This is a genomic window from Flavimarina sp. Hel_I_48, assembly GCF_000733945.1.
GTDB lineage: Bacteria > Bacteroidota > Bacteroidia > Flavobacteriales > Flavobacteriaceae > Leeuwenhoekiella.
The window spans coordinates 1055001-1112671 of the sequence record NZ_JPOL01000002.1; the positions used below are offsets into that span (position 1 = coordinate 1055001).

General features: G+C 40.4%; 45 protein-coding genes, 2 tRNA genes and 2 rRNA genes (2 of these 49 cut by a window edge). 24 read left to right on the forward strand and 25 right to left on the reverse strand.

What is annotated here, in order from left to right; all coding sequences use genetic code 11:
- The 9 genes from P162_RS04780 to P162_RS04825 all read right to left on the reverse strand — a co-directional run.
- A 23S ribosomal RNA gene (locus tag P162_RS04780) occupies window positions 1-988 on the reverse strand (it extends 1840 nt beyond the left edge of the window).
- 265 nt (window positions 989-1253) lie between these two features.
- A tRNA-Ala gene (locus tag P162_RS04785) sits at window positions 1254-1327 on the reverse strand.
- Between the two features lie 143 nt (window positions 1328-1470).
- Window positions 1471-1544 (reverse strand) — tRNA-Ile (locus P162_RS04790).
- A gap of 154 nt (window positions 1545-1698) precedes the next feature.
- Window positions 1699-3224, reverse strand: a 16S ribosomal RNA gene (locus tag P162_RS04795).
- Together the 16S and 23S rRNA genes with 2 tRNA genes alongside form the textbook arrangement of a ribosomal RNA operon.
- An 813-nt stretch (window positions 3225-4037) precedes the next feature.
- Window positions 4038-5999, reverse strand: coding sequence for a putative porin (locus P162_RS04800; RefSeq protein ID WP_081868377.1), 1962 nt, complete (start codon window positions 5997-5999; stop codon window positions 4038-4040).
- Window positions 6000-6268: 269 nt separating this feature from the next.
- On the reverse strand, window positions 6269-7636 hold the full coding sequence (locus P162_RS04810) for a RagB/SusD family nutrient uptake outer membrane protein (protein WP_031426099.1): 1368 nt from the start codon (window positions 7634-7636) through the stop codon (window positions 6269-6271).
- A gap of 6 nt (window positions 7637-7642) precedes the next feature.
- A complete protein-coding gene (locus tag P162_RS04815) occupies window positions 7643-10705 on the reverse strand; it encodes a SusC/RagA family TonB-linked outer membrane protein (protein ID WP_031426100.1) in 3063 nt (1020 codons plus the stop codon).
- A 294-nt stretch (window positions 10706-10999) separates the two neighbouring features.
- Window positions 11000-12505: a RagB/SusD family nutrient uptake outer membrane protein gene (locus tag P162_RS04820; RefSeq protein ID WP_031426101.1), complete on the reverse strand. Its 1506-nt coding sequence runs from the start codon at window positions 12503-12505 to the stop codon at window positions 11000-11002.
- Between the two features lie 14 nt (window positions 12506-12519).
- Window positions 12520-15795 carry a SusC/RagA family TonB-linked outer membrane protein gene (locus P162_RS04825; protein ID WP_031426102.1) on the reverse strand — a complete coding sequence of 1092 codons (3276 nt, stop codon included), beginning with the start codon at window positions 15793-15795 and terminating at the stop codon, window positions 12520-12522.
- Between the two features lie 284 nt (window positions 15796-16079).
- On the opposite strand from P162_RS04825, the gene P162_RS04830 reads away from it, so the two are divergent.
- Complete coding sequence (locus tag P162_RS04830) at window positions 16080-16691, forward strand: ribonuclease HII (RefSeq protein ID WP_031426103.1); 612 nt, start codon at window positions 16080-16082, stop codon at window positions 16689-16691.
- 89 nt (window positions 16692-16780) lie between these two features.
- On the opposite strand, the gene P162_RS04835 is transcribed toward P162_RS04830, so the two are convergent.
- From P162_RS04835 to lipB, 3 genes are all read right to left on the reverse strand, one after another.
- Complete coding sequence (locus tag P162_RS04835) at window positions 16781-17602, reverse strand: ferritin-like domain-containing protein (RefSeq protein ID WP_031426104.1); 822 nt, start codon at window positions 17600-17602, stop codon at window positions 16781-16783.
- A gap of 37 nt (window positions 17603-17639) precedes the next feature.
- Window positions 17640-18353, reverse strand: a complete 714-nt coding sequence (locus tag P162_RS04840) for a ferritin-like domain-containing protein (protein WP_031426105.1) — start codon at window positions 18351-18353, stop codon at window positions 17640-17642.
- Window positions 18354-18847: 494 nt separating this feature from the next.
- On the reverse strand, window positions 18848-19558 hold the full coding sequence (gene lipB / locus P162_RS04845; protein ID WP_031426106.1) for a lipoyl(octanoyl) transferase LipB: 711 nt from the start codon (window positions 19556-19558) through the stop codon (window positions 18848-18850).
- Between the two features lie 181 nt (window positions 19559-19739).
- Here lipB and lysS point away from each other — a divergent pair, with 181 nt between their 5' ends.
- A complete protein-coding gene (gene lysS, locus P162_RS04850) occupies window positions 19740-21431 on the forward strand; it encodes a lysine--tRNA ligase (RefSeq protein ID WP_031426107.1) in 1692 nt (563 codons plus the stop codon).
- 124 nt (window positions 21432-21555) lie between these two features.
- On the opposite strand, the gene hemL is transcribed toward lysS, so the two are convergent.
- Genes hemL through P162_RS04870 form a run of 4 tightly spaced genes read right to left on the reverse strand, consistent with a single transcriptional unit; the run spans window position 21556 to window position 24929 of the window.
- Window positions 21556-22845, reverse strand: a complete 1290-nt coding sequence (gene hemL / locus P162_RS04855; protein ID WP_031426108.1) for a glutamate-1-semialdehyde 2,1-aminomutase — start codon at window positions 22843-22845, stop codon at window positions 21556-21558.
- A gap of 2 nt (window positions 22846-22847) precedes the next feature.
- Window positions 22848-23675 (reverse strand): glucosaminidase domain-containing protein, encoded by an 828-nt coding sequence (locus P162_RS04860; RefSeq protein ID WP_031426109.1) that lies wholly within the window; start codon window positions 23673-23675, stop codon window positions 22848-22850.
- Window positions 23665-24603, reverse strand: a complete 939-nt coding sequence (locus tag P162_RS04865; RefSeq protein WP_031426110.1) for a 1-aminocyclopropane-1-carboxylate deaminase/D-cysteine desulfhydrase — start codon at window positions 24601-24603, stop codon at window positions 23665-23667. The genes P162_RS04860 and P162_RS04865 overlap by 11 nt, the downstream gene beginning before the upstream one ends.
- Window positions 24600-24929, reverse strand: coding sequence for a hypothetical protein (locus P162_RS04870; protein WP_031426111.1), 330 nt, complete (start codon window positions 24927-24929; stop codon window positions 24600-24602). Before P162_RS04870 ends, P162_RS04865 begins: the two co-directional genes overlap by 4 nt.
- Window positions 24930-25177: 248 nt before the next feature.
- Here P162_RS04870 and P162_RS04875 point away from each other — a divergent pair, with 248 nt between their 5' ends.
- From P162_RS04875 to P162_RS04880, 3 genes are all read left to right on the forward strand, one after another.
- Complete coding sequence (locus tag P162_RS04875) at window positions 25178-28156, forward strand: tail fiber domain-containing protein (protein WP_081868378.1); 2979 nt, start codon at window positions 25178-25180, stop codon at window positions 28154-28156.
- Window positions 28157-28281: 125 nt separating this feature from the next.
- Complete coding sequence (locus P162_RS17665; RefSeq protein ID WP_164076212.1) at window positions 28282-28455, forward strand: DUF5522 domain-containing protein; 174 nt, start codon at window positions 28282-28284, stop codon at window positions 28453-28455.
- A gap of 106 nt (window positions 28456-28561) precedes the next feature.
- Window positions 28562-29116: a DUF4136 domain-containing protein gene (locus P162_RS04880; protein ID WP_031426116.1), complete on the forward strand. Its 555-nt coding sequence runs from the start codon at window positions 28562-28564 to the stop codon at window positions 29114-29116.
- A gap of 364 nt (window positions 29117-29480) precedes the next feature.
- On the opposite strand, the gene katG is transcribed toward P162_RS04880, so the two are convergent.
- Both katG and P162_RS04890 read right to left on the reverse strand, forming a co-directional pair.
- Complete coding sequence (gene katG, locus P162_RS04885) at window positions 29481-31724, reverse strand: catalase/peroxidase HPI (RefSeq protein ID WP_031426117.1); 2244 nt, start codon at window positions 31722-31724, stop codon at window positions 29481-29483.
- 157 nt (window positions 31725-31881) lie between these two features.
- Window positions 31882-32634: an enoyl-CoA hydratase/isomerase family protein gene (locus tag P162_RS04890; protein WP_031426118.1), complete on the reverse strand. Its 753-nt coding sequence runs from the start codon at window positions 32632-32634 to the stop codon at window positions 31882-31884.
- Between the two features lie 112 nt (window positions 32635-32746).
- Here P162_RS04890 and P162_RS04895 point away from each other — a divergent pair, with 112 nt between their 5' ends.
- On the forward strand, window positions 32747-34510 hold the full coding sequence (locus tag P162_RS04895) for an aromatic amino acid hydroxylase (RefSeq protein WP_031426119.1): 1764 nt from the start codon (window positions 32747-32749) through the stop codon (window positions 34508-34510).
- Window positions 34511-34634: 124 nt separating this feature from the next.
- On the opposite strand, the gene P162_RS04900 is transcribed toward P162_RS04895, so the two are convergent.
- The 5 genes from P162_RS04900 to P162_RS04920 form a co-directional block, all read right to left on the reverse strand.
- A complete protein-coding gene (locus tag P162_RS04900) occupies window positions 34635-35666 on the reverse strand; it encodes a lactonase family protein (RefSeq protein WP_206340676.1) in 1032 nt (343 codons plus the stop codon).
- A 174-nt stretch (window positions 35667-35840) separates the two neighbouring features.
- Window positions 35841-36461: a DUF4230 domain-containing protein gene (locus P162_RS04905; protein ID WP_031426122.1), complete on the reverse strand. Its 621-nt coding sequence runs from the start codon at window positions 36459-36461 to the stop codon at window positions 35841-35843.
- A 96-nt stretch (window positions 36462-36557) separates the two neighbouring features.
- Complete coding sequence (locus tag P162_RS04910) at window positions 36558-37460, reverse strand: GSCFA domain-containing protein (RefSeq protein WP_241077730.1); 903 nt, start codon at window positions 37458-37460, stop codon at window positions 36558-36560.
- Window positions 37461-37580: 120 nt separating this feature from the next.
- Window positions 37581-38258, reverse strand: coding sequence for a tRNA (5-methylaminomethyl-2-thiouridine)(34)-methyltransferase MnmD (gene mnmD, locus P162_RS04915; RefSeq protein WP_031426124.1), 678 nt, complete (start codon window positions 38256-38258; stop codon window positions 37581-37583).
- Entirely contained in the window at window positions 38255-38764 is a 510-nt protein-coding gene (locus tag P162_RS04920) for a DUF4920 domain-containing protein (protein ID WP_031426125.1), read from the reverse strand. Before P162_RS04920 ends, mnmD begins: the two co-directional genes overlap by 4 nt.
- Window positions 38765-38867: 103 nt before the next feature.
- Here P162_RS04920 and P162_RS04925 point away from each other — a divergent pair, with 103 nt between their 5' ends.
- The 5 genes from P162_RS04925 (at window position 38868) to P162_RS04945 (ending at window position 43322) form a co-directional block, all read left to right on the forward strand.
- A complete protein-coding gene (locus P162_RS04925; protein ID WP_031426126.1) occupies window positions 38868-39926 on the forward strand; it encodes a branched-chain amino acid aminotransferase in 1059 nt (352 codons plus the stop codon).
- Between the two features lie 299 nt (window positions 39927-40225).
- Window positions 40226-40414, forward strand: coding sequence for a hypothetical protein (locus P162_RS04930; protein ID WP_081868379.1), 189 nt, complete (start codon window positions 40226-40228; stop codon window positions 40412-40414).
- An 88-nt stretch (window positions 40415-40502) separates the two neighbouring features.
- Window positions 40503-41579: an SRPBCC family protein gene (locus P162_RS04935; RefSeq protein ID WP_031426127.1), complete on the forward strand. Its 1077-nt coding sequence runs from the start codon at window positions 40503-40505 to the stop codon at window positions 41577-41579.
- Window positions 41576-41947 (forward strand): fluoride efflux transporter CrcB, encoded by a 372-nt coding sequence (gene crcB, locus P162_RS04940; RefSeq protein WP_031426128.1) that lies wholly within the window; start codon window positions 41576-41578, stop codon window positions 41945-41947. Before P162_RS04935 ends, crcB begins: the two co-directional genes overlap by 4 nt.
- A gap of 154 nt (window positions 41948-42101) precedes the next feature.
- Entirely contained in the window at window positions 42102-43322 is a 1221-nt protein-coding gene (locus P162_RS04945; protein ID WP_031426129.1) for an MFS transporter, read from the forward strand.
- A gap of 84 nt (window positions 43323-43406) precedes the next feature.
- Here the strand turns inward: P162_RS04945 and P162_RS04950 are convergent, their stop codons facing one another.
- The gene (locus P162_RS04950; protein WP_031426130.1) at window positions 43407-44804 is read right to left on the reverse strand and encodes a hypothetical protein; all 1398 of its coding nucleotides are present in this window, start codon (window positions 44802-44804) and stop codon (window positions 43407-43409) included.
- Window positions 44805-45059: 255 nt separating this feature from the next.
- Between P162_RS04950 and lipA the strand changes: the two genes are divergently transcribed.
- The 3 genes from lipA to P162_RS04965 all read left to right on the forward strand — a co-directional run bounded on the left by lipA (window position 45060) and on the right by P162_RS04965 (window position 49336).
- Complete coding sequence (lipA, locus tag P162_RS04955) at window positions 45060-45932, forward strand: lipoyl synthase (protein ID WP_031426131.1); 873 nt, start codon at window positions 45060-45062, stop codon at window positions 45930-45932.
- A gap of 125 nt (window positions 45933-46057) precedes the next feature.
- Window positions 46058-47089 carry a type I glyceraldehyde-3-phosphate dehydrogenase gene (gene gap, locus P162_RS04960; RefSeq protein WP_031426132.1) on the forward strand — a complete coding sequence of 344 codons (1032 nt, stop codon included), beginning with the start codon at window positions 46058-46060 and terminating at the stop codon, window positions 47087-47089.
- Window positions 47090-47137: 48 nt separating this feature from the next.
- A complete protein-coding gene (locus P162_RS04965) occupies window positions 47138-49336 on the forward strand; it encodes a response regulator (RefSeq protein ID WP_031426133.1) in 2199 nt (732 codons plus the stop codon).
- A 5-nt stretch (window positions 49337-49341) separates the two neighbouring features.
- Here the strand turns inward: P162_RS04965 and lpxK are convergent, their stop codons facing one another.
- On the reverse strand, window positions 49342-50355 hold the full coding sequence (lpxK, locus tag P162_RS04970; RefSeq protein WP_031426135.1) for a tetraacyldisaccharide 4'-kinase: 1014 nt from the start codon (window positions 50353-50355) through the stop codon (window positions 49342-49344).
- 47 nt (window positions 50356-50402) lie between these two features.
- Here lpxK and P162_RS04975 point away from each other — a divergent pair, with 47 nt between their 5' ends.
- The 10 genes from P162_RS04975 to P162_RS05020 form a co-directional block, all read left to right on the forward strand.
- Window positions 50403-51497 (forward strand): Nif3-like dinuclear metal center hexameric protein, encoded by a 1095-nt coding sequence (locus tag P162_RS04975; protein WP_031426136.1) that lies wholly within the window; start codon window positions 50403-50405, stop codon window positions 51495-51497.
- A gap of 1 nt (window position 51498) precedes the next feature.
- A complete protein-coding gene (locus tag P162_RS04980) occupies window positions 51499-52281 on the forward strand; it encodes a zinc ribbon domain-containing protein (RefSeq protein ID WP_031426137.1) in 783 nt (260 codons plus the stop codon).
- A gap of 140 nt (window positions 52282-52421) precedes the next feature.
- Window positions 52422-53090 carry a peptide-methionine (S)-S-oxide reductase MsrA gene (msrA, locus tag P162_RS04985; protein ID WP_031426138.1) on the forward strand — a complete coding sequence of 223 codons (669 nt, stop codon included), beginning with the start codon at window positions 52422-52424 and terminating at the stop codon, window positions 53088-53090.
- On the forward strand, window positions 53090-53524 hold the full coding sequence (locus P162_RS04990; RefSeq protein WP_051907781.1) for a DUF4174 domain-containing protein: 435 nt from the start codon (window positions 53090-53092) through the stop codon (window positions 53522-53524). Before msrA ends, P162_RS04990 begins: the two co-directional genes overlap by 1 nt.
- Window positions 53525-53786: 262 nt before the next feature.
- Window positions 53787-54902, forward strand: coding sequence for an alkene reductase (locus tag P162_RS04995; RefSeq protein ID WP_031426140.1), 1116 nt, complete (start codon window positions 53787-53789; stop codon window positions 54900-54902).
- Between the two features lie 83 nt (window positions 54903-54985).
- Complete coding sequence (locus tag P162_RS05000) at window positions 54986-55228, forward strand: hypothetical protein (RefSeq protein ID WP_031426141.1); 243 nt, start codon at window positions 54986-54988, stop codon at window positions 55226-55228.
- Window positions 55229-55299: 71 nt separating this feature from the next.
- Complete coding sequence (locus tag P162_RS05005) at window positions 55300-55947, forward strand: flavin reductase family protein (protein ID WP_031426143.1); 648 nt, start codon at window positions 55300-55302, stop codon at window positions 55945-55947.
- On the forward strand, window positions 55937-56071 hold the full coding sequence (locus P162_RS05010; protein WP_081868380.1) for a DUF2256 domain-containing protein: 135 nt from the start codon (window positions 55937-55939) through the stop codon (window positions 56069-56071). The genes P162_RS05005 and P162_RS05010 overlap by 11 nt, the downstream gene beginning before the upstream one ends.
- Before the next feature lie 41 nt (window positions 56072-56112).
- Complete coding sequence (locus P162_RS05015; RefSeq protein WP_031426144.1) at window positions 56113-57414, forward strand: DASH family cryptochrome; 1302 nt, start codon at window positions 56113-56115, stop codon at window positions 57412-57414.
- A gap of 30 nt (window positions 57415-57444) precedes the next feature.
- Window positions 57445-57671: the start of a cryptochrome/photolyase family protein gene (locus P162_RS05020; RefSeq protein ID WP_031426145.1), read on the forward strand. Its footprint extends 1309 nt past the window's final position; only the first 227 of its 1536 coding nucleotides appear in the window; it begins with the start codon at window positions 57445-57447; the stop codon falls past the right edge of the window.

Consider the following 57671-nt stretch of genomic DNA (forward strand, 5'->3'; position numbering starts at 1 on the left):
CATGGACCTTAGCACCCATGCCCTCACTGCTGATCAACATTTTATAGCATTCGGAGTTTGTCAGGAATTGGTAGGCGGTGAAGCCCCCGCATCCAATCAGTAGCTCTACCTCTATAAAACTATAAATCAACGCTGCACCTAAATGCATTTCGGGGAGTACGAGCTATTTCCGAGTTTGATTGGCCTTTCACCCCTACCCTCAGGTCATCCCAAGACTTTTCAACGTCAACGGGTTCGGTCCTCCACTATGTGTTACCACAGCTTCAACCTGCCCAAGGGTAGATCACACGGTTTCGCGTCTACTCGACCCAACTCTGTCGCCCTGTTCAGACTCGCTTTCGCTACGGCTCCGGTCCTTAAGACCTTAACCTTGCTGGATCAAGTAACTCGTAGGCTCATTATGCAAAAGGCACGCCGTCACCATTATGGCTCCGACCGCTTGTAGGCGTATGGTTTCAGGGTCTATTTCACTCCCCTGTTCGGGTTCTTTTCACCTTTCCCTCACGGTACTGGTTCACTATCGGTCTCTCAGGAGTATTTAGCCTTAGCGGATGGTCCCGCTTGATTCATACAGGGTTTCTCGTGCCCCGCACTACTCAGGATACCACTATCGTTACATTCTTTGCCTGTACCGGGCTGTCACCGTCTATGGCACCGCTTTCCAACGGCTTCCAGTTCTGTCTGTATTGAATGTTGTGGTCCTACAACCCCGGACGGCCCGTGAGCCGCCCGGTTTGGGCTAGTCCGGTTTCGCTCGCCGCTACTACCGGAATCACTGTTGTTTTCTCTTCCTCCGGGTACTTAGATGTTTCAGTTCCCCGGGTTTGCCCCTTGCGGGTAACATACCTTCAGTATGCTGGGTTGCCCCATTCGGATATCTGCGGATCAACTTGTATGTGCCAATCCCCGCAGCTTTTCGCAGCTTATCACGTCCTTCATCGCCTCTGAGAGCCTAGGCATCCCCCATACGCCCTTGTTTAGCTTATTGTACTAATTGCTCTTTCAAGGGCACAGGTATTAACCTGGCCTTTTGTATTCGTATTCTAATGAGTTCTATCTATAATTTCAGCGGGCACCTCCCCATAACTAACATGGCAAGCCATGTCACGTAAGGTAAATGCCCACTTGCATTTGTTTCTCTCGTATTCTTAAATTATTTCCCAATATGTCAATGAACGTTTCCCCCTAGCCCCCGAAGGGGGATAAAGGATCCACCTGTTTTGTCCCTCCCCTTGGGGAGGTCAGGTGGGGAGTGGAGAATATCGGAGTCGAACCGATGACCTCCTGCGTGCAAGGCAGGCGCTCTAGCCAGCTGAGCTAATCCCCCATTATAATAGTAAATTGTCAACCAGTTATCAGTTAACAGTACTTATAACGGCTACCCAACCTCTAAAATTTCCTTCAGTATTTATATATGAACTTGTGTCTCGGTAAAATTACCCTCGACCTCCCGCACCCTAAGGCACAAAGTAGTCTCAGGCAGACTCGAACTGCCGACCTCTACATTATCAGTGTAGCGCTCTAACCAGCTGAGCTATGAGACTGTCCCATTAATCGGTGGAGTGGCCCCTTGAAAAGGGCCATCCTCCCGAATAATATCTTGAATTGACAACGGAAAAAAATCAGCGACCGTCTTGGCTATGGGAACAACAATACCCCTGCGCCGTGTCTTTCCCGCCAATGGCGGGGAAGCTCTAGAAAGGAGGTGTTCCAGCCGCACCTTCCGGTACGGCTACCTTGTTACGACTTAGCCCCAGTTACCGGTCTTACCCTAGGCCGCTCCTTGCGGTGACGGACTTCAGGTACCCCCAGCTTCCATGGCTTGACGGGCGGTGTGTACAAGGCCCGGGAACGTATTCACCGCATCATGGCTGATATGCGATTACTAGCGATTCCAGCTTCACGGGGTCGAGTTGCAGACCCCGATCCGAACTGTGATAGGGTTTATAGATTCGCTCCTTCTTGCGAAGTGGCTGCTCTCTGTCCCTACCATTGTAGCACGTGTGTGGCCCAGGACGTAAGGGCCGTGATGATTTGACGTCATCCCCACCTTCCTCACGGTTTGCACCGGCAGTCTGGCTAGAGTTCCCGACATTACTCGCTGGCAACTAACCACAGGGGTTGCGCTCGTTATAGGACTTAACCTGACACCTCACGGCACGAGCTGACGACAACCATGCAGCACCTTGCAATCTGTCCGAAGAAAAGGGTGTTTCCACCCCTGTCAGACTGCATTTAAGCCCTGGTAAGGTTCCTCGCGTATCATCGAATTAAACCACATGCTCCACCGCTTGTGCGGGCCCCCGTCAATTCCTTTGAGTTTCATTCTTGCGAACGTACTCCCCAGGTGGGTTACTTATCACTTTCGCTTGGCCACCCAGCCCTCAATCGGGCCGGACAGCTAGTAACCATCGTTTACGGCGTGGACTACCAGGGTATCTAATCCTGTTCGCTCCCCACGCTTTCGTCCCTCAGTGTCAATATATTGTTAGTAGCCTGCCTTCGCAATCGGTGTTCTATGTGATATCTATGCATTTCACCGCTACACCACATATTCCAGCTACTTCACAACAATTCAAGACCTTCAGTTTCAATGGCAGTTCTGCGGTTGAGCCGCAGAATTTCACCACTGACTTAAAGGTCCACCTACGGACCCTTTAAACCCAATGATTCCGGATAACGCTTGCACCCTCCGTATTACCGCGGCTGCTGGCACGGAGTTAGCCGGTGCTTATTCTTACGGTACCGTCATCGGACCACACGTGGTCCTTATTCTTCCCGTACAAAAGCAGTTTACAACCCGTAGGGCCGTCTTCCTGCACGCGGCATGGCTGGATCAGGCCTCCGCCCATTGTCCAATATTCCTCACTGCTGCCTCCCGTAGGAGTCTGGTCCGTGTCTCAGTACCAGTGTGGGGGATCTCCCTCTCAGGACCCCTACCCATCGATGCCTTGGTAAGCCGTTACCTTACCAACAAGCTAATGGGACGCATAGCCATCTTATAGCGATAAATCTTTAACCTCCTAGGCATGTGCCAGAAAGGTGCCATAGGGTATTAATCCAAGTTTCCCTGGGCTATCCCCTACTATAAGGTAGGTGCTATACGCGTTACTCACCCGTGCGCCACTCGTCAGCGGGAGCAAGCCCCCCTGTTACCGTCCGACTTGCATGTGTTAGGCCTGCCGCTAGCGTTCATCCTGAGCCAGGATCAAACTCTTCATCGTAGTGTCTTATATACTATCCACGATGCAGGGATTGTCGGTTCCCCATCGCCCAAGGGCGACGGTTTGCTCAAAAATGGTCGTTAATGTTTTTCCTAATTCGTTCCCCTCAATGAAGAGGTTCACGCGTTGTCAATTCAATATTTCAATGAACCGGGACCAATGAAGATCCCACTCTTGCCGCATGGAGGGCTTCGAGACCCTTTCCAAATTACCACCCTTTAAAGCGGTCATGCTTGTCTTTGTTGCCCTCACAGTGCGTGTGAAAGCGGCTGCAAATATACAACCTTTTTTATTTACAAACCAAATAAAATTTTAATTATTTTTTTTGGTTAAAAGTTGAAATTTCCTCTCTGAACTTACCCTGAATAACTTTCGTTATTTTGGGAGTGCAAATATACAAAACTTATTTATATCTGCAACAATTTATTTTCAAAAATTTTATTTCTTTTTTCAGTGAACATCCGACTCACATTTTGTTCGTGTTTCGGGACGGCAAATATACAACCTCTTTTCGTTTAGAAGCAAGCTTTACAACAGATAATTTCAAATAATTTATAAAACGTTAATCCCTAGTAAATTATATTTTACAAATCTTTCAGACAACTTAAAATAGTACTTTAAAAAGGTATTTTTGAGTTCAAAAGGCCTATTAAAAGGGTCTTTTTACCAATTTATATGTATAAGATCGTTGTATTACACTTCTCTATATAGCAAACTGGAACAGTTTAGTGCAAAACAAGACTGTCAAAAGATTTTAATACTTCACAGTATAAAGAAAATCAAACGTGGATAAGTCTAAATAAATATCTTTAATTATAAAAAGAAATTCCAAACCAAACCAAACCGTACTATAAAATCACGGTATGGATAGCCGGGTGCACTAAAGTAATCATTACCGGTAAAAGAAGAGTTTACATGTTCAGCAATAAAAAATACACGTGTTTGCTGAATTTTCATATTAAAGAAAATATCAATTAAAGGGAATGCACCAATATTTGTATCGTTCTGAACATAGAACTCTGCTAATACGGGATCATAAGCATTTATTGAATACGCACTAAAATATTTAAAATTTACACCTGTCTGAATAAATAGTGCTTTATCAAACCATTCATCTGTATAATACAATGTATTGCGGATCGTAAGTTCTGGCACATTCATATAATCGGCACCACTACTTACATTTTGATAAGCGACCGTATTATCAAGTGATAACTTACCGTAATTAAATTGCTTGTGTGCTTTTACCTTCCAATACGATACGCTTTCACCTGCCTGAAAAGAATTTACCAAAGTATCTGATGGATCAATAGCAAAGTAAGCATAGTTATCTATGGATGAAAAACTAGCTTCGAGATCCATCCACTTTTCAGATTTTATACCCACTTTCAGCGTATTTGTCTTTACATTACTATACTGAGGTTCATTAAACCAATTGTAATTGCTGTAACTACTTTGATACAGTAAGTGATTGAAATTAGCAGCCCTTGAGTTTGCAATGAGCTCCGCTTCAAATTTTGCCTTGTTTTTCCAATTATAAGATGTCTGGGCATGCAGGTTATACCCGTCAAAAGGACCACTAACGTTTATTTGTGCATCTGTTCTAAAATCAAAAGTTCCTATTTTTTTGTCATAATTGGCCCCAGCTGCGATTATATCTCCCGTAAGCCTATTCGGGATACGATCGCCAGTTTCTAATATAAGTACGGAATTGTAACCGTAATCATAATGGCTATGACTCAAACTGGCTCCAAGCTTACCTAAGATAGGGTTAGAAAATACTACTGATAACTGATTATTAAAATCTTCCAAATCTACGCGATCCCTTAAGTTAGATGCCTGAAAGGAATCTCCAAAAAGTGCCGAAGGCGAAGTCTGATCATAGCGGTAAAATTTATCAGTAAAATTCAACCGGTGACTTACTTTGAAACTATTGCCTGGCACGGAATCTCTTTGAAGAAGTAATTCATAAGAATGGTCAATAAAAAACCGCTTTCCTATCATAATATTTTCGGCATCTTCAAAATTCACAGCAAGGGTAGAACGGTCGTCAAATTGACCATCGTTACTTTGGAAATTCAAAAGCGCTTGCTCTGTTATTCCGCCATTTTCATTGTTCAATAAATCCTGTGCCGCAAAATGCGCCTTTAGATTGTAACGCTTGTCTTTAGTATGGTAACTAAAAGCAAATCTAAAATTGCCAGTGCTTGTTAGAATATTCTGATACTTCCCAAGACTACGAGACCCTTTGTACCCTATAGAAAAATTGAACTGTTTACTTGTATTCATTGTATAAAATGCATCCAGGGTCTGCCCCTGCTCAAAAACACTTTTAAAGTAAAGTTCTGTCAGCGGCGTTGGCACTTCATAATAGTGAATATCTTCAACTTCCATATAATTGAAATGCTTCGCACGTGCACCAAATAATGGCATTGAACTTTGCTCATCAAAAGTATAAACCAGCGTATTATAGGTTTGACCCGTATTTGCAAATGGCAACAGCTCAAAATTATCACGCCTAAGGTAATTGTATTTGTAAAACTTTTCTATAGTAAGTGATGTATCCACCACGGTAGTGTCATTCTCAATGGATATAATTTTGTATAGATCTACCGGAGGCCTGGGGCGTTTATCTTTTTCGTTGGGGTCTTTTCTTAGGGAACTTCGTTGTGAACTCTCATTTTGAGTAGAGGTACTATCGACGGTTCTTACCTGAGCATAGGCTTGAATAAAAGAGATAAGCAAAAACCCTAAAAGTGTAAGCGTGTTTTTCATTCATTTGTATTAAAAGCAAATGTATAGTATTTAACGAAAATATGATTTTAAAAGTATGGCAAAAGAAAAACCACCTATTTGAAAGTAAAACAATACAATTTAGGGTAGAAACTATAATAACACCAAAATATAGCCTACCACTTTCAAATGTATATAAATTCGAAATATTAGGGTTTTCACCAATCAAGATTCTACTGGCATTCCCTAAATGCAAAAAACCGCTTCATATTTAATGAAGCGGTTTGTATAATTATTTATTTTCAATTCCCTTAATTTCCGTAACCCGTGTTTTGTGTAATGTTTGAATTCGCATCTATTTCACTAAGAGGGATAGGATACGCCATTCGATAATCACCATAGGGAACAGTTGCGGCAAGGTTTTGAAGTGGAGATACTTTTTCTATATCCATTTCATTTCGCAGAAGATCCCAATAATAAAGGCCTTCAAATATCAGCTCTTTCCTTCGTTCTAAAAGAATGGTATCACTACTAGCTACTGTGTAAGGCTCAGCATTACGAGCAGCAGTCAGCGTATTTAACCAAGTTAAAGCCTCTCCACTCTGACCTAGTTTAAACAGCGCCTCAGCATAAGCAAGTACAACCTCCTCATATCTTATTACGCTAATATTCGCTTCTATATTAGGGTATTTACCAATATTTCTTAACATATCATCCTCATAACCAAATATATTCAACCTAACATCATCTTCATCATATATATCCAAAACTTCTGGAATCACTTCAATATCACCATATGTTGAGCCACGGTAAATAAAATCTATTCTATCAGAACCAGGATAATCAGTTGTACTCTGAGCGATTTCGAAGATTGAATTTACTCCTCCATCTTCATCAAAAGAGGTAACATAAGTATCTGCTGGAGCTATTGAATATATTCCAGATTCAATAACCTGTTCTGCTGCATCACGCGCAACTTCCCATCTTTCGAATTGAAGTGCTACACGCGATTCAATAGCTTTTGCACTATATTTTGAAATAAACTCCTTTGAAGCATCAAAATAATTTGGATCCATAAGGTTGAAGGCTTCTTGAAGATCCCCTAAAATATTATCTACGTTAGAAGTTATGGAGCCTCTCGATGGAAAATCATCCCCTCCCTTAAACGCAGTTACATAGGGCACTCCCAAATCGCCACCTACATTTTGCTGACCATAGGTTAATAATAAATCATAGTGTGCCAATGCCCTGATAGCATAAGCTTGTCCTTTTATATGCTCTCCGTAAGCCAGGTCCCCGTCCAAAGTAGATACATCAGTAGCAATAAGGATATTCGCAACAGCGATTACAGAATATGCATTGTCCCACATATAGGTAGAACTGGGCAAGTAGGCAAAAGCGGCCTCTGTAGTAAATCTGCCTGAACTACCATTTGCAAATACATTTGGAGTACGTACCTCATTGGTAACAAGATAATCCCTGCCGTAATAGCCTGCCTGAGAAAATCTATTGTAAGCCCCTTTTACAAGTCCTTCCATATCCCCTACAGTAAGAATGGCATTATCAGATCTTTTTGATTGTTCTAAAGAAGGATCCAGATCCTCAGTAGTGCAGGATCCCATCGCGACTAATGCCGACATCAGAATTGCAGTATAGAATTTATATATATATCTTTTCATATCAATTTAAAATTTTAAGTTAACACCAAATACAACGGACTTAATAGGAGGAGTTGTTATACTCGTAAAACCAGTTGCATCAACTTCTGGATCGTGAGATAGATTATCGTCCTTGACCCATGTATAAAGATTTGTACCCCTAACAAATAATCTCGCACTACTTACACCGATATTTGCTAAGGCATCTGCATTAACATCATATCCTATTGTAACATTTCTAAGGCGGAAATAATCACCGTCATGCAAAAATTTAGAATTGTAAGTCCAGGGCTGATATTCATCTACTACCTTGGCAACACGGGTGATATCACCAGGCGACTGCCATCTATCTAATAAATCAGTATATCCATTATACGTTTCTGTAGTATATCTATTACCCTGATTTAAATACCGGTGCCAAGATTCGTAAATTTTATGTCCCCCTGCATAATATCCTGAAGCATCAAGGAAAAACCCTTTAAAATCGACATGAAGATTTATCCCAGAAGTCAAAGTTGGCAGCGCACTGCTACCTTGATAAACACGATTTGCCTGTGTATAACTTGTAGTAACTTCACTACCCACTCCATCAGTATAATACGTATCTACACCAGTTGCAGGATCTACACCAGCCCAAGTAGGGAGGAACCATTCATAAACCATAGTTCCAGAAGTAGATCTTTGATAAGAAGAATTAGGATTAGTAACCGGGATTTCTACACCATTGGCATCTAGTGAAACTTCAAGAACTTCGTTCTTTACCGTTCCAATATTTCCTCCCAGGGTAATATTAAAATCATTAGAACGTACCACATCGACACTAAGTTCAGCTTCAAAACCTTTGTTTTCCATTCGTCCTACATTCCTGGTTTGTTCAGAAAATCCGGTTGTGAACGATAATGGAACCTCAAGTAATAAATCTTCAGTTTCTCTTCTATAATAAGCAAACGAACCGGTCACTCTATTTTGGAACAAACCAAATTCTACACCTGTATCAAAAGTATAGCTGGTTTCCCAACTCAGGTCTTCGTTACCATAACCTGCGGGATAAGAAGCTCCAGTGCCTGCGTAATCAGCATCATAGTTGAACAGCACCTGATAAAGATTAGTATCTATATTTGCATTACCTGTCTTACCATAAGATGCGCGAAGCTTTAAATTATTTAAAAGGTCGTTGTTCTTAAGAAAAGATTCCCTATGTAAATTCCAGGCAGCTCCTACAGACCAGAAATTACCCCAACGGTTTTCATTGGCAAACCTTGAATTCGCTTCTCTTCGATAGGTACCGTTTAAAATATACCTACTCTGATAATTATAAGAAGCAGTACCTAAATACGATGCCACTGCCCAATCATTGAACTGAGAATTTACGCCTGTAGGATTACCCGCGGAAGCAAGATTGGTAAGACCATCGGTAACAAAGTTATCCCCATCGGCAGAAAGATAGCGACTATTGTATTTTTGATATTCCTGAAGCAATTTGAAATCCATATTATGATCTCCAAGGTTCAGAACATAATCTAATGAGTTCTGAAAAACATAAATAGCACTATTTCTACTGATCTCAAAACTACCTCCATCGGTATCACTACCATCACCTGAAATCCTATTGTTGTAAGATTTGTAGTTGTAAACCTGATAATCTATTGATGCTCTTGAAGTAAATGATAAACCCTCAACAGGAATATCCCATCTCAGTGTATTATTGGAAAGAATACGCGTCAAACGCGATTGATCTATATCATTTTCTGCGATGTAAAGAGGATTAGGTAAGCCAGTGTTTAAATTATATGATCCATCGTCATTATAAGGCTGATCTAAAGGGGACATGAAATATTTCGCACTATGAGGTGATGAAAAGTAAGCGCTACCTTCTAGAAGACCATCCTGAAAGGAATGCGAAGCGGTATTAGAAGAACTAAATTCAAAATCATCAGATATTTTTTGAGTAACATTCAATGCTCCTGAAATCCGTTCAAAATCTGCACCCACAACGGTAGCTTCCTGCTCATAAAAGCCCAAAGAGGAATAAAATGTATGATCCTCGCTTCCGCCATTTGCTGATATTGTATGTTCCTGAATCGTTGCATCCCTATTCGTTACAACATCCTTCCAGTTTGTACTTGGTCGTCCGGCAGCATTCCATGCTCCATATCCAGCACGGTCACCTAAGGTTTCCACAGCGTACGTTCTTGCTTCTGCCATAGAACTAAGCCCATAACTATTCATCAAACCTTCGTAATATAATGTCTCACGTTGGGATCCAGACAAAGGTTCTGGCCCATCTATCGCGTTATTGGTAAACCCGTAGTAAGAACTTACACTTATAGCAGTTTTCCCACTCCTACCTGATTTTGTTGTAATAACAATAACACCATTTGATCCCCTTGCACCATAAGCAGCAGTTGCAGACGCATCTTTAAGCACTGTCATACTCTCAATATCATTGGAGTTTAAACTTGCCAAAGGCGAAAGTGAAGATGTTGCGAGAGCATCACCTGCGCTATTCGTTGCAGAATTGGTATTTATAATAGGAACACCATCAATAACGTAAAGCGGCTCATTACCCGCTGTTATCGAACTCACACCTCGAATTCTAATGTTCTGTACGGCACCAGGAGTACCAGAGGAACTAGAAATTTGTAAACCCGCAACTTTACCCTGTAAAGCCTGATCTACAGAAGCCATTGGAGTTTGTTGAAGTTCATCAGAGTTAATTTGAACGGTAGATCCTGTAAGATCCTCGCGTCGCTTAGAAACATACCCCATGACGATGACTTCTTCAAGTTCTCCGGTCTCCACTTGTAAAGATGCATCATAGGTGTCTGAATCCCCTATTAAAATCTCTGTAGGCTTAAAACCTATATAACTCAATACCAAAGTGGAACCTCTTTCGGCAGATATGGAATAATTCCCATCAAAATCTGTTTGAGCACCTTTTGTAGTACCCCGTACCATAACACTTACACCCGGCAAGGGCATATTTTCATTATCTGTCACCGTACCGGTAATCGTTTTTTGTTGCGCAAAGGCAAACTGTGTCAATAGGAAGAACCCCATGACAAAATACCATGTAATTTTTGTTTTCATATGAAATTGTTTGAATTAGCCTATTGCAAACATGAAGTATTTATTTCTTGTTTACAACAATTACAATCACAAACAATAAATATTCAGAAATTAATATTCTATAAGCTTAAAATTTAAAAATCCTGATTTTATCAAAAGAAATCTAATGAAATCCGAAATCATATCTTAACATGGATTATTTTGAAATAAGTAATGCCGTATTTGTATAGATTAAAATCCATATTTAAAAGAACAGGTTTCAAAAAAAAACCACCGCAGTTGCGGTGGTTTTTAGATACTTCGATAAAAAAAACCTTAATTTTGACTTGTAATATTATTGTTATCCTGTATTTCTTGTTGAGGAATTTCAAAAGTCATACGTTCATCATCAAAAGAAATCGATTCTCCTACTAAGGATAAGTGATTAGCACCTCTTTCTACTGTACCTCGATTACGTTTTAAGGCCAGGTATGTTTTTCCTTCCCCCCAAAATTCTAAACGGGTCTGTTTATATATTTCATCTATCAGATTTTGTCCGCTCAAAGCATCAACAAATGATGGATCGTCAACTCTAGTAGAAACAAAATCTTTAAGTGCAGATTTTGCAGCACCTTCTTGACCTGATTGTGCTAAGGCTTCAATATTTAACAATACAATTTCCTCGTATCTCATATAAATATAGTCTGCTTTAACAATTTGAGAACTACCAAAGATAACCCTATCTGAATCATAGAATTTAAATAAAGGTTGTAAGTATCGCGGAGATTCTGAATCATCTAAAAATTGTTCTCTTCTAACATCATCCTCGGACATACTATTATAAAGATTTACATCCATAGCTTTATTATCACCAATAGCCGCGTACCCATAAGAATATGCATCAATCTGCCCCCACCAAGATACAAGAGATAAACCAATATCATTATTAAGATCCACACCCCACATCCAACCAGTGGCATTAACATCATTGAAACCACCTTTAATTCCATTTACTGTAGAAGTTGTATCCATAGGTGACGCAGTAGTATTTGCAAGAGCGTTTTCTGTTACTGTTACTACATCTTGCCATCTGTCTCTTCTAGAAGCGAGGACATAACCTAAAATGGTCTGCGCAATTGCCTTATCTACTTGTGTTTTTGACGGTCTAGCATATCCATCTAAAAATTCAATTGCTTTATTTAAATCATCTTCCATAAGTGCATACACTTCGGCAGTTGTTGATTTAGGATTACCAACAAAACCGGGCTCAGTATATATTGGTAGTGTTTCTGAATTAAAAGAAGCTTCTACATCATTTATCATGTATTGAGATAAATAAAAGTAAGAATGCGCACGCATGGCAAAGGCCTGTCCCAATGTATATTTGTTATCTTCTGACTCAGGAACAGCATCGTTACCTCCAAAACTATCAATTATCAAATTCGCTTGATTAATGATTCTATAATAGTAACGCCAAACTTGATAATTCTCATTTCGTGTAAAGTCTACTGGTGATTGATACTCTGTTATAGACGATCTATACCAGCCGTAACTACTAGTAGTCAAAGCCATATCACTAGCAAGCATATCTCCATAAATATCAAAACCTTTCTGTCCAAAATCAGTCTGAGAGGTTGTACCCCCAGTCCCTGTTGTAAACATGGTAGCGTAAATACCCGTTAGAGTACCTTCACCCAATTCAGGATTTAGTTCAATTGCATCAGCTAACTGTTCTGAATTAATAATTGATCCGGTCGGTTGTTCGTCTAAGAAGTCATCTTCGCAACCTATTAATGAAGCCAAGCATGCTACACCTATTATATTTCTAATATATTTTTTCATGATTATATCTTTTTTTAAAATTTAGCTCGTATTCCTACTGTAAACGTTGTTAACGGAGCATAAAGTCCCCTGTCAGAATTACCGCTTTCGCTAGTTGTAGGATTAAAACCATCTCTAGCACCTTTAAAATAAAGGTTATCCCCAGAAGCATAAATATTTAAGCCACTCATACCAAAACTTTCCAATGTTTTCTGCGGAAAGTTATATCCTAGAACAACATTGTTTAATGCGATATAATCTGTGCTTGTTAAGAACCTGGTTGAAGTAGAACTCACATTAGGTATCACACGATCTGCAATAATTGGTACAGTGGTAATATCTCCCGGTTGCTGCCATCTATTCCTTACATCTTTATGTCTATTTGTAGCTACGATACCACCATTGTTATCGTGAATCAATTCAGAATACTGAGCATCATAAGCCCATCCTCCTAAGGAGTAAGTAAACTGTGTAGAGAGATTAAAATTGTAGAAATTAGCATTTAAACGGAACCCTCCTGCTATGTCGGGAATACCATTTTTATCTACAAATTTCTGAGTAGCATCCGCATATGTTTTAGTTGTTTGACTATTTATGTTCGCATTTTCATTCTCTGCTAAGTAAGGGGTTAAAGAACCAATAGCCACATCACCTTCATCAAAAGAACCATTCCCATTTACATCATCATAATACTGATTCCAAATGGGGTATCCGTCTTGAGGATCTACTCCTGCAGATTCTCTAATATAAAAATCATATATACTTCTTCCCTCTGAATAACCATAACGACCTACAATATTGAGATTAGATGGAGCCCCCGTTTCAGGATCAATTGGCATCGTGCGAATCTTATTATTATATATAGCTCCATTTAAAGAAAGATCAATTGCTACATCAGCTGTTTTAAGTATATGCCCGCTAAGATTAACTTCTAAACCACTGTTTCTAAGAACCCCATCATTAACAACAATAGTTGCAACCCCAGAAGAAGGAGATATCCTTCTATCAAAAATTAGATTATCAGTATCCTTTATAAAATAGTCAACACTAGCATCTAAAAATCCACCTAAATCGAATTCAACACCCACCTGGTACTGCTGTGCAGTCTCCCAGGTCAAATCTGGATTAGCGAAAACTTCGGGTGCGATTGCAAATGCATCATTGACATTTGTAACGCCAAAGGTGTTAAGCCCGGTATAGTAATCCACTCCACTTTCATCACCCGTTACACCATAAGAGGCCTTAAGCTTTAAAAACTGAACCAGATTACTGTCTGACAAAAAGCTTTCGTTTGAAATTACCCAAGCAGCACCCACAGAGCCAAAAGTATCCCACTTATTGTTGGCAAATCGAGATGAACCATCACGACGTATAGTTCCTGTCAAATAATAGGTGTCATTAAAATCATAATTCAATTGTCCAAAATATGACTCTAAAGTACGGCCTTGCGAGAAACCAGTTGGCTGTTGTAGATTGATGATATAGTTATCCAATTCCAATCCCTGAGGAATAATTGCCTTTCCTTTGAAGTCTGTACTTACAGTTTCTTCTAAATCGTTGCTTTCGTGGGCAGCCAGAAGCTCAAAAGAATGAGACCCAAAGGATTTATTATAACGCAACAATTGCAAAAAGTTTGATGTTAAGGTTTCCCTTTGCTGAATAAACAAATCACCGCTATTTGCCGTAGCAACTCCGTAGAATTGATTACCCATAGACTTAAATACGTTATTGGAATATTGAAGACCAAAAGTAGTCTCGAAATTTAAACCTTCCAATAAATCAACTTTTGCATTGAAACTACCTATGATTTCATTTCTGTCCGTTCCATTAAAATCATAAAGAGAAGAAGCTACAGGATTTAGGTTGTTTGAATTTGCTCTATCCCTAAAACCTGAATTAGAACCATAATCATATTGAAACCCTCCAAAAATAGGATCAAGAACAAGCTGATAATTGTCATCTCTGAGAAAGACTGGATAAAATGGATTCATTTTATCTGCGAATTCAAATAAGTTTTCCGCCCCATCAGTTTGCCCATTATTTACAGTTTCAGAGTAAGTATAACCCAGATTTGCACCTACATTCAACCATTCTTTTACATTTGAGTTCAAATTAATTCTCGTGTTATATCTCTTGTAACCCGTGTTTATTGCGTAACCATCGTCGTCAAGAAAACCGCCAGAAATAAAATAAGTAGATTTCTCGTTACCCCCACCCATTCTTAAAGTTGCCTCTTTTCTAAAAGATGGACTAAATGATGCATCTTCATAAAGTTCTGGAGTATATCTCCTGGTCACACCAGGCCTAACCATACCAGTAGCTGGATCTATTAATTCAGCTCCATTTGCGACATTCCACATGTTATATCCAGGGGCAAGATAGCTAGTAAACAAGGCATCATTAACAGTATTTATAGCATCTTGCCTAGAGACATTTCCACTACCTAGAAGTAATTGTCTATTTACCTTTGCTTCCCAAACTAGACCTATAGATTCCTCAGGAGATGTTAGAACATCATATCTGGGTAAAATTTGCGTGTTCACCCCAGTTTTCAGATCTACCTCTATATAGCTTTCTGATGCAGAACCAGATTTTGTTGTAATAAGTACAACACCATTAGCGCCTCGAGAACCATAAATCGCTGTTGCGGAAGCATCCTTTAGTATTGTCGTTGATTTTATATCTGCTGGATTAATAGAATTTAAGCTACCCGTGTTTATAGGTTCTCCGTCGGCATCAAATGAAGATGTTGTCAATGGAACTCCATCAACTACATAGAGCGGGGATCTATTTCCATTAACCGAACCGAAACCTCTAATACGTACGGTAGATGTAGTTCCTGGCTGACCAGAAGTATTTATAACCTGAACCCCGGGAGCTTCTCCCGCAAGTGACTGTGTCAAGTTTGAATAGTTTTTCAATTCAATATCTTCCGAATTTATAGTTGTAGCTGTTCCGGTAAAAGCCTGACGTGTTGTCGTACCATAACCTACAACTACGACCTCATCGAGAGCCTCACCAGCTTCCATACTTAAAGTTATTGTATTTGAGGAGCCTACTTTAACTTCTTGCCTTTTAAAACCAATGTATGAAAATACTAAAAGCTCTCCTTCAGATGTCTCAATAGAATATTCTCCATCAAAATTAGTTTGAGTTCCTGTGTTTGAACCTTCCACAATAATATTAACTCCAGGAAGTGGTAACCCGTCAGGATCAGTCACCGTACCAGTAACCGTTTTTTGTTGTGCAAAGGCAAACTGTGTCAATAGGAAGAAACCCATGACAAAATACCATGTAAATTTTGTTTTCATAAGAAATTATTTGAATTAGCCAGTCACAAACATGACCTTTTTTTTTATATAAAACAAAAATTAAAGTTAAATAGCTCGATTTTTAACATAATTACTATCCTTATTTTTAAGAAAAAAATGCTGATAAACGAAAAATTTGATAAAATAATTTGCCAATATGATAATAAAACAACTCAACTAAATCGATTTTTGTATTATTGGCAAATACCTTTAAAATACAATATTTTAATTATAATTTAACCTTTTTTAGCAGTGAATTTAGTATGTATTTTTAAATTCTTAATATGATTTTAAAACATCAAAACAACCTTATTGAATGTGGTACTGATGAAGCGGGTCGTGGTTGCTTAGCAGGCCCGGTGACCGCTGCCGCAGTTATCATGCCTCCTAAATTTAAAACAGGGTTAATTAATGATTCCAAACTTCTCTCTTCAAAGACAAGAAGTGCACTCCGGGAGATTATTATAAATGAAGCGCTCGCCTTTGGCATAACCCATATTTTCCCTAAAGAAATTGACGAAATCAATATTTTAAACGCATCATTCAAGGCTATGCACCTGGCCATTGACCAGTTGAGCCTGCGACCTGAGCACATACTTGTAGATGGAAATCGCTTTAATAAATACAAAAACTGCTCTCATGACTGCATGGTCAAAGGGGATAGTCGTTTTCTGAATATTGCCGCGGCATCTATCCTGGCGAAGACCGAACGCGACCTGTACATGGAAGCGCTCGCCCTGAAATTTCCTGTCTACAGCTGGCAACAGAACAAAGGTTATCCTACAAAAGCCCATCGTCAAGCGATCAGGGAATTTGGCATAACCAGCCATCATCGCAAATCCTTCAGGTTATTGCCTGAACAGTACACATTTCAATTAAACCATACAGAAACCTAACCTACTAACGGTTTGGCATAATAGGATTCTATTTTAAAAAAAAGCCACCTTATACAAGTGGCTTTAATCATGCTAATAACTGACTTGTATTACATCAAGAACAAAGCGGCTATAGCTCCTGCATCATCACTCGTAAGTGGTTCATCATAAGCCTCTGTAGAGGACTCAAACGTGAATGGAGTGCCATCACCTAATGTGGTTACATCAACACCGCCCTGCATCGTATTATCTTCATGAATATAAACTGCCTGCGCAACAGGTGGTAAGCCCATACCACGGTCATCACCCGTGATCCAACCTTTTAATCCTCTCAACCTTCGTATTTCTGAAGCATGTCTTGCTTCAACTGAATGGATCTGGAGCGCAACGGTAAGCAATGCGGGATCGTTCATCAAATTAGTTGCCTGACCTTTATACGCTCGCACTCCCGTATCTTCAAAAGCCTGCGCCAAAGCCAAAAGTTGTTGATAAGCAATAGCAGAATTGGTCCCATCTTTACCAAAAGGATCAAAATTTCCACCAGCGGTAAAATCAAATTCTGGAGCTTCAAAGGCATTATCCTCCAGAGCACCTTTTAAAAGGCTTACATGGGCATTTTCATGTTTTGAAATTTGCATATACACAGCCTCCGCTTTTGGATAATTTGCTAATACACCAGACTCTAAAGCTCTGGTATAAAATTCGGCTTCAAGATATTCAAGAACAAGTGCCAACTGTAATGACGAATTGGGATAAGTCTGTACGGTAGCGGCTTTAGCTTTACTGGAACTGGCGGCAAGGCCAAAGGGAATTGCTGCAATTGCGGCTTTCTTTCCAAGAGAACCCATTGATCCAAACATTTGCCTACGGGAAGAGGGCGCTACGGTGAGCTTTTCCGTGGTGAAATCTTCTAAAAGTTTTAGTATACTCATAATATATTTTGTTTAAGGTTAATTGTAGTGTTGTTGATTATGGTAATTTGTTTGCCGTGAATTCGGTAACGATAAAGCCACCTGCTGCGGCAAGAATCACCGAAGGATTTTCGGCGCCGTCCAGACCAGTTTCCGGATCTACCGCATCATCACCTGCAAATAATTTGAAATCGTCCATATTGCCACCACGTATGCTGCGTATGGCTGCTGCATGCCTAGCCTCCACAGAAACAATTTTACCGGCAAGTACTAGATAAAGTCCGGTCTCAATAATTTTTCCTGCACCATTGTATGCTTTAACCCCGGTGTCTTCCAGAAGTTGGGCGGTAGAAAGTACGGCATCCCTGTCGTTAAAATCTACACTGCTAAAATCAAACTCCAGTGTAGGTAGTCTTTCATCTTCACTAAAATTTGCCCCAATGGCGACTTTCAAAAAGTCCCTGTGGTTCAATTCGTGATTGTATAAATCCTGAATGATCATTTTCTCTTCTTCAGCTGCACCAGACCAGTAGCTACCGTTCAAAACCTTAGTATAAAAATCGGCTTCAAGCTGCTCAAGGGCGTAAGCATAATTTAAAACACCTAAATCCCCGCCACCTAAATCAAAAGGGCCGTCGTTGCCATATAATTCCTTGTCGTCAAAACAGGCTACTAAAAGCCCAGAACCGGCAACGGCCAATCCGCTCGTTTTAAGAAATTGACGCCTGTTACGCCCATTTACGGTGGATACCTTAATTTGTTGTTTTTTCATAATTTAAATGTTAAAGTTAATGTGGTTATCTTTTATGCTATACATACGAAGCTAAATCGTTATAAGTTTTTGATAATCAGTTATTTAACATCTATTTGTGACTAAAATCGATTTTATATTTCTTGAAATAGCATTTCGTCAATAAAAAATAACCTTTTATCAGATTATATTAAAATCTATAAATGTCAGTTAGTAGATTATCAATTTATATATGTAAACATTGAGATATTGATATTTAAATATACCATTCGTCTAGCAAGTATTGATTTACCTCGCAATCGATGGTAGTTTTAACAAGTTTAAGCCGAAAAACCGAGTTAAATAGGTGATTTATATATGGAAATAACCAGAATAAAAGGGAAGATAATGCTGTATCAGACCAAAAAGAATCCGTGTAGAAAAATGATATAAGGTGACAGTGGCCTTATCTAAAGGCCATTGTCATATGAAATTGCAGTAAAATAATTGAAGTATGACTGTTGAGCTTGTAAAGCTTATTGATTGGTATACTCGTATTCTGCCTCGAAGAGAGTTTTAAAATGATGCAGCAACTTGCCTTTTACCTCTTCCATCGAGACAATTTTTTTTCCAAGTTCAACATTTAAGGAAGTGACCGCTTTACCTTGAATGCCACATGGAATGATATTATCAAAATAGCCCAGATCTGCGTTGACGTTAAAAGCAAAGCCGTGCATGGTGACCCATCGGCTGGCACGTACACCCATGGCACATATCTTACGCGCATAAGGCGTTCCCGCATCAAGCCATACGCCCGTTTCTCCTGGAGACCGGCCAGCCTCTATATTGTATTCGGCGAGGGTGAGAATAACCATTTCTTCAAGAAACCGCAGGTATTTGTGTATATCTGTAAAAAAATTTTCGAGATCAAGGATGGGATAACCCACGATCTGACCGGGACCATGATAGGTAATGTCCCCTCCCCTGTTTATTTTGTAAAAACTGGCCCCTTTTTCTTGAAGTTGCGCCTCCGTGCACAGCAGGTTTCGTATGTCCCCGCTTTTGCCCAGCGTATACACATGGGGATGCTCAACAAAAAGCAGGTAATTGGGAGTCGGTTCATTTTTATTTTCTCTCCTATTACTGATTTTTAAGTCAAGAATCTCCCTAAAGAGCTGCTCTTGATATTCCCAGGTCTCTTTGTAATCCTTAAGCCCCAGGTCGCGTATTTCAATTTTTTTGGCCATGTGTAAAATTACAAATAAAGACAGAACTATAGCCCAGAGCACTTCATCTGAATCGCCTTTTAATTCAGAATAACAGACTGAAAACAATTAAAATCAAACTTCCCACTACACTATAAGGACACCGCTATTTATACTGATTTTTGCTTGCTAGTACTTATATTTGCGCTTAAAACCAAGCTAAATGCAACTTTCAGAACAGGAAATCATAAGGCGTGAGAAACTCGCGACCCTGCGCAAAATGGATATTAACCCATATCCCGCTGCGGAATTCAAATTTACGCATACCTCAAAAAAGATAAAAGAGGACTATAAGGAAGGTGAAAAAGTGGTTATTGCAGGCCGCCTGATGACGCGCCGTATTCAGGGGAAAGCTTCTTTTGCCGAGTTGCAGGATAGCGACGGTCGCATTCAGGTCTACTTTAACAGAGATGAGATCTGTACGGGCGAGGACAAAACGCTATACAATGATGTCTATAAAAAATTGCTTGATATAGGTGATATTATAGGTATTACAGGTGAATTATTTACTACGCAAGTAGGTGAGAAAACAATCATGGTCAAAGATTTTCAGATCTTGAGCAAATCGTTACGGCCCTTGCCACAACCGCGCACAGATGCTGAAGGAAATACATTTGACGCCTTTTCTGATGCTGAGCAACGTTACCGCCAGCGCTATGTAGATCTTATCGTTAACCGAAAAGTGCGCGATACGTTTATAAAACGAACTAAAATCACGAATACCATTCGCCAGTTTTTCAATGAGCGGGATTATCTGGAAGTTGAAACACCCATTTTACAACCTATTCCCGGGGGTGCCACGGCAAGGCCATTTATAACGCACCATAATGCGCTTGATATTCCATTGTATCTGCGTATCGCCAATGAACTTTATTTAAAAAGACTTATTGTAGGTGGTTTTGATGGAGTGTATGAGTTTTCAAAAGATTTCCGAAATGAAGGGATGGACCGTACCCATAATCCTGAGTTTACGGTGATGGAACTTTATGTAGCCTATAAAGACTATAACTGGATGATGAGCATGACCGAAGAATTACTTGAAAAAGTTGCCATCAACACCACTGGGAACAGTAAAATAAAAGTGGGCAAAGAAGAAATTGAATTTAAAGCGCCCTACCCACGCGTTCCCATTCTCGAAGCTATTAAAAAACATACGGGCTACGAAGTTGCCGGTAAATCTGAAGAAGAACTGCGCACCATTGCAAAAGAACTGGATCTGGAAGTTGATGATACCATGGGCGTGGGCAAACTCATTGATGAGATTTTTGGTGAAAAATGTGAGCACCATTATAAGCAGCCCACATTTATCACAGATTATCCTAAAGAAATGAGTCCGTTGACTAAAGAGCACCGCTCCAATCCCGCACTCACCGAACGTTTTGAACTTATGATAAACGGTAAGGAAGTGGCAAATGCCTATTCTGAGCTCAACGACCCGCTAGAGCAGCGCGCGCGTTTTGAAGATCAGCTGGCGCTAAGCGAAAAAGGCGATGATGAAGCTATGTTCATTGATCAGGATTTTCTTCGTGCGTTAGAATACGGTATGCCGCCCACATCTGGAATAGGTATTGGTATTGATCGCTTAGTGATGCTCATGACGGATAATGCTTCCATTCAGGAAGTGCTGTTCTTTCCTCAAATGAAACCGGAGAAAAAACCATTGGATCTTTCCGAATCTGAAAAAGCGATTTATTCCATACTGAAAAAAGAAAAAAACCTGCCCCTGGAAACGCTCAAAGAGCAAAGCGGACTCAGCAACAAAAAATGGGATAAGGGCATTAAAGGTTTGACAAAACAGGAACTTGCAATAGTAGAGAAAAACGGGGAAGAAATAACCGTCAAAATAAAAGAGTAATTTTGAAACTTCTGAATTACTGAAAGTTCTCAGAAGGATAGAACCATTAAAATCAATAAAAAACGCCCGATTTTCAATGAAAATCGGGCGTTTTTAGGTCTTAATAAGCTGTTTTTACACTAAATTAATTCAGCGTTGGAGCAATTTTCGCTACTGCGGAAATCGTTTCATCCAGATCCTCGTACGTTAATGCATCTGTGATAAACCAGGATTCATAAGCACTTGGTGCAATATAAATGCCGTTATCAAGCAAACCGTGAAAGAACTTTTTGAAGGTTTCATTGTCCCCTTTTGCAGCTGATTCAAAATCAGTTACCGCAGCCGAGTCAAAATGTACCGATAGCATAGATCCCTTTCGGTTTATGGTATGAACCACATTGTTCTTATTAAGGGCTTCGGCGATACCCTTGTGAAGGTATTCGGTTTTTTCGGCAAGGTTTTTAAAGATACCGTGATCTGCGTCTAACGCTTCAAGCATTTTGAGACCAGCAACCATTGCCAGCGGATTTCCGCTCAATGTTCCTGCCTGATAGACGGGCCCAAGAGGCGCAAGATAGTCCATGATCTCATTCCGCGCAGCGAAAGCCCCCACTGGGAGTCCGCCACCTATCACTTTACCAAAAGTCACAATATCTGCCTTTATGCCCAGAAGTTCCTGCACACCACCGGGAGCCAACCTAAAACCGGTCATGACCTCATCAAAAATAAGTAACGCACCGTGAGAATCACAGAGTTCGCGCAGTCCTTCCAGAAAACCTCCTGCGGGTGGGATGCAGCCCATATTTCCGGCGACCGGCTCCACAATAATACAGGCGACTTCATTTGTATTTGCCTCTAATATTTCTGCAACTTTATCCAGGTTATTGTAGGGCGCCAGCAAAGTGTCTTTTGCCGTTCCCCTGGTAACTCCGGGACTATTGGGCGAACCAAAAGTAACCGCGCCACTCCCCGCCTGTATCAGGAATGAATCAGAATGACCGTGGTAGCATCCGGCAAATTTGATAATCTTATCCCTTCCGGTAAAACCGCGCGCCAGCCTTACCGCGCTCATGCAGGCTTCGGTACCGCTGTTTACAAAGCGTATTTTATCAATATTCGGGACCATTTTTACGGCCAACTGCGCAATTTTGGTTTCCAGTTCCGTGGGCATCCCAAAGGAAGTCCCCTTTTTGGTTTTTTCGATCACCGCATCAACCACGGGTTGATAGGCGTGCCCCAGGATCATAGGACCCCAGGAATTTATATAGTCAATAAGCCGGTTGCCATCTTCGTCATATAAATAAGCGCCTTTGGCCTCTTTTACGAAGATGGGGTCACCACCTACTGATTTGAACGCGCGTACTGGTGAGTTTACGCCGCCGGGTATTACTTTTTGCGCCTCAACAAATAGCGCACTGCTTCTTTTATACTGCATCATTAAAATCCGTTATATTCGGGTGTAACATTAAGTTCCTGGCCTATTTCTATGGTATTTCCAGAAAGTCTGTTTTTACTTTTTAATTCTTCCACCGTAAGGTTATATCTCTTAGCGATCGCGTAGAGGGTATCCCCTTTTTGCACGGTGTGAATATTGACAACGTTTTTAGACCGCTCAGCAAATTTACCGGGATTATTGCCCAGCACTTCACTGTCATATATATATAGACGGTAACGTTCTATAATACTTATCAATTTTTCGGGATATTTTCGGTCTGTGGCATAACCTGCCTTGCGCAATCCCTGGGCCCAACCCTCATAATCATCTGGCTTGAGGTTAAAGAGACTGGCATAGCGCTGCCGGCCGGTCAGAAAAAGGGAATGATCCCTAAAAGAGAATTTAGGATCATTGTATTTCCTGAAACATTCGCCGCGGGCATCATCATCATGGTAAACCACATCGCCGGTCCAGTCGTGGCATTTTATACCAAAATGGTTATTTGCCTTGAGGGTTAGCGCCCCTTTTCCCGCGCCAGATTCAAGCACGGCCTGCGCCAGTGTTATACTTGCCGGAATTTTATACGTACGCATTTCTTCCTGAGCAATACGCGAGAAAGCTGCCAGATATCCCTCAACACTGGAGTAAGAGGCACTGGTCACTTTTTTTTCAGTAGACGGTGATGTTGCTGCAGGAATATTGGTTTCCGTGTTTTTTCGGTCAATAACGACTGTTTTTCGGGCATTTTCACGGTATTTTCGCTTACTGCTACCACAGCTCAGCGCGATAAAACAAACCAGAATTATACTAATTATGTGCTTAATTCTCATAATCTATTAACTTAGATCCCTGTTTTTTGAGTCGGGCATTGATTCCCGGAATACCTTGCAGACCTCCAGTATGAACGGCTAAAATACGGGTATTTTTAGAGAAATAGCCACTTCTGATCATTTCGTGTATCCCATAAAACATCTTGCCAGTATAGATGGGATCTAACTGTATTTTGTAGGTCTTTTTGGATTCATTGATGAACGTGATCAAATCTGAACTCACGCGTGCATAACCGCCACAATGATAGTCTGTGATCAAACTCCAGTTTTGTTTTGTGGTAAACCGCGCAATTTCCTCCTTTAGAAAATCTCCCTTTAAAGCCGAAAAAACGAGTATTTGTTGGTGTTTTTCGGAAGCTTCAATGATCCCGGCGGCGGTTCCACCCGTGCCCGCCGGGCAGCAAATATAATCGTAATCCTTATCCTCTGCATTAAGGATCTCTTTACAACCTTTTATGGCGAGTGCATTGGTGCCACCTTCCGGCAGTTCATAAAAATCCTCAAAATCCGTGAGCACGCTTTCGCGGAAGCAGGGCGTTCCTTTTTCCCGGTACTGGCCGCGCGAGATAAATTTGAGTTGCATCCCGCATGCATCTGCTAACCGCAACGTAGCATTTTGAGAAAAGGTTTTTTGCAAGTCTGCGCCTAGTTCGTCCCCACGAATAATCCCTACTGTTTTTAATCCGGTAATTTTTCCTGCCTTGGCGGTAGCCGCAATATGATTTGAAAAAGCACCGCCATAGGTAAGCAATGTCTTAAAACCATTTGCTTTTGCCTCTGCGATGTTATATTTAAGTTTCCTGAATTTATTTCCGGAAACGGCCGCATCCAGTTGATCCTCCCGCTTTACAGTCAAACGGATTCCAGTAGCTGAATCTTTAAAAAGAAACTGATTTTTACTATCTAAATGCTGATCAAAAATGTTCATAGATATAGGCCGAAAGACCACATTTTTCTCGTTTTTAGGTAGGATAATGATTTTTCATGATGGTAGGCTTCCCTTTCAAAAGAGATATTTTTGTAAGCCAAATAAGTATTTTTATATTGAATCCAGCGAATAACATATTCTATACCGTACCAAATATAAAAAGGTAAAATCAATAATTCTGCCTGCTGCCTTAAATGAATACGCTCATGATTTACAAAAACAGCATCTTGCTTCAATGCTTCGTATTTTATAATAATAAAAGGCCAAAGGGCGATTCCTAAATATCCCCTGCTCAGTAAGCGTTTAGAAGTTAAAAAGTAGTACATCGATGGGTCAAAGATAAAGAAATAAAAAACAGAAAAAGTAGTAATTATTGTCGCTATCTATATCGATAAGTCCGTTGAATATCATTAAAATAATTATACAACAATGTAACCTTATGATTTACAAATACTTATAAAATAATAAAAAATAAATCCTACGGTATTCTCACAAAATAATCTCTATTTATGAAAAATAATATACTTTTGCGACTGATTTTTGTTTAAAAGGCAAAGTCTAAACCCCCAAATTTATGATGAATATTACTTTTCTACTACGAAAGGTGCTGCTTTACTGTGCCATACTACTAACTTGCAATAGTATTGCCCAGATAGGAATAGGCACGGAAACTCCGGAAGAATCTTCTATTCTTGACATTAGATCTACCAATGGTGATAAAGGTATTTTGATACCCCGGGTAAACATCACTGATTTAAGCACACAAGCACCCATAACGGGAAATATTCTAGAAAGTGAGAGTCTTCTGGTGTATAACCTTAATGCTACTACCGGTAAAGGTTTTTACTACTGGACCGGAACAAACTGGGCTAAACTTACCGTAGAGGAAGATGATGATAACACCAGCATTTATACTGACAATGGAACGATAACAGATAACCTGCGAACCATTAATCTGGATGATCATATATTTGGATATATCAATAATGCTGTAGATAATGATTATTTATATCTATCACCGGCAGGTCTAAACTCAAATGAATATTACTGGTCATCCAGTACCGGTCATGGTTTTGCCATAGGCACTACAGAAGCTCTTGTCATAGATACTAATAGAATGACGACCTTAATTTCTAACAACTCCCCACCCTCACCCACTAGCGGATCCCTGGTAATAAAACATAATGTAAATGATGGTACTGGAGTTTCCTCTATAGTCTTTCCCAGTTCAAGCAACAGGGGAACTGATTATGGATATATAAGTTACCAGGATGACGTGGATACCACAGACGCAGCCTTAGAAAAAGGATTACTTACCATAGGGGTAGAAAATGATGGAACAACTAATAATCGGGAAGATATTGCAGATAATATGAACCTTGTAGCCAGTGGCTCCATAGGAATTGCAAACACAAATCCTAATATAAGAGCTTCACTGGATTTAGGACAGAAAAATAAAGGTCTGCTCATAAACAGAGTAGCATTAACGAGTATAACTTCCGGAAGCCCTATATATGGGAACCAAGCAGATATCCCAGAATCCATGCTCGTTTATAACACGGCAACAGCCGGTTCTGGCGATACCCAGGTTAAACCTGGTTTTTATTATTGGTCGGCAGGTAAATGGAACCCCATGTCTATCTCAGAGAAGAATATCTATACAAATGATGCCACTCTTACAGAAAACAGGAAAGTAGACCTCTCTAATAAAAGCTTAGCCTTTACAAATTCTACCAGAAACGGTAAAATAGGAATTAATATAGATACACCGGTTGCTCCTCTGCATATCTATGAGTCCACGGGTAGTGCAGCTACAAACCAAACAGGAAGTCTAATACTAGAGCATGGTAACAGTGGTGGTGAGTCTTCCATTTTGTTTAAGAGTAAAGCAAACTCCGGTAGTGATTATGCATACATAAGCTATAAGGATGATAGCGACAGTACCAACGTCTCAAATGAGAATAGCCTTCTTACCATAGGTGTTGAAAATGATGGTAGTGCTAATAATGATTCTGCAGATATTGACAACATTAATCTTGTAGCCAGTGGCTCTGTAGGAATCTCTAACATAAATCCTAACATTAAAGCTTCTCTGGATTTAGGTTCAAAAAATAAAGGCCTTCTTATCAATAGGGTTGCCTTAACTGGTTTAAATTCTAGCACTCCTATTTATGGTAATCAATCAGATATGCCAGAATCAATGTTAGTATACAACACAGCAACAGCAAATTCAGGGTCTAACCAAATTACTCCAGGCTTTTATTATTGGCAATCGGGCAAATGGATTAAACTACGCACTGGCGATGAACAAAACATTTACACGACCAGCGGAAAGATAACCCAGGACCGCACACTTGACCTTGACAGTCATGCCTTTAATATCAGTTTGGGAAGCACACAACGCTTTCGGTTCAATTCTAACGGGCGTTTAAGATTAAATGCCTATGGAAATACTGCTTTTACAGAAAGCCCTAGTTTCCTACTAGGAGTAAATACCAACGGTGAGGTCACTCAGTCCACTCCAAGCTCAATATATGAATCAACCAGCAAGGCCTGGTACAAACAGCAAACTACAACGCCGCCCACTTCCATTGATGATAATATTTATACAAATGGAAAGCTCGCTATTGGAAAAAATAATGCTTACGGTGCCCTGCACCTTTACGAGGTTACCGGATCTACACCTAGCTATAACGGAGGGTCGCTTACGCTTGAGCATGGCAATACCGGAGGAGAATCATCAGTTGTTTTCAAGAGTAAGGTCAATGGAGACAGTGATTATGCCTATATCAGATATCAGGAAGATTACGATGGGACTGCTACAGGATCTAATGAAAATGGCCGGCTCACCATAGGTATAGAAAATGATGGAGAAGGGACTGTGCAAGATGATATAAACTTAAAAGCAACAGGTGTAATTGGTTATAGTGTAGGCAGTACGACTACCAGCACCTATAATATGACGGCAAATGCTTTCTATCCTTTGAGTACTAATACAAAAGATCTGGGCCTAACGGGCAACAGATGGCGCAATCTGTTTGTTAAGACTATAAACACTTCAAATTTAAGCGCGGCTAATATAAATGCATCTGGAAACATAACAGCCGCAGCAAATATAACCGCAGGGGCAGATATCACCACTACAAATCTAACTGCATCTCAAAATATAACCGCGGTAAGTGTCACAGAAACATCTGATGTTCGTTTAAAGGAAAATATACAAAACCTTGAATACGGCCTTCGTACACTTGAAAGGATAAAGACCCATCAATACAATTTTAAGAGCGATAATACAAAAAAAATACATTATGGTGTTATCGCGCAAGAACTACAGCAGATTCTCCCCGCCCTCATACATGAAGGTAATGACCCAGAAAAAATTTTAAGTGTAAATTATATCGAATTGATTCCTATTTTAATTAATGCAGTTAAAGAGCAGCAACAAACCTTAGAAGGTCAAAACAGCAAGATTAAAAATCTGGAAAATGCTGTTGTCGAAATCAAACAGATGTTATCTAATGAAACAGCGCAGAATACAGTTGGGGGTTATTGAGTACTTATAATTAATAGATTCAACATATTTTATAGGCATGATTTAATCTAATCAACGAGTTTTTAAAATAAAATTACTGGTCTTATACTATTTAGAATTAATTATTCATCCCTTACCTTTACTGGATGAATCACTATAAACAACATGTGCCGGTAGAGGATGGGGACTTCTATCTTACCCCAGAAGGCTATCGCTGTTTTACCGAACAATATCATCTCAAACGAGGTTATTGTTGTGAAAGCGGTTGCCGCCATTGTCCCTACGGTTATGATAAAAAGACAAACCGTAAGAGCTACTAAAAATCAGTTAGATATGGTACGATTTTTGAACTTTGTAAATTAAAAAAGCGTATCTTAATAAGTAGGATATACTTTTTTTAAATCTATAAATCAAATCTTGCATTATATGAAAACACTTAAACCCATCCTGATGTTCTTGCTCGTAGGGCTTCTTGCATCCTGTAGTTCTGTGCGCGTAGCTACAGATTATGACCAGAGCGCGAACTTTAATGATTACAATACTTTTGCTTTTTTTAAACCTGGGATAGATCAAGCCGAAATTTCTGATCTTGATAAAAAACGCATCCTCCGTGCTATTGAAAGTGAGCTTATGTCTAAAGGTTTTACAAAATCCGAAAATCCCAGTATGCTTGTAAGCATTTTCACTACCGCGCAACAGCGCGTAGATGTTTACAATAACATGGGATGGGGATGGGGCGGTTTTGGTCCCTGGGGCTTTGGACCTTATGGTTACGGTGGTTTCTACGGCGGCAACAATATTGCCCGTACCACGGAAGGAACGCTTTATATAGACCTTATTGATGCCCAGAAAAAAGAATTGGTTTGGCAGGGTCAGGGCAATGGCTATCTTGCCGCGGACGTGAACAAAAAACAAGCCCGCATCAACGAGATCGTAAATGAGATCATGATGCAATATCCACCGCAAGTGGCTAAAAACTAAGAGAAAACCTCCAATTTTGATGCTAAAAACCCCAAAAATCTGCCGATTTTTGGGGTTTTTTTATTTATTATCCTTATTAATTCACCTTAAATTTTTGGGCCTTTCCCTACGGATCGGGCTTTACATTGTAATCTTTTTGCACGTGCCTCACAAAAAGGCCTCCTCCCGGAAGGGGTAGAGAAATTCACTGCAATCCCTAACGCAAAATCCATTTTGGATATATAAGACAGTTTGAAACCTTATCTAATGATTTCTGGGCATTTCTCATAATTGTTCTAACTTTTAAATACTATGCAATCCTGTATTCAACCAAAAAAAAGGCGATCCTTTCAGACCGCCTTTTCAATTCAATATGCATTCTTGATTATTTCAAATCGTATCGATCCAGGTTCATCACCTTATCCCATGCTTTCACAAAATCCCTTACGAACTTTTCTTCTGCGTCATCTGTAGCGTATACTTCAGCGTAAGCCCTCAATTCAGAATTGGAACCAAAGATTAAATCGGTTCGGGAACCGGTCCATTTTACTTCTCCAGACCTGCGGTCGCGCCCTTCAAAGATCGTTTGATCATCTGAGGTCGCTTTCCACGTCGTACCGAAATCCAAAAGATTTTTAAAGAAATCATTGGTGAGTTTTCCGGGACGATCTGTAAAAACGCCATGTTTGGAACCATCAAAATTAGTATCCAGAGCACGTAAACCGCCTATAAGAACGGTCATTTCTGGAGCGGTAAGCGTCAATAATTGTGCACGGTCTATCAATAATTCTTCTGAAGATGCAGAAATGTTGTCCCGGTTTCTAAAGTAATTTCTAAAACCGTCAGCATTGGGTTCAAGCGGTTCAAAAGCTTCCACATCCGTTTGCTCCTGGCTGGCATCTGCCCGTCCAGGTGCAAAAGGTACTTCAATAGTATGGCCCGCTTCTTTTGCCGCTTGCTCCACCCCGGCGCATCCTGCCAGTACGATAAGGTCTGCAATGGAAACCTTTCTGTTTCCATGTTCTCCTTCATTGAATTCCTGCTGGATACCTTCAAGATTGTGGATCACATGCCACAATTTACCGGGATTATTTACTTCCCAGCCATTCTGTGGCTCTAGTCTGATGCGGGCACCATTTGCCCCTCCGCGTTTATCTGAACCTCTAAAGGTTGATGCAGACCCCCAGGCAGCGCTTACAAGTTCTGAAACAGAAAGTTCGGTTTCCAGAATTTTAGCTTTCAACGCGGTAATATCTTCCGCATTGATCAGTTCATGTTCCACATGAGGAATAGGATCTTGCCAAAGCAGTTCTTCCTGTGGCACTTCAGGGCCAAGGTAGCGTTCTTTTGGCCCCATATCCCTATGGGTCAATTTAAACCAGGCCCTTGAATACGCGTCTGCAAACTCCTCCGGATTTTCAAGGAAATGTCTGGAGATTTTCTCGTATTCTGGATCCATTTTTAACGAGAGGTCTGTCGTTAACATAAATGGAGCATGTTTCTTATCTGGGTTATGCGCATCAGGCACCGTACCGGCGCCGCCACCATCTTTAGGCTGCCACTGGTAGGCACCGCCCGGACCTTTGACACATTCCCAGTCAAAATTGAACAAATTTTCAAAATATTTGTGGCTCCACTGGGTGGGCGTATCGGTCCAGGCGCCTTCTATCCCACTGGTAATGGTGTGCTCGCCTTTTCCGGATCCAAAGTTGTTTTTCCAGCCTGTTCCCATGGCTTCAATTCCCGCTGCTGCAGGTTCTGCCTCCACATATTTTTCAGCATCTGCCGCGCCGTGCGTTTTACCGAAGGTGTGACCCCCGGCAATAAGTGCTACGGTCTCATAATCGTTCATGGCCATACGGCCGAAGGTTTCCCTTATAAAATGTGCGGATTCCACAGGATCTGGATTACCGTTATGCCCTTCTGGATTTACATAGATCAAGCCCATATGTGCCGCTCCCAACGGACTTTCCAATTTACCTTCCTCGTAGCGCTTATCATTTGCCAGCCACTCCGTTTCTGCTCCCCAGTAAACACTTTCTTCGGGTTGCCACACGTCTTTTCTTCCGCCGGCATAGCCAAACATTTTTAATCCCATGGATTCATGGGCGCAATTACCGGCAAGTACAAGTAAATCTGCCCAGGATAGTTTTTTACCGTATTTCTTTTTAATGGGCCAGAGCAGTAAACGCGCCTTGTCAAGGTTCGCATTATCTGGCCAACTGTTAAGCGGTGCGAAACGTTGCTGGCCTCCACCGGCACCACCACGACCATCACCTATTCTATAAGTACCGGCGCTATGCCAGGCCATACGGATAAAAAACGGTCCGTAATGCCCGTAATCTGCCGGCCACCAATCCTGAGAATCTGTCATTAATTGGTATAAATCCTCTTTTACGGCTTTTAGATCTAGACTTTTAAAGGCTTCGGTATAGTCAAAATCGGTATCCATGGGATCACTCAATTCTGAATTCTGGCGCAGGATGCTTATGTTTAATTGATTGGGCCACCAGTCGCGGTTGCTTTGTCCGGTACCGGCAGTATAATTGAGGTCTCCACCTAAAAACGGACACTTACTGGATTCGTTTACTTCCCAGACTTTATGATTATCAGGATGATCTTGTGACATAACGTATAGCTTTGATTAATAAAATATAAATTTATGATAATACAATCTTATGCTTAAATGTTTATGATAATTAAAATCTATGACACCTTCGCATGTTTTTTATTAATAGCGTCTGCCTATTCATTAATACTTCTCCCTTTATAGCTTTTTCAGAAAATTACTTAAACCGTTCCAAAGCTTTTTTAGTAAACTCAGAAAGAACCAGATTTCCACTTATTTCTGCCCTTTTTTCGAGCAATTTTGACCAATTTTCGGTGTTTTCCCAGAATATTTCCTTGCTCGCTTGTAATGCTTCCGGATTGTATGAAGCCAACTTTTGAGCTAGTTCTTCAATCGCCTGATCCATAGCTTGGGTTTCATCAAAGATTTCATGAAAAAGCCCTTTGTCCTTAGCCCATTGCGGTTCAAAAAAGTGGTGGGCATTTAGTGTGAGTTCGCTAAAAGCGGAAGTTCCAATTTTACGTTCCACCGCGGGCGCGATCACAAAGGGACCTATCCCTATACTGATCTCACTTAACTTTATGGCCGCATGTTGCGTAGCAAAACAATAGTCTGCCGCTGCTGCCAGTCCCACGCCACCACCCACGGTTTTGCCCTGTACGCGTGCAATGATGATCTTTCCACAATTGCGCATCGCCAGGATAACTTTGGCAAATCCCATAAAAAATGCTTTTCCTGTACTCTTATCTTCAATCGCAATAAGTTCCTTAAAACTGGCCCCGGCACAAAATGTGCGATCACCACCACTTTTTAATACAATAATCTGAACACTATCTTTTGTACCTGCAGAAATAATTTCATGTTCCAATTGGTTTAATATTTCACTGGGAAGCGCGTTGTGTTCTGGGGTAAAAAATTCAATAGTGGCAATTCCATTTTCAATTGTGGTGGTTACGTGGGCTTCTGACATATTTTTGTATTAGTAATTAACTATTCTTAAAATAATAGGGTGATTATTGACAATGTGCGATTTTTTTATATCTTTTGATCGGTAGAGGTATTAAATTTACAACATGGAGAAAATGCTAGATAAAGATATAAAAAGTAACCCGCTTCTGGATTCGCTTCCGGTCCATCTCAAGCAATTTATAAAACCGCAAAATTATGAGGATTACACGCCTATAAATCAGGCGGTATGGCGCTATGTGATGCGTAAAAACGTAGATTACCTAAGTAAAGTCGCGCATAAAAGTTATCTCGACGGACTCCAGAAAACGGGTATTTCAATAGAAAAAATACCGAACATGTACGGCATGAACCGTATCCTTAAAGAAATAGGTTGGGCAGCGGTTGCCGTAGATGGTTTCATTCCGCCCAGTGCCTTTATGGAATTTCAGGCCTATAACATTCTGGTCATCGCTTCAGATATTCGCCAGCTCGAGCACATCGCCTATACGCCTGCGCCAGATATTATTCATGAAGGCGCCGGTCATGCCCCAATTATAGCAAATCCCGAATATGCAGAATATCTGCGCCGTTTTGGTGAGATAGGGAGCAAGGCAATTTCGTCTGCGCGGGATTATGATTTATACGAAGCCGTACGCAAGATTTCTATTTTGAAAGAAGCCGAGGGCATTCCGCAGGAAGAAATAGAAAAAGCCGAAAGCGGGTTGCTGCATATTCAGGAAACCATGGGTGATCCCAGTGAAATGGCACGTATACGCAACCTCCACTGGTGGACCGTTGAGTACGGACTCATAGGAAGCACTGAAAATCCTAAGATATATGGCGCCGGCCTGCTTTCCTCCATTGGGGAAAGTGCATGGTGCATGACTGACAAAGTAGAAAAACTGCCCTACTCCATAGAAGCGGCAAGCAAAGAATTTGATATTACCCAGCCACAGCCCCAATTGTACGTAACGCCAGATTTTGCTTACCTCAGCGAAGTCTTAGAAGAGTTTGCAGATACCATGGCCCTGCGCACTGGCGGGCCAGAAGGTCTTCAGAAACTTATTAATTCCAAAGGTTTGGGAACTATAGAACTGAGCACGGGACTTCAGATTTCTGGTCATTTTAGTGAAATGATCGTCACGGGCGACCGCGTTGCCTATTTGCAAACCGAAGGTCCTACCGCCCTTTCCTATAGGGAAAAAGAACTCGTGGGCCATAGCACAAAAAAACATGCAAATGGTTACGGTACGGTGCTGGGCAAACTTAAAGGCATCAATCTCGCTATTGAAGATATGAGCCCTAAAGACCTAAAAGCCTATAAAATTTATGAGGGTGAACGTGTACAACTGGAATTTGAAGCGGGGATCAAGCTTGAAGGACGTATCATTACCGGAACCCGGAATCTACAGGGAAAAATAATCCTGATCCATTTTGAGGATTGTACGGTTACCCTGGGTGAACGTGTACTGTTTAAACCAGAATGGGGCGCGTATGATATGGCGGTGGGCAAAAAGATTGTTTCCGCATTCACGGGACCAGCAGACAATGCTTCTTTTGACCGCATCACCCATGAGGTTTCAAGTAGCACGGTAAAATCAAAACCTTCCGCAGAGCGGCAGGAACTGGAAGAATTATACCAGTCAGTACGTGATTATAGGGATGGAAACACCGTAAAATTCTCTCCGGAAGCTGTTTTTGAAATCCTACAGAAAGCACACCCCAGGGATTGGCTGCTTTCAATAGAATTGTATGAAATCGCAAGTGAAAGGGAGAATCCAGATTTTGCGGAAGAAATCAAAGACTATCTAAACCAGAAAATGAAAGAAAATACCGCACTTACAGAACTCATTACTGATGGAATAGCCCTAATAGAATCTAAAATGACGGTGGTTTAGGAATAAATATTGAGAACTTCCACAACTAAACTAAATGGAACTGTCTATATAAAAGAAGTCGGAACTTTGATTATTTAACGATATCAAAAGTCCCGACTTTTTTTGTTTTTTCATTTTTGAGCATTTACTCAAACAGCACGCAAACAGGATTTGGGGCACTGATTTCCGAAACATAGGTTAGCAGTCCTGTTTCTGGATTACGTTTAAAAGAAACCAAATTATTTGAATCTTTATTGGCTACCACAAGGAAATTCTCACTGGGGCTCAAACCAAAATTACGTGGATGTTCCCCTCGTGTAGCAACATGATCCACGACAGTCATCGCACCATCTTCACTGATTTCAATAATAGCTATGGTGTCGCTTCCACGGGTAGAAGCATAGACAAAACGACCATCTTTAGAGATATGAATATCTGCACCCGTGCTCTCGCCTTTGAAGTTTTCATCTAAAATACTCACATGATCCGCTTCCTTATAATTGCCATTTTCCATAGCAAATCGGGTAACGTTGTTATTCAGTTCGCTAAGCACAAAAATCCATTCCTTACTGGGATGAAAAGCAAGATGGCGAGGACCTGAGCCAGGAATAAGTTGGATAGTTCTGGGATCATTGGGTTCCAGTTTTTTGTCCTGTTCATTCAATGTGGAGAACCAAAGATCATTGGTCCCTAAATCTACAGAAATCACCTTATTTTCTTCTCCAAACCAGGCAGAATGCGCGTGCGGACCTTCCTGGCGATCTGTGGTTCCCTTGCCTTCATGTTGATCTACATCCAGAAGATCAGAAAGTTTTCCGGAGTTATTCAATTCAAGCAAACCTACGTTGCCGCTGCCATAATTCGCGGTAAGCACAAAACCCTCTTCGTTTGTCGCCACAAAACAAGGATAGCTTCCGCCAGAACTGCTAACGCTCAACTGTTCTAAACTATCAGGCTGAATGGCATAAGACCTTACCATACCCTGCTCGTTTTCATTTACGGCAAGTAATACAGTATGTTCTTTATTGAAGCCTAAAAAAGAAGGGTTTTCGGTTTTTGCAACCAGGCCTACCCGCATTAATTTTCCGGTAGGGTTTAGTTCATATTTATAAATACCCTCACTGTTTCCTTTGGTATACGTGCCCACATAAAAGGGGACTTGTACTTGAGTAGACATGATTGGTTGGTTTTTGGTTGGGTTGTTATTGGTTTTGCACGAACCAAGGCTAAAAAAAATCGCGATAAACAATGACCACGATAAAAGACCGCGCAAATTCATCATACTATTTCGTTTTTTTAGGTTCAAGGTTAAAAGGGTACATTTCGTGTTTAAATCAGCTATCATATACTATTAATATTGGTTGGGTACTAGTTGTTTTAATTCTTCTTCCTGCGTGATGACCTGGCCGTTGTACATTAGCGTCCAGTCGAGGGAATTGGTCAAAAGATAAATATTTGATAACTCTGAAATAAGCCTGTTTGCGGCATTTCTCTTAAGGTTTGATTTATCGATCTTTTCCCTTACCAGTTGATCCACACGTTTTTTTATCGTGTTGTAATCCTTAGCTTCAAACTTATTGAGATAATCCTGTTTTACATCATAATACTCAATGTCAGGATTAATATTTATTTCAGGTTCTGGAATATAGGTGATGCGTATTGTTTTTGTATTGGCATCCATTTCGGTTTTCAACTTGCGCAGATCGTAGCTGATGGCCACTTTTGCATTTACGATAATAAGCGCTTTTTTTCTTGCCGAAAACACATCAAGATAAAATTTCTTTGAATTCTCATAAGTGAACACCTGCGAGAAACTACCCTCGGTAACTACAAGTTTACCCACATTTTTGATTTGCTTTTCAATAAGTGCGGAAGATTCGGTAAGTTTTCCAGTATCCTCTTTGTCAGCAAAATAACGAACCGCAAAGACGACGATTAAAGCGATAAAAATACCAAGGATAATTTTGCGCATAACTAACGACTATATAACGAAAATCTGTAAAAAACTTCCGTTTAAAAATGACTTAAATGTAGCTAAAATCGGTCTTTTTCCGGCCATTTTTAACGTCTAAAACCGAATATTTGGCAGTTCTTTTTCTATTGCAGCCTTGTTTATTTCCAACTTTTCAAGGAATTTAAGGTGCGCATCAGATTCCGCATCAAAGGGACGGTGCGCCAGCCCTTTTTGCACTTCATCGATTTTCAGCGTCATTTTCTGAGTTTGTGGCGTCAAATAAACAGACACAAATTTACCCCAAATATAATCTATTGCAAGGGCGCTGGGGTGTACCATATCCCGCTCATAGAAACGGTAGTCGCGCAGCTCGTCCATCATAAGTTCATAGGAAGGGAAATATTCGGCCTGTGCAGAATGCGCTACGATTGAATGAACCGCAGCGATCAAATGTGCTTTGCTGCGCTGGTTTTCAACAAAACCGTCTTTGAGGTGTCGAACCGGTGAAACGGTAAAAACCGTCTTAATTTGTGGATTAATAGCTGCTAAAATGCCAAGAATGGATGATAAATCGGTAGAAATATCGTCGATTTTGACCAATTTTTTATCAAATTCCCGTTGTGGGATTTTATGGCAATTTGCCACGGCTTCGCCGGTTTTTTTATAGTTATATCCCCATGCAGTTCCCAGGGTTATAATCACGTGCGTGGTGTTTTTTAAAAAATCCAGCGTAGTCTGAAGGGAAGTATTGAGATCATTGAGGACTTTCCCGGGATCCTTTCCACTTTTTATGGAATGCGCTTCAAGACAGTGCCAGCGCTCGTTGTGAAAAATAAGATCTGCTTTGGTAAAAAGCCTCTGCTGAAGTACCCGTTCCAGAAAAACAGCAATCGCAGCAGGCTGGAACAAAATCCCCAAAGGGTTGATTACCGTCTGGAATTTAAAATAATCCAACTTCCCCCCGATGTTTTCCACAAAACAAGAGCCTATCATTAAAACCTTGGAATTATAGTCCATCAGATTTTGCGAGGGCTTTAACGGGGTATTCGTTTGAAGTTTCAACGTTGTGAAGAAATTTTAGAGAATTAATTGCTTTCTACTGTCAAAAGTATGGTTTGCAGTTTTAAATCTGGTCTTTTACGGCTTGACAGCGCGCAACATTTCACGTTTTCCCGGGGGACCGGGCAGGCGGGATACGACAAAACCAACTTCCTGCATTGCCCTTCTCACGCTGCCCTTTGCGGCATAGGTTACAAGAACCCCTTCCTTCCTGAGGGCTTCGAACATCTTTTTAAAAATTACCGCATCCCAGAGTTCAGGTTGAACCTGCGCCCCAAAGGCATCAAAATATACAAGATCATGAATAGCGTTATCCGTAAGTTCTTCAAAACGCTCGAGACGCTTTTTAAGGTAGAAATCTGTTTTTAATGCTGTTTCTTCATCCCAGGGAGCATCGTGCATTTCTTTAAAAAAAGATTGAAAATCAGTACGTTTCAGTTGATCGACATAGTTTAATTGGGCAACTTCATCTGCGGCCACTGGGTAGGCTTCCACACCTTCATAATAAACTTTCATGGGGACTTCGGAAAGATGGACAGCCGTGAGCAGCGCATTTAGGCCGGTTCCAAAACCGATTTCTAAAACATGCACCTCATCCTGCTCAGGATGAAGCGCGCGCCAATGCTCAAGGCCGGTTTTTAAAAATACATGGCGGGATTCCTGTATGGCGCCATGCATGGAATGGTATTGCTCTTCCCAGCCTACCAGTTGAATAGTGGTAGAGCCGTCTCCCGTAGCTACGATTTTACGCTTCATTCGCCTATTTTAACCCCGTCTGCAGTGAAACCCATGCTGCGCTGTGGTTGTGTAATGGCTTCTACCGCAGCCTGGTTTTTACCCGCATCTTCGGCTAAATGCCGTTGCTCCTCCACCCCTACTTCGGCAAGAAAAGCTTTACCATGAACGGTTACTTCTTTGTTTTCTATATTTTTTGGCACAAAAAATCCATAATCCTTGAAGCGCACCATTACTGGTTCGCCAGTGCCCACATCCACCTGCATCCAGCAACCTTTCTCTTTGCAGACAGCCTGTACGGGAGCTTTAAAAGTGACGTTTACCGTATCACCAGGTTTGAGATTGTTATAGATATCCCCTACCTGATCTGGACTCAATGTCTTTACATTATTAAAATTTTCCCCATATAACTCCTCATCTTCAACCGCAGCAAGATCAATGTCCCGTGGCGTTTTTATCTGTTGCTCCTTTTCCTTACAGTTTATAAAAAGTGCAGCAAAAGCAAGTATAATGATTGTTCTTTTCATGGTCAGAAGTTTTTAAATATGATCCAGGGTTTAAATTTAATCAATTCATAAGTATAGATGCTTGGAGAAAATGATAAATTTACAGACTATAAAAGATGCTATCATGACTGAAACCATATCGATTACCCGAACAAAAAAATCCAAAATAGACCAGGTTGATTTTGACAACCTCGCTTTTGGTACTGTTTTTTCTGACCACATGTTTATTTGTGACTATAAAGATGGTGAGTGGCAAACTCCTGAAATCGTGCCTTATGGCCCAATGGAATTTGATCCATCCGCTAAGGTTTTTCATTACGGCCAGGCCGTGTTTGAAGGCATGAAAGCTTACAAGGACGAAGATGGAAAAATCTGGATGTTTAGGCCAGACCAAAACTTTGAACGTATCAATAAATCTTCAGAACGTCTGGCAATGCCCGCGTTCCCTGAAGAGTTTTTCTTTGAAGGCATCAGCGAACTCCTAAAACTTGAAAAAGACTGGATCAAGACCGGGATTGAAAACTCCCTATACCTTAGACCCTTTGTGATTGCCACAGAAAATGGGGTTTCGGCTTCTCCTTCTAATTCTTATCGCTTTATGATTATCTGCGCTCCCGCACAGGCCTATTATTCTGGTGAGGTACGGGTTGTGTTTGCAGACACTTATAGCCGCTCTGCTGATGGTGGGGTAGGTTTTGCCAAAGCTGCCGGGAATTATGCCGCACAGTTTTACCCTACCGAGCTGGCCAAGAAAAAAGGTTACCAACAAGTAATCTGGACCGATGCAAAATCGCATGAATACTTGGAGGAAGCGGGTACGATGAATGTGTTTTTCCGTGTGGGCGATACGTTGATCACCGCGCCTACAAGTGACCGTATCCTGGATGGTGTAACCCGTAAGAGCATCATTGAACTTGCAGAAAGCAAAGGCATCAAGGTAGAGGTTCGCCCGGTATCTGTTGCCGAAATCCTAAAAGCCGCACGCAGTGGCGATTTAAAAGAGATTTTTGGCGCTGGGACAGCGGCAACCATTAACCCAATCGCTGGTTTTGGCTATAAAGAGGATGATTTTGAACTTCCAAAACTGGAAGATTCGTACGCTTCCAGACTCAAAAAAGACTTGAAGGAAATACAGGCAAATCTTGCCGAAGATCCTTTTGGATGGCGCTATGAAGTGAAATAGGAAAATAGTTTTTAATCCATTTCGCATTCCTTAAGACTAAAAAAAGCGGCTAAAAAGTCAATAAATCTGACTTTTTAGCCGCTTTTTTCATTTTTTATATACTGTTAATTCTGATTTTTTTCGGTAGTAAATAGAAAACTCGAGGTTTAAAAGCATTTGATTTTTTAGCGCTACACTTCAGCGGATATTTTTTTTGAAAAACCCAAATAAAACAGAATTGAAAAATGGCATAACAGAAGAAACCTGGCTTTTTCTCGTATTTATGCTTTAAAGCGTAAATTTGCCAAAAATCAAAAGAAATGTTTACCACCGGTCAATGGACTTTTGCGATTTTCTTTATCATCGCGTTTGTCATCCTACTTATTTACAGCTATAAAGGGGATAGGCGTTTGCATCAGAAGCATTACAAGGGAAGCTTATGGATCCTGGTCTGCTTCTTGGCATTTGTTGGCCTGTTGTTTATCATTAAAATCGTGATGAACAAATAATGATTTTCTACTACCTATTATGACATCTATCAAAGAAACAGGTAGTATACGTTTCAAATCCCTTATATTAGCATCATAACCCGTCCCCATGAAAATAATAAAATACCTGTTCTTTCTTCTGCTCCTCGTTTTTATAGGTGGGGCGCTCTATTTTGCGACAAAAGATGGAAGCTTCCAGATTGAAAAAAGCGAACTTATAGAAGCACCTGTACCCGTTGTTTTTAAAAAGGTGAATGATTATAAAAGCTGGGAAAACTGGGGTCCATGGAAAAAAGAAGACAGCACGATGATCTTTAACTATCCTGAAAAAACAAGTGGCGAAGGTGCAGGATACAGCTGGAACGGCAAAGAATGGGACGGTTCCCTAAAAACCGTTGAAGTGATACCGAATCAATCCATAAAACAGACGATCAATTTTGAGACCGCAGCCAGCCAGCGTGAAGCAGATGTATACTGGCGTTTTGAGAAGAATGATAAAGGGACGGAAGTGACCTGGGGAATGCAGGGTGAACATTCACTTGTAGACAAAGCATATTTTAGCATATTCAACGTGGATTTTGATACAGATATGCGCAAAATGATAACTGATGGCCTCACCGATCTTCGGAAAAATGTAGAAAAGGAACTTGAAGTTTATACCATTAATGTAGACGGCGTTACCCAGTATGGCGGCGGCTATTATATGTACAGAACCACGGCAACCAGTCTGGATGCTATTCCGCAGAAAATAACAAAATTACTTCCTACCGTTGCCAGTTATATGGAACAAAACACTATCACACGGGCCGGTAGTCCCATGACGATTTACAATTCATATGATAAAACTGGAAATACGGCAATAATCTCTGCCGCAATGCCCACTACCACACGCGTGATCGTACCAGATGACAGTAGTGTCCTTTGTGGTTTTATGCCTGCGCAGACCGTTATAAAATCCACTTTAAAAGGAAATTATAAAAACCTGAATGAGGCTATTGAAGAAAGCATGACCTATCTTACTAAAAACGGTTATGAGAGAGCAGATGACAGTAATTTTTTTGCCATTTACGTCAATGACCGGGAGAATGTTCCCAATCCAGCCGACTGGCTCACAGAGATCTACATTCCTATAAAATCCCAGGAAGAAGGGGTGGAAACTTCCGGAATCGAAATGCAAATGCAATGAAACAGCTGTTGCTCGTATTTTTAGGGGGCGGCCTGGGGAGCATTTTACGTTTTATGGTAGGCAAATGGCTCAACAGCCCGAAAACAGGTATTCCCTATGGTACGTTTATGGCAAATATTCTTGGCAGTCTGCTCATAGGTTTTATACTGGGATGGGCCGCTAAAAACAATAACCTCAACTCCAGTATGGTTCTTCTCTTTGCGACTGGATTTTGTGGCGGTTTTACAACATTTTCCACTTTCGCTTATGAAAATCATGTACTGTTGAGAACAGGGGATTTTACAAATTTTCTCCTATACACTTTTACCAGTCTGATAGTGGGTTTTGCAGCGGTTTTCGCCGGAATGGCAATTTCAAGGTATCTTTAAAATTTATATTCAATTTCCAGTAACTAAATACTGAAAAATCCCTCTTAAAATTTAACCGGTAATTCACGTTTTTAGCTCTAAAAACGGTTATTTTACCCCTATAAACCACTCCAATAACGCCATATTTTCGGGCTTTTAACTGAAAATCACCCTAATGTCACGATTTGTTGCCGCCTATACAAAAAGTTTTAAAGGTCTTTCCGCGGAAGTATGGTGGCTGGCGCTTATCACTCTCGTCAACAGGGCCGGTGCGATGGTCATTCCCTTTCTTTCCCTTTATCTAACCGAAGATTTATTTTTTAGCTTAGAACAAGTTGGTTGGATCATGACCTGCTTTGGGCTGGGTTCCTTTTTTGGTTCATGGCTGGGAGGAAAACTTTCTGACCTCATAGGGTATTACAAGGTTATTTTATACAGCCTGGTGGGCACGGCCATTGGTTTTTTGAGTTTGCAGTATATTGAAAGTTTTGCAGGTATTTGCATTGGTTTTTTCTGTCTTATTGCCATTGCAGACAGTTCCAGACCTGCGTTTTTTGTCGCCCTGAGCGCCTACAGCAAACCCGAAAACAAAACACGTTCGCTCACCCTTATTCGGCTGGCGATCAACCTTGGTTTTTCTGCTGGTCCCGCACTCGGCGGACTCATAATTGCGGGATTGGGATATTATGGCCTTTTCTGGGTAGATGCCCTCACCTGTCTGGGCGCTGCGCTGGTGCTTATAAAAACACTGAACCCTAAAAAAGCCAGAATTACAGATGTGGAAAAACTGCTAAATAATCCGTTGCCACCGCATAAGGACAATACTTACGTTCTGTTTTTAATTGCGCTGGCGCTATTTGGGTTCGTTTTTGTGCAGTACTTTTCAACGATGCCTCTGTATTACAAAGACATTTATGGTTTGAAAGAACAGGAAATAGGTCTGCTTCTTGGCTTTAATGGTTTTCTGATTTTTTTACTCGAGATGCCGCTGATCACTTTTATGGAGTCCAGAAAATGGTCGCAAGCGGGCAATGTGGTCATGGGAATAATCTTTCTAGCCCTTAGTTTCCCACTCTATGTATTTACAAATTGGGGCGGAATTTTAATTGTGGGAATGGCATTTGCCACGCTGGGTGAGATGATCGCTTTTCCTTTTGGAAACGCTTTTGCGTTGCGGCGTTCTAAGTTGGGCCGTCAGGGCGCGTACATGGGGCTTTATAGCATGTCCTTTTCGCTGGCGCATATTTTTGGCCACAACGCAGGAATGCAACTGGTTGCCGCGCTGGGATACAACAGCACCTGGCTTATAATGTTTGGCGTATCTATGCTTGCCCTTACACTCCTGCTTTATGTACGGAAACGACTAAACAAAGAATCAATTTTAAATACACTATAAATAAAAAAAGAAGAACTGAAGAAACTAGAGAAAACCTCAGCGTCATTAAACAGGCCACAAATGACCATTTCTAATGGCTTTTAATCAAAATTTAGACTTTCCGAAGTATTCTTCGACGATTTTATTGAATTCTTCCGAAATATGGAGCACTTCCGTATCAGGGATTTCGTATAAAGCTTCATAATCTTTATAGCCATTTTTCAGCATTTTATCCAAGTAAAAATAGGCGGTTTTATCGTCATTATCTTTTGCCGTAAGGCTTATGACCTTTTTGTAAGCTTCATAATCCTTGCGATCAATCACAGTTTTGAGCACATTGTAAAATATAACCTGTTCTAAATTGAACGCACCAGATGCAAATGCGGCATCGTAGGCTTCGAGCGAACTGTCCAAAAGTCCTAACATACGCCTGGCCACTTTTTGCTCATAAGGTTTTGCTGTGTTTCCGGCAGCAGTATCCAACTCCTGTATGCGCTCATCCCAATAGCCCAGATTCTCAAAACTCGCTGTCGCAATATCCTGTTCCAGAAAATAATTGAGATCTTCTTTGAGAAAAAGTTCGTCTTCACTATTCCTGTTCTCCCTTCTTCTTGCCGCTGCATATCCGCGTTCCCCGCGTACTTTCCTAATTTGCTGGCGCAGGGGTTTCAATTTGATTTTGCCCCGGTATTTATCTTTTAGCGCATCTATAAAATCGTAGGCTACTAAAAATTCCTGTTTGCGGGCGAGCATCTCTGCAGTTATAGAATCCCGAACAAAATGACGTCTTACCAGCGTATCATTCAGCTCTTCACCAGCTCTTTCCGCTGCGCGGAAATACAACGTACCGAACATTGCCGAGAGATAACTGGACTGTGGCCATTCCCCTTCCCCTTCATACTCAAACAAACTATTTGCTTTGTTCTTAGCTTTCAAAGCGTCAAAAATACCATACATTTTATAGTAATTTGCTGACGCATCTCCCACTAGACCCATGAATATAGGTTGCTCCGGCCCCTTTCTCAGTTCGTTTCTATAAAATATATCGTCAATGGCAAGAATTCCCGCAAAACCACTAAGAACATAACTAAGCGCACTGGCGGTTGTTGCGCCCTGCTTGAGACCGGCTGCATAAATATGGCTAGAATTCATACGTATATTTGATGCCACACGTTGCACCATTGCAGCGGCATTCGCAACATTTAGTTCCAGGTCTTCGCCCAGTTTCCATTCATTTGAGGCAATAATAAAATCATCGCCTGCCATATCTGAAATAAAAAGCTTGCTTGCACGCGCGCCATTACCGTCTGGATCTAATAGAAAAAGTGTTTTATAGTTGGTATTGGGGTCAAAATCTTTAGGGACATAAAGCGCAAAAGTTTCCTTTATGCTATCATTGATAGATATATTTTCATTGACAACACCTTTAGTAAGTTTTAAAGCCTGAGCTACGGAAGCCTGGCCTATACCTAAGCTAAATAATAGTAAAAGAATGTACCGCATATTTTTTTAAGTAGAAGTAACAAAAAGTATGCTACAATTTAAACAATCTTTTTTAGTGATAATCTGCAAATGTATCGATGTGAAAAAAGTAGCGCTCAAAAACCCGTATAAACCACCAAAACCACGCTTAAAATAGATCGAAAACCCTCAATTAAGGCGAATTTTTCAAGAAAATCGAACCTGATTTACGTCATACGCATATGAGGTTATATTTGGCCTACAATTTGTATCTTTACATTCTAAAATTGCCTGATAATGAATACCGAAGTTTTAGAAGCACCCGTACGCCAGCCAAAACCAAAATGGCTTCGTGTTAAACTGCCCACCGGCAAAAAATACACTGAACTTAGGAGTCTGGTTGACAAATACGATCTACATACCATTTGTACTTCTGGTAGCTGCCCCAATATGGGTGAATGCTGGAGCGAGGGTACAGCCACTTTTATGATACTGGGCAATACCTGTACCCGTTCCTGTGGTTTTTGTGGGGTAATGACCGGCAGGCCAGATACAGTGGACTGGGAAGAACCAGAAAAAGTAGGGCGTTCCATAAAACTTATGCAGATCAAACATGCGGTAATTACTTCGGTAGACCGTGATGACCTTAAGGATATGGGATCTATTATGTGGGCCGAGACGGTAAAGGCAATACGCCGCATGAATCCTGACACCACGCTTGAAACTTTGATACCAGATTTTCAAGGAAACGAGCGCAATATTGACCGTATTATAGAAGTTGCCCCAGAAGTGGTATCCCACAATATGGAAACCGTAAAGCGACTTACCCGCGAGGTACGTATACAAGCGCAATATGAACGCAGCCTTGGCGTGCTCAAATACCTTAAGGATAATGGCATAAACCGAACAAAATCTGGTATTATGCTTGGACTTGGTGAACACGAAGAGGAAGTATTGCAGACCATGCGGGACTTGCGCGAAGCAAATGTTGATATTGTGACCATAGGCCAATACCTGCAACCTTCAAAAAAACATCTGCCCGTCAAACAATTCATCACCCCAGACCAGTTTAAAAAATATGAGACACTGGGTCTTGAAATGGGTTTTCGTCATGTGGAAAGTGGCGCATTGGTACGCTCTTCTTACAAAGCGCAAAAACACCTTTTATAAGTCCATTTTAACCTAATAATTCTAATTTAGACCCGCTAGCATTTTATAAATTATAGATTGGAACCGCTAAAAAAGATCAATACAATTGACATCAGCCATAACCAGTATTAAATAAAGCAATTGCAATGACCAGAATAAGACTGGGAATTAATGGTTTTGGCCGTATAGGCAGAAGACTTTTTAGACTACTTCACAACCACCCAGATATTGAGGTTGTCGCTATTAATGATATTGCCCCGGTAGTGACAATGGCGCATCTGCTTAAATACGACAGTATACACGGCACGTTTAATGGGCAGATTGTAGCTACCGAGCAAGACAACGTTTCTTTTATTCAGGTAGACTCCATTAAAGTACCTTTTTTTTCATTTAAAAGTCCGTCAGCTATTCCGTGGAAAGATTATAAGGTGGATCTCGTTATAGAGAGTAGCGGCAAGTTTAAAACCTACGAAAAGCTTGAAGGACACCTCAAAGCCGGCGCGCCAAAGGTTATTTTGAGTGTCCCGCCCCAGGATGATCGCATTAAAACCGTTGTATTAGGTGTCAACGAACATATTTTAAATCCACAGGATCTTATAATTTCCAACGCAAGTTGCACTACAAACAACGCGGCACCTATGATCAAAGTGGTCAATGATCTCTGTGGAATCAAACAAGCCTATATAAGTACTGTCCATTCTTATACTACAGATCAAAGCCTACATGACCAGCCGCACCGGGACTTGCGACGTGCAAGAGCAGCGGGTCAATCAATCGTCCCCACCACTACGGGAGCGGCAAAAGCACTTACAAAGATTTTTCCTGAATTAGACAATTTAATAGGGGGTTGCGGCATACGCGTTCCCGTGGCAAACGGTTCCCTGACTGATATAACGATAAACGTACAGAAGGAAACTGACATAGAAAGTATAAATGAAGCATTTAAACGCGCTGCTTCAAAAGAACTTCATCATATTATGGAATACAGCACCGTACCATTGGTTTCGGTAGATATTATAGGGAACACACACTCTTGCATTCTTGATGCCGAAATGACCTCTGTTATTGGTAATATGGTAAAATTAATTGGCTGGTATGATAATGAGACGGGATACGCATCGCGCCTTATAGACTTAACGATTCTGGTATGTAGGAAACTTAATCAAAAACTTCACTGAGCAATTGGATTAAAGTAGGTATATTTAAGCCAAAATAATCTCTTACCAATGCCTTTAATAAGTAGAATACTACTTTTTACGCTGCTCATGTGCTACCAGCTAGCAATTGGTCAACGCACCAGTACCGAAACCCGCATAATAGAAGACAAAATAGATTCCCTGTACATAGAAGCCTTTGACAGTGTTCAACAAAAGGACTATGATGTTACCTTAAAGAATCTTAAAGAAGGCAAAGAGCTTTCTCGCAGTATAAATGCTAGAGAAAAACTTGCACAAACTACCAGCATGCTTGCTTCTGTTTATCTAATGCTGAACAATCTCGAAAATGCAAGTGCAGAATGTGTACAAGCCATACAGTTACAGCGTGAATTGAAAAATAAAGATGAATTAGGCAAAAGCTACCTCACGTACGCTACAATCAACCTTCAGGCTGGCGACTATGCTGCGGCACAGCGCTACTTAACCGAAGCCGAAACCATTTTTTTAATTACTCAGGATGATGTACATCTAGCACAAGTTTATCTCGTACAAGGTACTTTGTTTCTCAAAAAAAATAAGCCAAATGCCGCAGTTTTAAAACTTCAAAGCGCACAAAGTTTTTTTTCTAACAATGACGGTTCTGACTATTTAAAAGCAAAAACCCTTTTAGAAAGTGCTAAAGCACAAGAGGTTCTAAAAAATAACGTCAAAGCCGAAAATTATGGAACCCAATCCCTAATTTTAAGTCAGAACAATAGTTTCTCGCAAATCGAACTTGAAAGTCTTTTTTTCCTTAGCAACCTTGCCAAAAGCCAGGGAAATTTTGAAAAAGCCTATAGTCTTTTACACGAATTTTACGCAAAACAATCCTTTTTAAAGAAAAAGAATCCTGGCATCAGCAACATGATTGCAGACAGCCAAATGTTAACAGAGCTTGATCCTAATGGATTTCAGGCACAGCGAAGGATACAGGCCAGTAAAATAACCACTGTTCTTGTGATTGCACTATTTACAATGCTCTGCCTTCTTGCACTTTCTTTATATAAAAACAATAACCTTCGCGCGAAGGCAAACGAACTGCTACAGAACAAAAATGCACAATTGCTCGTTGCAAAAGAAAACGCAGAAAAAGCCTCAATGATTAAGGCGCAGTTTTTATCTACCATAACACATGAATTACGCACGCCTATGTATGCGGTCACGGGTCTCACGCATTTATTAATGGAAGAAAGCCCAACGGATGAGCAGAAAAAGCACCTGGATTCCCTTAAATTCTCTGGTGAGTATTTACTTTCCCTCATCAATAACATCTTAGATCTCAACAAGTTAGAAGCAAATAAAGTTGAAGTTGAATATACAACGTTCAATCTAAAAAAACGGGTTGATGATGTGATTTTTGCCCTTTCCCGCTCTGCCGAAGAACGAGGAAATAAGCTGAAACTCAGCTATGACCAGGATATACCTGAGCAATTGATGGGTGATCCTTTGATGATTTCTCAAATTCTTATAAATTTAATAGGCAATGCCAATAAATTCACTAGAGACGGCGATATTAACGTCAGGATTAATCAAAAAAGTGAGACTGACAATCAAATTTACCTTCACTTTGAAGTAGAAGATACAGGAGAGGGCATCAGCAAAAAGAAACAGAAAAACATTTTTCAGAATTTTACACAAGGCTCTGTACAGATCAACAGGAAATTTGGCGGTACAGGTTTGGGTCTTTCTATAGTACGCAGACTTCTTGATTTACAGAATAGCACTATAGATCTTGAAAGTACTCTTGGTAAGGGCTCTAAATTTTTCTTTGATTTAAAATATAATGTTGTGAAACAGAAAGACCTAGATGAACATAAAGAAAAAGTCTATGACATAGACTACGATTCCCTTAAAGGACGCCGCATTCTGGTGGTTGAAGACAATAAAATCAACCAAATGATAACGCGTAAAATACTGGAAAAAAACGGTATGGATTGTGATGTTGCAGATAATGGTGAAATCGCGATCGAAAAAATTCGGTTTGAGAATTTTGACGTCGTCCTTATGGATATTCACATGCCCGGTATAAGCGGCACAGAAGCTACTAAAAGGGTGCGTCAATTCAACGAAGGTGTTCCAATACTTGCACTTACGGCGGTAACCATTGATGAAAATATAGATGATTTCTATTTAGCAGGCTTTACGGATATTATTCCTAAACCTTATAAAGTAGAAGAATTCTTCTCGAAAATTTATAAATGCCTAAAGGATGAAGATATTGTATCTTAGGATCTTTAATTTCTATCGTTTTTCATATAGTTCTTGATTAGATCGTTAAACGCACGTTCTCCATTCAAAAAAGAAAACCGAATAGGCAGGTAAAAAAGCTTCGTTTTTTTTAGATATGGCTTTAAGCGTACATAATCTTTTTCCGTGGTAAGTATTACGGGAATTTCATCAAGGGTGGCAAGTTCCTTTTCCGTAAAATTATGATGATCTGCAAAGTGTTTTTCCTCAAAATGGAGTCCTTTCGTCAATAGATACTCCATAAATGGCTGCGGTTTTGCAATACCGGTAACTAAGGTAAACGAACTCTTTTTAAACTCGGACAACACCTTATCTTCAACTCCGCGTGCCACGTCGTCGTAAGTTATACTTGAAAAATAAACAGGCGAATCAGTATATTTTTTTACCTTTTGAGCACTTATTTTTTGGGTATTGACATCTAAATCAGGAGGGCATTTAGTTATCACCACCACATCTGCGCGCTGCGCACCACGCCTTGACTCACGTAAGTTTCCTGCCGGCAGCACCAGATCTTCATAAAATGGAGCATCGTAACTGGTGAGCAATATTAAAAATCCGGGATGCACTTTACGGTGTTGGTAAATATCATCAAGAACGATAACATCAGCGGTATTTTCATCTTCTCGGATTTTTTGTATTCCGCGAATGCGGTTTTCGTCTACGGTAACCGATAATTCAGGGAACTTCTGCTTAAATTGTAAAGGCTCATCCCCTACCTCTTTCGCAAGGCTTGAGACCTGAACTTTGCGGTATCCTGAAGTTTCCCTGCCATAACCGCGGCTTAGCGTGGCTACTCTGTATTGATCATTCAAAAGCCTTACGATATATTCTGTCATGGGTGATTTGCCGGTTCCACCGGTACTTAGGTTACCCACTCCAATTATAGGAAGTTTAAAACGTTTAGACGCAAACCACTGTTGATCGTACGCGTGGTTGCGCAATGCCATAATACCCTTATACCCAAGAGAAAAAGGAAAAAGTAATTTACGTAGATTCTTCACAGGAAACGAAGGTATAATTTTATCTTTACTTCTCTTAAAACATTTGTATGACAGTTCAGGAAATCACCGATAGTTTTGAAGAAATTGCCCCATTGGCCTATGCCGAAGATTTTGATAATGTAGGCCTCCTCGTAGGTGATCCACTTATGGAAGTTAGCGGTGTGCTGGTAACGCTAGACACTCTAGAAACCACTGTAGAAGAAGCGATTACAAAAAGATGTAACCTTATCATCAGCTTTCATCCTATTATTTTTTCCGGTTTAAAAAACATGACGGGCAAAAGCTATGTAGAACGTGTTGTCATGCGGGCAATCAAAAATGATATTGCCATTTTTGCAATCCACACCGCCTTTGACAATTCCCCGCAAGGAGTGAATAAAGGGATGTGTGATGCGTTGCAGCTCCAGGATCGTGAAATATTGCTTCCGAAGAAAAACGTTATAAAGAAACTCACCACCTACGTTCCCAAGAATGAAGTTCTTGGAGTACGTGACGCCTTGTTTGCGGCTGGCGCCGGAAATATAGGAAACTACGACCATTGCAGTTTTTCCACAAAAGGCCATGGTAGTTTCAAAGGGAATGAACTCAGCAATCCTACCGTAGGGGAAAAAGGAATAATCCAGGTGGAAAAGGAAGTGCAGTTGAACATGACTTACGAAGCACACAGGGAAAAATTGATACTTAAGGCTTTGTTCCGGGCGCATTCTTACGAGGAAGTGGCGTATGAAACGATTACTTTAGAGAACGAAAACCAGACCATGGGAATGGGAATGACCGGTTTTTTACAGGAACCTATAGATGAAATGGCTTTTCTAAGACTTGTACAGAAAGCGTTTAATGCACAGGGCGTACGACACTCTGCATTGCGTGAAGAACCTATCAACAAAATAGCGGTACTGGGAGGTAGCGGTTCTTTTGCTATCAATGCGGCAATAAAGGCCGGAGCAGATGCGCTGATCACCGCTGATCTTAAATACCATCAGTTTTATCAGGCTGAAGGAAAGATACTTCTCGTGGATGTAGGGCACTATGAAAGTGAACAGTTCACAAAAAATTTACTTACTGATTTTCTTAAGGAAAAATTTAGTAGTTTTGCAGTCATTTTATCGGACGAAGACACCAATCCCATTAAGTATTTATAATATGGCCAAGAAGAAAACAGAAGCGAGCGTAGAAGAAAAACTAAGGGCGCTGTATGATTTACAGTTAATACATTCACGCGTTGATACCATAAGGAACATGCGCGGTGAGTTACCCCTTGAAGTTGAGGATCTTGAGGATGAAGTCGCAGGATTGACCAAGCGCCAGGAAAAACTGGATGGTGAACTAGGCCTTATAGATGACCAGATCAAAGCAAAGAAAATACAGATAGAGGATTCTAAAGCAGCGATCAAAAAATATACAGAGCAACAGAAAAACGTAAGAAACAACAGGGAATTCAACTCCCTGAGCAAAGAGGTTGAATTTCAAGAACTTGAAATACAGCTAGCTGATAAAAATATAAAAGAATACCGCGCTCAGATAGAACAGAAAAAAGAAGTTATTGCCACAACCAAGGAGCGTATTACAGAACGGGAGTCCCATCTAAAGCACAAAAAGAATGAGCTTGATGATATTCTTTCCGAAACCCAAAAAGAGGAAGAGGAACTTTTAAAGAAAAGTGAGGGTTATGAAGAGCAGATTGAGCCGCGTCTTGTAAAAGCCTATAACCGTATCCGTAACAACGTACGTAATGGCCTTGCCGTTGTTGCTATAGAACGCGGTGCTTCAGGAGGTTCTTTCTTTACCATACCACCACAGGTACAAATGGAAATAGCCGGCCGTAAAAAAATAATTACTGATGAGCACAGTGGCCGTATCTTAGTTGATGAGGAGCTTGCTAAAGAAGAACAGGAAAAGATGGATGCTATTTTCGGTAAGATGTAAATCTACCTTTTAGCAACGATTTTAAAAACGCCGGCTATATATAGCCGGCGTTTTTTAATGTATCAAACCGTTAGTTTAACATCGCTTTAGCGACAAAACTTTTGGTTACGTTTAAATTTGCCTACTAAAAAAGATTCAATATGAAATTGTACCTTAGTCTCTTAGCCCTATTTTTTATAAGCATTGCTTGTAAAAATCCTACCCAGAATAATGCTGTGGATAGTGAGATCGCCATGAAAGATCCCATACAGATTCCCGCTCAGGATGGTATGGAGCACGCCTATTTTGCAAGTGGTTGTTTCTGGTGTGTTGAAGCGGTCTTTGAAAGCGTAAAAGGTGTTGAGGAAGCAGTAAGTGGATATAGTGGAGGAACAGAAAGCAACCCTACTTATAAGCAGGTAAGTGCAGGATCCACAGAGCATGCTGAAGCTGTAAAGGTCATCTACGATCCTAAAGTGGTAAGTTATGAAACACTGGTGAACGTATTTTTTGGCTCTCAGGATCCCACGACAAAAAATCGTCAGGGCCCAGACCGTGGAAAACAATACCGTTCTATCGCCTTCTATCAGAATGACCAACAAAAAAACATTATAGAAAGCACCATTGATCGTCTTAATAAAAGCACCTACGACGGTAAAATAGTTACAGAGGTACTTCCATTTCAGAAGTTTTGGGATGCCGAGGATTATCATCAAGATTACGAGCGAAATCACAAAAATGAGCCTTATATTCGAAGTGTTTCAATACCTCGCTTAAATAAGTTCAAAGCAAAATTTCCTGAGCTCTTAAAAGAAAATACAAACCATTAATGAGAACCGTTTCAACTTTGGCCTTATTCCTTTTTGCAATGCATGCATCTGCCCAGCAGGATCTTTCTAAATATAAATGGCGCAACCGGGTTTTGCTCTTTTCAGCGAGCAGCTTAAAAGAAGAAAACTTTGTTGCGCAATACAAAAATTTCCTTGACTATCCAAAAAAGCTTGATGATCGTAATCTTATTTTATTTACACTGGTCAAAGGGCGTATTTATGACAAAGACTTAAATGTGGTAAGCAATTATGATGTTGCCGCACTTCGTAAAAAATACGGTTTACCGGGCAATTTCAATGGCTTGGCACTGATAGGTAAAGATGGGGCTACTAAACTGAAAAAGGAGTTTCCAGTAGAACCACGGACTGTCTTTGAATCTATAGATCAAATGCCCATGCGACAGAAAGAAATGCGTGAAAATATTGATGATTAATCTCATATTCTTTACGCATTGGTAATTAAGAGTACGCTCAATATGTAGCGGTTATTTTTTTAAAAAGCATAAACACATTCCCAAAGCCTTAAACTTTGGGAATTTTATTTTCAGCATCCCATAAACCTTCATTAACACCCTTTTTTGTTAAGCTTTCCAGAAATAGGGAATGGCTATTTCAACAACGATTATATCTATTAGCGTATACACATATTGGGTATTCGTATAATTACATTTACTTCAAATAAAAAAAAAGAAAACTATGCAGACTGATCAAGCATTATTGCAATCATATACAATGGGAGACTTACTATTAAAGAATAGAGTTATAATGGCCCCCATGACAAGAAGTAGAGCCGTAAATGACGATACAGCACCCACAGATATGCATGTGGAATATTATACACAGCGCGCTGGTGCTGGACTAATTATTACTGAAGGCTCTCAAGTATCTGAAGAGGCCGTAGGATATATATATACGGCGGGTATACATAACAAAGCGCAAGTTGAAGGATGGAAAAAAGTCGTGAAGTCCGTTCATGATAAAGGCGGAAAGATTTTCATTCAATTATGGCATGTGGGAAGAATGTCTCATCCTGATTTTCACAATGGTGAGAAACCACTGGCACCCAGTGCTGTTAATCCAGAAGCGCAAGCTTACACACCTGATGGCTTTAAGGATACGGTAGAACCTCAAGCTATGAGCCTGAAAGATATTGAACGCACGCAGGAAGATTTTGTAAACGCAGCAAAAAATGCAAAAGAAGCAGGTTTTGACGGTGTTGAAATACATTCTTCCAATGGCTACTTATTTCACCAGTTTTTTAATACCAACTCAAATTTAAGAGACGATAATTACGGCGGAAGTAAAGAAAATCGATCAAGATTCTTTTTTGAAGTTTTGGATAAAGTTAAAGATGTGTGGCCTCCTAATCGCATAGGGGTACGTTTAAATCCTTCTTTAAATGAAATCTTCGGTATTCACGCTACAGAAGAATCCATTCCTACCTTTGATTATATTATTGATCGTTTGAACGATCATGATCTTGCTTATCTTCATTTATCTGAGCCATTCAATGATGTAAGCGATATAGATTATTTAGAATCTAATATTGCAAAACGTTATAGACCTATGTATAAGGGAACACTTATGATTAATTCCAACTTTGATCAGGAATCTGGTAATAGGGTAATTGAAGAAGAAGAAGCTGATCTTGTCGCTTTTGGTAAATTATATATTTCGAATCCAGACCTTGCAGAACGTTTCGCCATAAACGCACCTATGGCTGACTGGGACAAAGACACGTTCTATAGCCAGGGCAAAGAAGGGTATATCGACTATCCAAAATACGCTGAAGAACACGTTGAAAATTCTTAAACACTATTAATAAAATTTTAAATGGTGTTAAAGCCTTAATTTGTTTAAGTATTTGAACGTAAATTGATCAAAATTTCAAAATTATGGATCAAAAGAAATATGATCAGATGCAGGGCATGTTGAACAAGCTTGAAGATGTCAAAAACAGTCAGGAAAGTATTCTTGATAAAATCAACCATGTAATCACAGATCTCTTTCAAGACCCTGATAAGGATTTAGAGAAAGCGATGGAAACAGCTCATGAAAAGGCTTCTGAAAATGTGGAAGCAATCGCATCTGCTATCGAAGCGTATGAGATGAAGTTCAACAAAGCGCAGCAAAACTAATTTTGTTTATTATTAACAGAATTAGTTTAAACAATAATTAAATTTAAGCCAGTTAATAACTGGCTTTTTTTATGCAATATTATTCCTTAGAAGACCTTAACAATTTACCATCGCGTGACCGCGCTCACTTCATCAACAGTTGTACGGGTTACAAATCTGCAAATTTGCTGGGCACGGTATCAAAAGATGGTCTCACCAATGTGGCTATTTTTAGTTCTGTTATTCATTTGGGTAGCAACCCACCTTTACTCGGTTTTATCTTACGCCCTACCACGATTGCCAGGAACACGTACGACAATTTGAAAAAAACGGGTGTATTTACCGTAAATCACGTGAATGAAAATATCGTTCGTGCTGCCCACCAGACTTCAGCAAAATATCCAGGTGAAGTAACCGAATTTGATAAAGTTGACCTCAATACAGAATTTCTAAATGACTTTAAAGCTCCGTACGTTCAGGAAAGTAAGATAAAACTGGGCTGTGCATATACAAACGAGTACTTTATAGAAGAAAATGACTGCCTTTTTATAATAGGTGCGATCAAACATATTCATATAGCGGAGAATATACAGCGAGAAGACGGCTGGCTTGATCTGGAAGCTGCAAAAACCGTAAGTATAAATGGTCTTGATGGCTATGCGCTTCCCCATTTGCTGGAACGCCTTTCCTACGCAAAACCAGACAAGGACCTCAAAAGCCTGAATAAGGATGGCGCATAAAAAACCGCACCTACCAGAAAAAATCTGTCCGGTTTGTGAGAAGCCATTTGCGTGGCGCAAAAAATGGCAAAACAACTGGGAAAACGTAAAATATTGCAGTGAACGCTGCAGGCGCTCCTCTTAAGTTGACCGCATAAATAAAGAACCGTAAAACAATTCACTTTGATGAAAAATCTGATTTGGTTTAGCGCTACAAACCTTCGGGTAGCGGATAATAAAATTCTTTTTGAAGCCTGTAAAGAAGATAAACCCGTGCTTGCGGTTTATTGTTTTGACCCGCGTCATTATACCGAAGGGGATTTTGGTTTTAAAAAAACAGAAAAGTTTCGTGCACAGTTTTTAATAGAATCCGTTAAAAACCTTCAGGAAAACCTTCTAGATCTCAATATTAGCTTACTTGTTTACCATAAAAAACCCGAAGAGATAATTCCGCAATTGATCGAAGAACATGGGATTACAAATGTCTTTCTTCAACATGAGTGGACAAGGGATGAGCGTGAAATTGTTGAAAAAACAAGACAAAAATGTGCTGAAAGCGTTCATTTTCTATCCTTTTTTGACCAATTTTTATACCATCCAGACGATATTCCCTATAGTGATTATCAAGAAATCCCAAAAGTTTTTACACATATGCGTAAGCGACTTGAGAAAGAAGCGAATGTACGTGAACCCCTCAACAAACCTGAACCGTTTTCTGAAGATAACCGTATTGAAGGGCCTTCTAAATTACCAGACCTCCATACATTAGGCCTCGACACTTTTGACAAAGATGATCGTTCCGCATTTCCTTTTACCGGCGGCGAAGATGCTGCGTTATCGCGTATAAAGCATTACTTCTGGGAGACAAAGAATCTTTCTGATTATAAAAAAACGCGCAACGGTATGGTAGGGACAGATTATAGTTCTAAACTTTCGGCATGGCTGGCAAATGGCAGTATTTCTGCGAGAACCGTTTATGAACAGGTAAAATCTTATGAAAAGGAAAACGGGTCAAACGAAAGTACTTACTGGCTTATTTTTGAACTTATTTGGCGGGACTTTTTTAAATATGTTTCCCTTAAACACGGGGATGCACTTTTTCATCAAGGCGGAATTTTAAAAAAATCATACGACTGGAACAACGATTCAGAAGTTCTTAAAAAGTGGATTGCAGGGAAAACCAAATATGATTTTGTGAATGCCAATATGCGTGAGATCGCAAAAACCGGTTTTATGAGCAACCGGGGACGGCAAAACGTGGCAAGCTTCTGGAGCAAGGAACTTAAGCAGGATTGGCGTATAGGTGCGGCCTATTTTGAAAGTATGCTAATAGATTATGATGTGCACAGCAACTGGGGCAACTGGATGTATAACAGTGGTGTGGGGAACGATCCACGCGATAGAAAATTCAACATCACCTCGCAGGCGCAACGCTACGACAGCAATGGGGAATATCAACAACGCTGGCTTCAGGAAGAGCTTTTTTAGTAAAATAAAATTAATCGGTAAATACAAAAAATGAAAATTTTACGCCTTATCCTTGGCGATCAGCTCAACCACAAGCATTCCTGGTACGATCAGCCAGAAAGCGATGTCATTTATTTTATGGCCGAAATGCGCCAGGAAACCGATTATGTTATGCACCATATTCAAAAAGTAGTTGCCTTTTTTGAATCCATGCAAAACTTCGCCAAATATCTCCGGGAACGAGAGCATAATGTCATTTACTTCGGTATAAATGACGA

Coding starts and splice junctions, on each gene's coding strand:
- P162_RS04800 (WP_081868377.1), bottom strand. CDS start 5,999: ATGAAAAACACGCTTACACTTTTAGGGTTTTTGCTTATCTCTTTTATT.
- P162_RS04810 (WP_031426099.1), bottom strand. CDS start 7,636: ATGAAAAGATATATATATAAATTCTATACTGCAATTCTGATGTCGGCA.
- P162_RS04815 (WP_031426100.1), bottom strand. CDS start 10,705: ATGAAAACAAAAATTACATGGTATTTTGTCATGGGGTTCTTCCTATTG.
- P162_RS04820 (WP_031426101.1), bottom strand. CDS start 12,505: ATGAAAAAATATATTAGAAATATAATAGGTGTAGCATGCTTGGCTTCA.
- P162_RS04825 (WP_031426102.1), bottom strand. CDS start 15,795: ATGAAAACAAAATTTACATGGTATTTTGTCATGGGTTTCTTCCTATTG.
- P162_RS04830 (WP_031426103.1), top strand. CDS start 16,080: ATGATTTTAAAACATCAAAACAACCTTATTGAATGTGGTACTGATGAA.
- P162_RS04835 (WP_031426104.1), bottom strand. CDS start 17,602: ATGAGTATACTAAAACTTTTAGAAGATTTCACCACGGAAAAGCTCACC.
- P162_RS04840 (WP_031426105.1), bottom strand. CDS start 18,353: ATGAAAAAACAACAAATTAAGGTATCCACCGTAAATGGGCGTAACAGG.
- lipB (WP_031426106.1), bottom strand. CDS start 19,558: ATGGCCAAAAAAATTGAAATACGCGACCTGGGGCTTAAGGATTACAAA.
- lysS (WP_031426107.1), top strand. CDS start 19,740: ATGCAACTTTCAGAACAGGAAATCATAAGGCGTGAGAAACTCGCGACC.
- hemL (WP_031426108.1), bottom strand. CDS start 22,845: ATGCAGTATAAAAGAAGCAGTGCGCTATTTGTTGAGGCGCAAAAAGTA.
- P162_RS04860 (WP_031426109.1), bottom strand. CDS start 23,675: ATGAGAATTAAGCACATAATTAGTATAATTCTGGTTTGTTTTATCGCG.
- P162_RS04865 (WP_031426110.1), bottom strand. CDS start 24,603: ATGAACATTTTTGATCAGCATTTAGATAGTAAAAATCAGTTTCTTTTT.
- P162_RS04870 (WP_031426111.1), bottom strand. CDS start 24,929: ATGTACTACTTTTTAACTTCTAAACGCTTACTGAGCAGGGGATATTTA.
- P162_RS04875 (WP_081868378.1), top strand. CDS start 25,178: ATGATGAATATTACTTTTCTACTACGAAAGGTGCTGCTTTACTGTGCC.
- P162_RS17665 (WP_164076212.1), top strand. CDS start 28,282: ATGAATCACTATAAACAACATGTGCCGGTAGAGGATGGGGACTTCTAT.
- P162_RS04880 (WP_031426116.1), top strand. CDS start 28,562: ATGAAAACACTTAAACCCATCCTGATGTTCTTGCTCGTAGGGCTTCTT.
- katG (WP_031426117.1), bottom strand. CDS start 31,724: ATGTCACAAGATCATCCTGATAATCATAAAGTCTGGGAAGTAAACGAA.
- P162_RS04890 (WP_031426118.1), bottom strand. CDS start 32,634: ATGTCAGAAGCCCACGTAACCACCACAATTGAAAATGGAATTGCCACT.
- P162_RS04895 (WP_031426119.1), top strand. CDS start 32,747: ATGCTAGATAAAGATATAAAAAGTAACCCGCTTCTGGATTCGCTTCCG.
- P162_RS04900 (WP_206340676.1), bottom strand. CDS start 35,666: ATGTCTACTCAAGTACAAGTCCCCTTTTATGTGGGCACGTATACCAAA.
- P162_RS04905 (WP_031426122.1), bottom strand. CDS start 36,461: ATGCGCAAAATTATCCTTGGTATTTTTATCGCTTTAATCGTCGTCTTT.
- P162_RS04910 (WP_241077730.1), bottom strand. CDS start 37,460: ATGGACTATAATTCCAAGGTTTTAATGATAGGCTCTTGTTTTGTGGAA.
- mnmD (WP_031426124.1), bottom strand. CDS start 38,258: ATGAAGCGTAAAATCGTAGCTACGGGAGACGGCTCTACCACTATTCAA.
- P162_RS04920 (WP_031426125.1), bottom strand. CDS start 38,764: ATGAAAAGAACAATCATTATACTTGCTTTTGCTGCACTTTTTATAAAC.
- P162_RS04925 (WP_031426126.1), top strand. CDS start 38,868: ATGACTGAAACCATATCGATTACCCGAACAAAAAAATCCAAAATAGAC.
- P162_RS04930 (WP_081868379.1), top strand. CDS start 40,226: ATGTTTACCACCGGTCAATGGACTTTTGCGATTTTCTTTATCATCGCG.
- P162_RS04935 (WP_031426127.1), top strand. CDS start 40,503: ATGAAAATAATAAAATACCTGTTCTTTCTTCTGCTCCTCGTTTTTATA.
- crcB (WP_031426128.1), top strand. CDS start 41,576: ATGAAACAGCTGTTGCTCGTATTTTTAGGGGGCGGCCTGGGGAGCATT.
- P162_RS04945 (WP_031426129.1), top strand. CDS start 42,102: ATGTCACGATTTGTTGCCGCCTATACAAAAAGTTTTAAAGGTCTTTCC.
- P162_RS04950 (WP_031426130.1), bottom strand. CDS start 44,804: ATGCGGTACATTCTTTTACTATTATTTAGCTTAGGTATAGGCCAGGCT.
- lipA (WP_031426131.1), top strand. CDS start 45,060: ATGAATACCGAAGTTTTAGAAGCACCCGTACGCCAGCCAAAACCAAAA.
- gap (WP_031426132.1), top strand. CDS start 46,058: ATGACCAGAATAAGACTGGGAATTAATGGTTTTGGCCGTATAGGCAGA.
- P162_RS04965 (WP_031426133.1), top strand. CDS start 47,138: ATGCCTTTAATAAGTAGAATACTACTTTTTACGCTGCTCATGTGCTAC.
- P162_RS04975 (WP_031426136.1), top strand. CDS start 50,403: ATGACAGTTCAGGAAATCACCGATAGTTTTGAAGAAATTGCCCCATTG.
- P162_RS04980 (WP_031426137.1), top strand. CDS start 51,499: ATGGCCAAGAAGAAAACAGAAGCGAGCGTAGAAGAAAAACTAAGGGCG.
- msrA (WP_031426138.1), top strand. CDS start 52,422: ATGAAATTGTACCTTAGTCTCTTAGCCCTATTTTTTATAAGCATTGCT.
- P162_RS04990 (WP_051907781.1), top strand. CDS start 53,090: ATGAGAACCGTTTCAACTTTGGCCTTATTCCTTTTTGCAATGCATGCA.
- P162_RS04995 (WP_031426140.1), top strand. CDS start 53,787: ATGCAGACTGATCAAGCATTATTGCAATCATATACAATGGGAGACTTA.
- P162_RS05000 (WP_031426141.1), top strand. CDS start 54,986: ATGGATCAAAAGAAATATGATCAGATGCAGGGCATGTTGAACAAGCTT.
- P162_RS05005 (WP_031426143.1), top strand. CDS start 55,300: ATGCAATATTATTCCTTAGAAGACCTTAACAATTTACCATCGCGTGAC.
- P162_RS05010 (WP_081868380.1), top strand. CDS start 55,937: ATGGCGCATAAAAAACCGCACCTACCAGAAAAAATCTGTCCGGTTTGT.
- P162_RS05015 (WP_031426144.1), top strand. CDS start 56,113: ATGAAAAATCTGATTTGGTTTAGCGCTACAAACCTTCGGGTAGCGGAT.